41 protein-coding genes (1 of these 41 cut by a window edge) are annotated in these 45,891 nt (G+C 30.6%); 34 read left to right on the plus strand and 7 right to left on the minus strand.

Going from position 1 to position 45,891, the window contains the following annotated elements:
- The 7 genes from L1S49_RS12700 to L1S49_RS12730 all read left to right on the plus strand — a co-directional run.
- Positions 1 to 616, plus strand: the 3' portion of a protein-coding gene (locus L1S49_RS12700) for a MurR/RpiR family transcriptional regulator (protein ID WP_238905039.1). 236 nt of this gene lie to the left of the window's left edge; the window shows 616 of its 852 coding nt (coding positions 237–852); its start codon lies off the left edge, out of view; the stop codon is at positions 614 to 616.
- 115 nt (positions 617 to 731) lie between these two features.
- Positions 732 to 2,417 (plus strand): sensor histidine kinase, encoded by a 1,686-nt coding sequence (locus L1S49_RS12705; RefSeq protein ID WP_238905041.1) that lies wholly within the window; start codon positions 732 to 734, stop codon positions 2,415 to 2,417.
- Positions 2,392 to 3,114: a LytTR family DNA-binding domain-containing protein gene (locus tag L1S49_RS12710; RefSeq protein WP_238905043.1), complete on the plus strand. Its 723-nt coding sequence runs from the start codon at positions 2,392 to 2,394 to the stop codon at positions 3,112 to 3,114. The genes L1S49_RS12705 and L1S49_RS12710 overlap by 26 nt, the downstream gene beginning before the upstream one ends.
- Before the next feature lie 381 nt (positions 3,115 to 3,495).
- Positions 3,496 to 4,704 (plus strand): OFA family MFS transporter, encoded by a 1,209-nt coding sequence (locus L1S49_RS12715; RefSeq protein WP_238905044.1) that lies wholly within the window; start codon positions 3,496 to 3,498, stop codon positions 4,702 to 4,704.
- 145 nt (positions 4,705 to 4,849) lie between these two features.
- A complete protein-coding gene (locus L1S49_RS12720) occupies positions 4,850 to 5,728 on the plus strand; it encodes a polysaccharide deacetylase family protein (protein WP_238905045.1) in 879 nt (292 codons plus the stop codon).
- A gap of 171 nt (positions 5,729 to 5,899) precedes the next feature.
- Complete coding sequence (locus L1S49_RS12725) at positions 5,900 to 6,421, plus strand: sigma-70 family RNA polymerase sigma factor (protein WP_238905046.1); 522 nt, start codon at positions 5,900 to 5,902, stop codon at positions 6,419 to 6,421.
- Position 6,422: 1 nt separating this feature from the next.
- Positions 6,423 to 7,892: a DUF4179 domain-containing protein gene (locus L1S49_RS12730; protein ID WP_238905047.1), complete on the plus strand. Its 1,470-nt coding sequence runs from the start codon at positions 6,423 to 6,425 to the stop codon at positions 7,890 to 7,892.
- A gap of 41 nt (positions 7,893 to 7,933) precedes the next feature.
- Here the strand turns inward: L1S49_RS12730 and zupT are convergent, their stop codons facing one another.
- Complete coding sequence (gene zupT / locus L1S49_RS12735; protein ID WP_021802700.1) at positions 7,934 to 8,731, minus strand: zinc transporter ZupT; 798 nt, start codon at positions 8,729 to 8,731, stop codon at positions 7,934 to 7,936.
- Between the two features lie 260 nt (positions 8,732 to 8,991).
- Here zupT and L1S49_RS12740 point away from each other — a divergent pair, with 260 nt between their 5' ends.
- The gene (locus L1S49_RS12740) at positions 8,992 to 10,080 is read left to right on the plus strand and encodes a radical SAM protein (RefSeq protein ID WP_238905049.1); all 1,089 of its coding nucleotides are present in this window, start codon (positions 8,992 to 8,994) and stop codon (positions 10,078 to 10,080) included.
- A gap of 155 nt (positions 10,081 to 10,235) precedes the next feature.
- On the opposite strand, the gene L1S49_RS12745 is transcribed toward L1S49_RS12740, so the two are convergent.
- Complete coding sequence (locus L1S49_RS12745) at positions 10,236 to 11,060, minus strand: ABC transporter permease (RefSeq protein ID WP_238905051.1); 825 nt, start codon at positions 11,058 to 11,060, stop codon at positions 10,236 to 10,238.
- Positions 11,060 to 11,974 carry an ATP-binding cassette domain-containing protein gene (locus tag L1S49_RS12750; protein WP_238905054.1) on the minus strand — a complete coding sequence of 305 codons (915 nt, stop codon included), beginning with the start codon at positions 11,972 to 11,974 and terminating at the stop codon, positions 11,060 to 11,062. The genes L1S49_RS12745 and L1S49_RS12750 overlap by 1 nt, the downstream gene beginning before the upstream one ends.
- A 209-nt stretch (positions 11,975 to 12,183) precedes the next feature.
- Here L1S49_RS12750 and L1S49_RS12755 point away from each other — a divergent pair, with 209 nt between their 5' ends.
- The 9 genes from L1S49_RS12755 (at position 12,184) to gabT (ending at position 22,393) form a co-directional block, all read left to right on the plus strand.
- The gene (locus tag L1S49_RS12755) at positions 12,184 to 13,512 is read left to right on the plus strand and encodes a HAMP domain-containing sensor histidine kinase (RefSeq protein ID WP_238905056.1); all 1,329 of its coding nucleotides are present in this window, start codon (positions 12,184 to 12,186) and stop codon (positions 13,510 to 13,512) included.
- Positions 13,513 to 13,515: 3 nt separating this feature from the next.
- Positions 13,516 to 14,205: a response regulator transcription factor gene (locus L1S49_RS12760; protein WP_238905058.1), complete on the plus strand. Its 690-nt coding sequence runs from the start codon at positions 13,516 to 13,518 to the stop codon at positions 14,203 to 14,205.
- A 154-nt stretch (positions 14,206 to 14,359) separates the two neighbouring features.
- A complete protein-coding gene (locus L1S49_RS12765; RefSeq protein WP_238905061.1) occupies positions 14,360 to 15,565 on the plus strand; it encodes an MFS transporter in 1,206 nt (401 codons plus the stop codon).
- Positions 15,566 to 15,710: 145 nt separating this feature from the next.
- Positions 15,711 to 16,841 (plus strand): iron-containing alcohol dehydrogenase, encoded by a 1,131-nt coding sequence (locus tag L1S49_RS12770; RefSeq protein WP_238905063.1) that lies wholly within the window; start codon positions 15,711 to 15,713, stop codon positions 16,839 to 16,841.
- A 206-nt stretch (positions 16,842 to 17,047) separates the two neighbouring features.
- Positions 17,048 to 17,791, plus strand: coding sequence for an amino acid ABC transporter ATP-binding protein (locus tag L1S49_RS12775; protein ID WP_238905065.1), 744 nt, complete (start codon positions 17,048 to 17,050; stop codon positions 17,789 to 17,791).
- A gap of 33 nt (positions 17,792 to 17,824) precedes the next feature.
- Entirely contained in the window at positions 17,825 to 18,682 is an 858-nt protein-coding gene (locus L1S49_RS12780; protein ID WP_238905067.1) for an ABC transporter substrate-binding protein, read from the plus strand.
- 48 nt (positions 18,683 to 18,730) lie between these two features.
- Positions 18,731 to 19,438 carry an amino acid ABC transporter permease gene (locus L1S49_RS12785; protein WP_238905069.1) on the plus strand — a complete coding sequence of 236 codons (708 nt, stop codon included), beginning with the start codon at positions 18,731 to 18,733 and terminating at the stop codon, positions 19,436 to 19,438.
- 110 nt (positions 19,439 to 19,548) lie between these two features.
- A complete protein-coding gene (locus tag L1S49_RS12790; protein WP_238905070.1) occupies positions 19,549 to 20,763 on the plus strand; it encodes a PucR family transcriptional regulator in 1,215 nt (404 codons plus the stop codon).
- A 289-nt stretch (positions 20,764 to 21,052) separates the two neighbouring features.
- Complete coding sequence (gene gabT / locus L1S49_RS12795; RefSeq protein ID WP_238905071.1) at positions 21,053 to 22,393, plus strand: 4-aminobutyrate--2-oxoglutarate transaminase; 1,341 nt, start codon at positions 21,053 to 21,055, stop codon at positions 22,391 to 22,393.
- A gap of 136 nt (positions 22,394 to 22,529) precedes the next feature.
- On the opposite strand, the gene L1S49_RS12800 is transcribed toward gabT, so the two are convergent.
- Entirely contained in the window at positions 22,530 to 23,708 is a 1,179-nt protein-coding gene (locus tag L1S49_RS12800; protein ID WP_238905072.1) for an iron-containing alcohol dehydrogenase, read from the minus strand.
- A gap of 245 nt (positions 23,709 to 23,953) precedes the next feature.
- On the opposite strand from L1S49_RS12800, the gene L1S49_RS12805 reads away from it, so the two are divergent.
- Positions 23,954 to 25,948, plus strand: coding sequence for a fructose-1,6-bisphosphatase (locus L1S49_RS12805; RefSeq protein ID WP_238905074.1), 1,995 nt, complete (start codon positions 23,954 to 23,956; stop codon positions 25,946 to 25,948).
- Positions 25,949 to 26,024: 76 nt separating this feature from the next.
- Here the strand turns inward: L1S49_RS12805 and L1S49_RS12810 are convergent, their stop codons facing one another.
- Positions 26,025 to 26,954 (minus strand): Gfo/Idh/MocA family oxidoreductase, encoded by a 930-nt coding sequence (locus tag L1S49_RS12810; RefSeq protein WP_238905076.1) that lies wholly within the window; start codon positions 26,952 to 26,954, stop codon positions 26,025 to 26,027.
- 105 nt (positions 26,955 to 27,059) lie between these two features.
- Between L1S49_RS12810 and L1S49_RS12815 the strand changes: the two genes are divergently transcribed.
- The 3 genes from L1S49_RS12815 (at position 27,060) to L1S49_RS12825 (ending at position 29,779) form a co-directional block, all read left to right on the plus strand.
- Positions 27,060 to 28,016 carry a YafY family protein gene (locus L1S49_RS12815; RefSeq protein ID WP_238905078.1) on the plus strand — a complete coding sequence of 319 codons (957 nt, stop codon included), beginning with the start codon at positions 27,060 to 27,062 and terminating at the stop codon, positions 28,014 to 28,016.
- Between the two features lie 237 nt (positions 28,017 to 28,253).
- Positions 28,254 to 29,039, plus strand: coding sequence for a flagellar motor stator protein MotA (gene motA / locus L1S49_RS12820; RefSeq protein ID WP_238905080.1), 786 nt, complete (start codon positions 28,254 to 28,256; stop codon positions 29,037 to 29,039).
- A 2-nt stretch (positions 29,040 to 29,041) separates the two neighbouring features.
- On the plus strand, positions 29,042 to 29,779 hold the full coding sequence (locus L1S49_RS12825; protein WP_238905082.1) for a flagellar motor protein MotB: 738 nt from the start codon (positions 29,042 to 29,044) through the stop codon (positions 29,777 to 29,779).
- Positions 29,780 to 29,828: 49 nt separating this feature from the next.
- Here the strand turns inward: L1S49_RS12825 and L1S49_RS12830 are convergent, their stop codons facing one another.
- Entirely contained in the window at positions 29,829 to 30,356 is a 528-nt protein-coding gene (locus L1S49_RS12830) for a nitroreductase family protein (RefSeq protein ID WP_238905085.1), read from the minus strand.
- Between the two features lie 314 nt (positions 30,357 to 30,670).
- Between L1S49_RS12830 and L1S49_RS12835 the strand changes: the two genes are divergently transcribed.
- From L1S49_RS12835 to L1S49_RS12895, 13 genes are all read left to right on the plus strand, one after another.
- Positions 30,671 to 31,780 carry an MFS transporter gene (locus L1S49_RS12835; protein WP_238905088.1) on the plus strand — a complete coding sequence of 370 codons (1,110 nt, stop codon included), beginning with the start codon at positions 30,671 to 30,673 and terminating at the stop codon, positions 31,778 to 31,780.
- A gap of 192 nt (positions 31,781 to 31,972) precedes the next feature.
- Complete coding sequence (locus L1S49_RS12840; RefSeq protein ID WP_238905090.1) at positions 31,973 to 32,791, plus strand: Cof-type HAD-IIB family hydrolase; 819 nt, start codon at positions 31,973 to 31,975, stop codon at positions 32,789 to 32,791.
- A 17-nt stretch (positions 32,792 to 32,808) separates the two neighbouring features.
- On the plus strand, positions 32,809 to 33,744 hold the full coding sequence (locus L1S49_RS12845) for a hypothetical protein (protein ID WP_238905092.1): 936 nt from the start codon (positions 32,809 to 32,811) through the stop codon (positions 33,742 to 33,744).
- Positions 33,745 to 33,774: 30 nt separating this feature from the next.
- Positions 33,775 to 34,116: a hypothetical protein gene (locus L1S49_RS12850; protein ID WP_238905094.1), complete on the plus strand. Its 342-nt coding sequence runs from the start codon at positions 33,775 to 33,777 to the stop codon at positions 34,114 to 34,116.
- 147 nt (positions 34,117 to 34,263) lie between these two features.
- Positions 34,264 to 35,562 (plus strand): helix-turn-helix domain-containing protein, encoded by a 1,299-nt coding sequence (locus tag L1S49_RS12855; RefSeq protein ID WP_238905096.1) that lies wholly within the window; start codon positions 34,264 to 34,266, stop codon positions 35,560 to 35,562.
- A 150-nt stretch (positions 35,563 to 35,712) separates the two neighbouring features.
- Positions 35,713 to 37,704 (plus strand): transketolase, encoded by a 1,992-nt coding sequence (gene tkt, locus L1S49_RS12860; protein WP_238905098.1) that lies wholly within the window; start codon positions 35,713 to 35,715, stop codon positions 37,702 to 37,704.
- 117 nt (positions 37,705 to 37,821) lie between these two features.
- Positions 37,822 to 38,613 (plus strand): MerR family transcriptional regulator, encoded by a 792-nt coding sequence (locus tag L1S49_RS12865; RefSeq protein WP_238905099.1) that lies wholly within the window; start codon positions 37,822 to 37,824, stop codon positions 38,611 to 38,613.
- Position 38,614: 1 nt separating this feature from the next.
- Positions 38,615 to 39,526: an ABC transporter ATP-binding protein gene (locus L1S49_RS12870; protein ID WP_238905100.1), complete on the plus strand. Its 912-nt coding sequence runs from the start codon at positions 38,615 to 38,617 to the stop codon at positions 39,524 to 39,526.
- 1 nt (position 39,527) lies between these two features.
- Positions 39,528 to 40,247, plus strand: coding sequence for an ABC transporter permease (locus L1S49_RS12875; protein ID WP_238905102.1), 720 nt, complete (start codon positions 39,528 to 39,530; stop codon positions 40,245 to 40,247).
- Between the two features lie 301 nt (positions 40,248 to 40,548).
- On the plus strand, positions 40,549 to 41,622 hold the full coding sequence (locus tag L1S49_RS12880) for an IS1 family transposase (RefSeq protein ID WP_238905104.1): 1,074 nt from the start codon (positions 40,549 to 40,551) through the stop codon (positions 41,620 to 41,622).
- Positions 41,623 to 41,947: 325 nt separating this feature from the next.
- On the plus strand, positions 41,948 to 42,448 hold the full coding sequence (locus L1S49_RS12885) for a DUF6323 family protein (RefSeq protein ID WP_238905108.1): 501 nt from the start codon (positions 41,948 to 41,950) through the stop codon (positions 42,446 to 42,448).
- A complete protein-coding gene (locus L1S49_RS12890; protein ID WP_238905110.1) occupies positions 42,429 to 43,778 on the plus strand; it encodes a DUF6179 domain-containing protein in 1,350 nt (449 codons plus the stop codon). The genes L1S49_RS12885 and L1S49_RS12890 overlap by 20 nt, the downstream gene beginning before the upstream one ends.
- Before the next feature lie 68 nt (positions 43,779 to 43,846).
- Positions 43,847 to 45,283: an ATP-binding protein gene (locus L1S49_RS12895; RefSeq protein ID WP_238905112.1), complete on the plus strand. Its 1,437-nt coding sequence runs from the start codon at positions 43,847 to 43,849 to the stop codon at positions 45,281 to 45,283.
- Positions 45,284 to 45,362: 79 nt separating this feature from the next.
- On the opposite strand, the gene L1S49_RS12900 is transcribed toward L1S49_RS12895, so the two are convergent.
- A complete protein-coding gene (locus L1S49_RS12900) occupies positions 45,363 to 45,734 on the minus strand; it encodes a nucleotidyltransferase substrate binding protein (RefSeq protein WP_238905114.1) in 372 nt (123 codons plus the stop codon).
- Positions 45,735 to 45,891 lie beyond the last annotated feature (157 nt).

The following is a 45,891-nucleotide window of genomic DNA, read 5'->3' on the forward strand; positions in this document are numbered from 1 at the left end:
GGTAAGTTTAGAGGAAACTAATATATCTAATGACTTAGATACAAATAATATAGAGCAATCCCTTCAAAATATATTAGCAAATAAAATTGAAGAATTGAAACAGACCATATCAATGATGGATGGAGATATAATAAAAGAGATTTTAGAAATAATTAAAAATGCTAGAATAGTTCAATTTACTGCTGTAGGAAATACCATACCTGTAGCTATGGATGGAGCCTATAAATTTAATCAATTAGGAATATCTTCAGTTGTAAATACCATATGGGAAACTCAACTTGCCTACACCTACACATTAACAGAAAACGATGTAGTAATTGCAATATCAAATTCTGGATCATCAAAAAAACTTGTAACTTTATTGGATATTGCAAATGAAAAGGGAGCTACAACAATCAGTATAACTAATCACGAAAAATCTCCGCTAGCTAATAAAAGTACATATCATATAAACACGGCCACAAGAGAAAAATTGTTTTTAGACGAATTCAGCTTTTCTAGAGTATCAGCTATGGTTGTTATAGAAGCTTTATATCTACTACTGACCGCAGGAAAGAGAGATGCTTATGAATGGATTAGTAAGCATGAAGATTCAATTGCAGAGGATAAGATATAGTATCATTTTAAAAGTCTTAGGAAACTAAGGCTTTTTATTTTGAAAATTCAGCATATTGAAATGTCTACTCTAACTTGTAGTATAATGTAAGATAATTAATAGGAGATGAGTGGATATGTATTATATATATGACTTAATAATTCAATTTGTAGATAGAGCAGCACTTTTACTTGTGTGCATATTTGCAGTAACTAGACTGCAAAGTTTTAGAGAGATTTTCTTGAAAGAAAGTTATGAGAAAAAAGACTACATTATTATAGGTACGCTTTTTAGCTTATTTGCTGTTTTAGCAAATTATACAGGTCTAAATGTTGAGGGTTCCTTGGTAAATGTAAGAACTATAACCATAGTTTCAGGAGGAATAATTTTTGGTCCAGTTATAGGAATAGTAACAGGGGTAGTGTCTGGAGTTCATAGGTTCTTAATAGATATACATGGAATAACTTCACTTCCATGTCTTATAAGCAGTATAGTTGCGGGTATAGTTTCTGGCTATATAAATAAAAAGATTAAAAGAAATTACAGGTGGATGTTTGGTATAGGAGCAGGAATGTTAAGTGAAACAATAACCATGCTTCTGATACTTGTATTTAGCAAACCATTTTCCTTAGGGCTTGATATAGTATCAAAAATTGCAATCCCTATGATTTTTGGGCAGATAAGTGTGGGATTTATAGTGCTCATGGTACAAAGCGTAGAGGATGACAAAGAGAAAATAGCAGCAAAACAAGCTAAACTTGCTTTGGAGATTGCTAACAAAACCTTACCTTACTTTAGAAATATAAACAGCGAGTCCTTGAGTAAAATATGCACAATAATAAAAGAGGATATACATGCAGATGCTGTAGGGATAACTGACAAAAATAATATTTTAGCTTATGTTGGTGTTGGAGAAGAGTTCTATAATATAGGGCATGAGATAATTACAGATACAACTAGAGAAGCTATAAAAAGCGGAAAGATAATAATAAAAAACAGCGATTTTCAAGATAAAAGCGGAATATTAAAGTCTGCAATTGTAATTCCACTAGAAGAAAAAAATGAAGTTATAGGAACTTTAAAAATATATTATACAAAGAATCATAAAATAACTTATACGCTTCAAACTCTTGCAATAGGACTTTCGCAGATAATATCTACATTAATGGAAGTTTCTAAAATAGAACAGGTTAAGGAAATGGCTAATAAGGCAGAAATAAAGGCACTTCAAACTCAGATAAATCCTCACTTTTTATTTAACGCCTTAAATGCTGTAGCTTCATCTATTAGGATAAATCCAGATAAAGCTAGAGAACTTATAATAAATCTATCGAACTATCTAAGATTTAACCTAGAACTTAAAGATGAGTTTATAGATATAAATAAAGAGTTAAGCCAAGTTAAAGACTATATTGAAATAGAAAAAGCTAGGTTTGGAGATAAATTAAACATTGTCTATGATATTGATGATGTTAATATAAAAATCCCAAGTCTATCAATACAACCATTAGTAGAGAATGCTATAGTTCATGGTATTTTAAAAAATAGAGGAAAGGGTACAGTTATAATTAGTGTAAAAAACTATAAAGATAACAAGGTGAAAATATCTATTGAGGACAGTGGATTAGGGATAGAGGAGGATATAATAGATAAAGTTTATAATGATAATGTTCCAGAAAATAAGATAGGATTATATAATGTTCATTTAAGACTTAAACTTATTTATGGAGAAGGACTTATCATAAATAGATTAGAAAAAGGTACAAAAATAGAGTTTTACATCAAGGGGGAAGGCTATGAGAGCTATAATAGTAGAGGATGAGTTTTTGGCAAGAGAGGAGCTTAAATACTTTATCAAAAATTACAGTAATATAGAAGTGGTAGATGAGCTTGAAGATGGAATAGAGGTACTTAAATTCATTCAGCAAAATGAAGTAGATGTAATATTTTTAGACATAAACATACCTTCTTTAGATGGAGTATTACTTGCACAAAATATGAGTAAATTCTCGAAAAAGCCTGCGATAGTATTTATAACAGCATATAAGGAACATGCAGTAGAAGCTTTTGAAGTTGAGGCCTTTGACTATATATTAAAGCCTTATTCAGAAAGTAGAATAATATCTATGCTAAGAAAATTAGAAGAAGGTTATAGTGTACCTAAAGAGAGCAACAAAACAACCAGTATAATAGATAAAATAAACTTATGGAAAAATGAAAAGATAATAGTGGTCGATTTAGATGATATATATTACTGTGTTGCAAAAGAAAGAGTGACCTTTGTATATACAAAAAAAGAAGAGTACTCAGTTAATACTAGTATATCTGAATTCTACAATGGTTTACCCAAAAATAAGTTTTTTAAATGCCATAGATCATATATAGTAAACTTAAATAAGATAAAAGAAATAATACCTTGGTTTAATAATACCTATAACTTAAAATTAAAAGATATAGAAGAAGAAATACCTGTAAGTAGAAGTCATATAAAAGAATTTAAAGAGATAATGGGGATATAAATTGTAACAAAATTCGATTTAATTGTATATATTAATATAAGAAGTGGCTAGCAATTCTATATATCATATAGAATCTAGAAAGAAGTAATAGTGATTTGGCTGCCTGTATTGCGCGTAGTTCATCATGATCTAAAGAAATATGACAGTAACTCAAGACAATACAGAAATGCTTATTTTAAGGAAAGTTCGAAAGGACTTTCCTTTTTGGGTTATATAGCGAAGTGGTGATAGCCACTTTTTTGTTATGCACAAAATTAAGGTATAAGTGCACTTAATGTAGTTTTTGATGCATCTCATTCCGTTTTTGTAAGATTAGAAAATAATTCAACTATAATTTGAAGTGAAAAGAGATATAAAAATGAATTAAGGGGATGCTTAAAAATGAGGAAGGAAAAATCTTGGCTAATAATATTAGGAACTGTAATTGCCCAGTTGGGATTAGGAACAATATACACTTGGAGCCTATTTAATCAGCCTCTTGTTAATATGTTTGGATGGGAACTAAGTAAGGTGTCTATGACATTTTCAATTACAAGTTTCTCATTAGCTTTTGCAACATTATTTGCAGGTAAACTTCAAGAGAAATTAGGAATAAAAAAATTAGTAACTATATGTGGAATACTATTAGGAACAGGACTTATTTTAACATCTAGAATAAACTCTATTTCAATGCTATATATTACAGCAGGAATTATAGTGGGATTTGCCGATGGAGCTGCTTACATAACTACACTATCTAACTGTATAAAGTGGTTTCCAAATAAAAAAGGACTTATATCTGGCTTTTCTGTTGGAGCCTATGGAACAGGAAGTTTAGTATTTAAATATATAAATGGAAGCATCATAAACTCAAAGGGAGCTCTTAGCACTTTCCTAATTTGGGGGATAATTGCTATGGTATTAATAGTTACGGGGGCACAATTATTAAAAGATGCTCCAGCTAAAATAACTACTGGTGATAACTTAGCTGAAAGAAATTTTTCAGTTAAAGAAATGCTTAGAACTAAAGAAGCTTATTTATTATTTATAATGTTTTTTACAGCTTGTATGAGTGGGCTATATCTAATAGGAATTGCAAAAGATATAGGAGTTGACATGGTAGGACTATCAGCATCTACAGCAGCAAATGCAGTAGCAATGGTTGCAATATTTAATACGGCTGGAAGAATAATATTAGGAACATTATCAGATAAAATTGGGGGCTTAAAGGTAATATTCTTCACTTTTACAGTAACAGCAATTTCGGTATTAGTTTTAAGTTTAGTGCCATTAAACTTTGGAATATTCTTTGCTTGTGTTGCAGGAATTGCTTTCTGTTTTGGTGGAAATATAACAGTGTTCCCGCCAATAGTAGGAGAATTCTTTGGCCTTGATAATCAAACTAAGAACTATGGAATAATATATCAAGGTTTTGGAATAGGAGCAATATCAGGATCGGTTATAGCCTCAGCATTGGGAGGATTTAAAGCAACATTCATAGTTGTAGGTATTATGTGTATAGTATCAATAGTTATAATTGCTTTAATAAAAACACCACAAAAGGGTAGAAAAAATATTGAGAAACTTAAGGCAGTTAGACAAGCTTCTTAATTTAATAATATCGAAAAAGACAATCATTTTAAAAAGTGATTGTCTTTTTTCTGTAAAATTGAGGGAATATAAATAAACCTAAATAATGATAGGTTTTTAAAGCATAATAAATAATGAAAAGAAAATAAAAGACAAGGAGGGGGAAATGGAAAATATATTTAGACAAAAGAAAAAGAATAGAATTGTAGTTAAGGGATTGATTTATGGAATAATTATTTTAGCTGTAGCATTTTTTATTTATAATTATACTAACCTTAAAGAAAAGATCATAACTAATTTTTCTAAAGAATTGTACACCGATGGTATTAGTGAAAGTATAGAATCGGCATATCAAGATATGGGTATATTATCAGATAGCATGGCTGTAATGAACATGCTAAAGTCTGGAAACTTTAAAAGTTTGGAAAAAAAGGTTGCATATCTTACCTTTGATGATGGCCCATCAGTAACTGTAACTCCTAAAATTTTAGACATACTTCAGGAAAATAAAGTTAATGGTACTTTTTTTATAGTTGGAAATGAGTTAAATAAATCAGATAAGTCAAAAGACATATTAAAAAGGATAGTAATAGAAGGGAATGCAATAGGTGCTCATACATATTCTCATAACTATAAAAAACTATATCCTGGTGGTAAAATTGATATCAATACATTTATAGATGAAATAGAAAAAACTAATAATCTAATTGCAGGGGAATTAGGAGAAAAATATAGAACGAGAGTAATTCGTTTTCCAGGAGGAAGCTACTCATGGAAGGGGCTATCTGAGATGGAAAAAATTCTAGCTCAAAAAGGTTATTCCTACATTGATTGGAATTGTATAGTGGGAGATGCAGAAGGAAAACCGAAAAGTAAAGACGGACTCATAGATGTTTTTAATGAAACAAAAACAAAGGTTGCTAGAAATGGTAATCTAGTTGTTTTAATGCACGATACATATGGAAAAGAAGCTACAGCAGAGGCACTACCAGAAATCATAAATAAGTTAAAAAGAGAAGGATATGAATTTCATACATTAATTTGAAAGTATATAAGAAGGCAGTAAAATCTAGAGTGATTTTGCTGCTTTTTTTATAATGGAGATTAAAATGGAAATTTGATTAAAATAAATAAAACCTTTTTGAAAAATTACTTGTCTAATAGTTGTAGCTACGATATAAAGGTAGAAGGAGTTTTGAGTTTAAGGAGCATAATAATGAATTTAGATGATAGAGTTAAACGAGCAATTAAGGGAGATGAAGAATCCTTTGAGTATTTAATAAATACTTTTAAAGAGAATCTTTATAGGACGGCCTATAGTTACGTGAAAAATGAAGAGGATGCATTAGATGTTCTTCAAGAAACTATTTATAAAGCGTATATATCTATAGAAAAATTGAAGGAGCCCAAGTATTTTAAAACTTGGATAACAAGAATTTTGATAAACAATGCTTTAGATGTAATAAAAAAAGAGAAAAGAATTATTGAAATAGAAAAGGTAGTAAAAAAGGATGCAAATTATCATGAAAATCAAAAATTAGAAGAGCGATTAGACATTATAAACTATGTAGACAAGCTTGAAGATAAATATAAGAATGTAATAATACTAAAGTATTTTCAGGATTTAACTATAGTAGAAATATCAGAAGTCCTTGAATATCCAGTAGGAACTGTAAAGACACATCTTAATGCCGCACTTAAGAAATTAAGAGTGTTTATGAGTAAGGAGGGTGCTTAAAATGGATGATTTAAATAATATAAAAGAAATGATTAAGATACCAGAAGGAATAGATTTAGCAGTAAAAAAAGGATTTGAAAGAGGAAAAAAAGAGAAAAAAAGAAGAAAACATAAGAAGATATATAAGAGGATAGGAGCAATAGCTGCAACTTTAGCATTAGTAGTTATAGTAGGAATTAATAACCCTGAGATTGTTCAAGCTATACCAGGGGTAGGGTCAATATTTAAACTTATAGATTATGATAGAATGGGAAGAAATCTATCGGCATATGAAAAATTTGCAACATCAATTAATAAGTCCGTTGAAAATAATGGAATTAAGGTTACAATAGATGAGATAGCCATTGATGATAATAGCTTGGTTATAACATCAACAATTGAAGGAGACGGACTTCAAGAAGAGCGAGGATATATGACTCCTGACATAGTGCTTAATGGAAAGCAAGTAGGAAATTTTAGAAATAGTGATAAAAAAGTCTCTGATAAAAAGCTTGTGAGCGTAATAACAGCCAATGTATCAGATCTCACTTTAGATAATAATATTAATGTTTATTTAAATATGCATTCAATTGGCAATACAGTTGGTCTTTGGGAATTTAAATTTAATGTGGCTAAAATGAATAATGTTTCTAATTCTAAAGTTATAAACCTAGATAAAAACATAAAAATACCAAATAGTACATTAACTCTTGATAAAATGACCATAAGTCCATTAGGAAACACCATAAATTATTCTGGAAAATATGATAGTAAAAATGCTAGTCAGAGAAATGGAATTTATAACTTTATTGTTATGGATGAAAATAAGAAAATAATTGCTATTAGTAATGGAGGAACATGGTCTAGCACTGAGAGATATGAAGGGAAGATAGAGATATTCGATGATCTGTCAGATGTTAATTCTTTAACTGTAGTTCCAATATTTAAGGTATGGGGTACTAAACCACAAGAGATTAATGATTCTTCATATACAATATTACAAACCACAAATAATAAAAGTGAGGATCATCAGGAAATTATAAGTAAAAGTAGACCTGTAACAAAAGATGAGAAGAGAAAAGGATATTCACTAGATGAGGTAATTAGTGTATACAATATTGATAAAAATAGAGAGTTTGTACCTATAGGAAGTCTCGTAAATCAAACTATAAAGGTTAGTGATAATAATTCAGTTAAAATAAAGAATATTGAAGTTACAGATGAGTATACAAAACTAACTTTTAAGTTAGAAGGAAATGGGGCTTATAATTATAGAAATATCAATGAATCAATAATTCTAGATGAAGATTATAAAGATACTAGAAGAGCAGAGGATGGGGATATAGCTGTTATGGAGAATCAAGCAGAAAAAATTGTTTCAATAAAGCTTCCAGCTGTTGATAAAAATAAAAAATATAAGATTGCAATACCTATGATTACAGAACCTGAAATTGATGATAGATATAAAATAGAGATTGATCTAAGTAAATAAAAAGAAAGAACGTGTACTCAAACCTGGACACGTTCTTTTTCTTATATAAATAGTAATAAACTTACTGCCATAACTACCATACCAGCTACTAAGCCGTATATGGATAGATGATGTTCACCATACTTTTGTGCTGAAGGAAGTAGTTCATCTAAAGATATAAATACCATTATTCCAGCAACTCCTGCAAAAATTATTCCAAATACAAAGTCATTTATAAATGGCATTAATACTAAATATCCAATCAATGCGCCTATAGGTTCAGAAAGTCCAGATAGGAATGAATAGAAGAAAGCTTTTTTTCTGTCCCCTGTTGCATAATATACTGGAACAGATACAGCTATTCCTTCTGGAATATTATGAATTGCTATGGCTACAGCTATTGGTATAGCTATAGATGGCTGTTGAAGAGCTGATATAAAGGTTGCAAGCCCTTCTGGAAAGTTATGAATACCAACAGCTAGAGCTGTGAATATTCCCATTCTTAATAATTTGGGGTCTGAGGTTTTGTCGTTTATATCCTCAACTGAATGAACTTCATGAGGGTTCTCTCCACTTGGGATAAGCTTGTCAATAAGTGCTATTATAAACATTCCCCCGAAAAATGCACCAACAGTAGCCCAAGAACCAGACTTTAATCCTAGTTCAGCTACAAGAGCATCTTTGGCCTTAAAAAATATTTCAATCATAGAAACATAAATCATAACTCCAGCTGAAAAACCAAGACTTATAGATAAAAATTTTGTATTTGTCTTTTTAGTAAAGAAAGCTAAGGCGCTTCCTATACCGGTACATAAACCAGCAAAAAGTGTTAGTCCAAAAGCAAATAAAACGTTATTCATGTATCGTCCTCCTTTAAAGTGATAATATATATAATCTCAAATTACAATCTTACATAATGAAAATGAATATCAATTGATATGATATTTATATTTATAGTATATTATAAATTTTATAAAAGGTAAATCATTATAGTTAAAATTATATGTTAAAATAGCTTTAAAATGAAAAGATTTAGAAAAACTTAAGAAGCTAGGTCATATTTAAGTCGTATAATTAATTTATAATAACTTAAATAAGGTTATATAAGGGGAGAATAAAAATGAGTAGTGAATTTAGTTTATCTGATTATGTTAGTAATGGTATAGAGAACATAGTTAAGGGGATAATTAAAGCCTCTCTTAAAAATCCAAAGGAAACTGCTTTTGTGCTTAAATATGCATTAGCAAGTAAAGAGGCTAAAAAGAGAAGAGAAGCTTTTATAGAAAAAGGAGAAAATGTACCAGCTTTCTTAATTTCAAGTATATCAAGTAACTGTAATTTATTTTGTAAGGGTTGTTATGCGAGAAAAAATAAATCTTGTGGTGAAGGCTTAGAAAATAAACAAATGAGTACAGAAAGATGGGCAGAATTATTTAAAGAAGCAAAAGAAATGGGAGTTTCATTTATATTACTTGCTGGTGGGGAGCCTTTAATGAGAAGAGATGTTATAGAAAAGGCAGCTGAGATTAAGGAAATAATTTTCCCTGTGTTTACAAATGGAACTTTGTTTAGAGAAGATAATTTAAAGTTGTTTGATAAAAATAGAAATCTTGTACCTATCATAAGTATTGAAGGGGATAGGGAGCAGACAGATAATAGAAGAGGGTTTGGAACTTACAATACTATAATGAAAGCAATGGATACCTTAAAGGATGCTGGGCTTCTGTACGGAGCCTCTGTTACTGTAACTACAGAGAATGTAAATACAGTAACTAGTAAGAAATTTTTTCAAAAATTATATGACAAAGGCTGTAGAGCTGTAGTTTTTGTTGAGTATGTTCCTGTAATAGAGGAAACCAAGTATCTTGCTCCAACTGATTTAGAACGTAAAACATTAGAAATTAAACAGCAGGAACTAAGAGAAAGTTATGAGGATACAGTATTTATATCCTTCCCAGGAGATGAGAAATATTCAGGTGGATGTTTAGCTGCTGGAAGAGGTTTCTTTCATATAAATGTTAATGGCTCAGCAGAACCATGCCCATTTTCACCTTATTCAGATATAAACCTTAAGGATCATTCATTGAGAGCAGCATTAAAATCACCTTTATTTAAAAAGCTTAATGAAACAGGAATGCTTATGGGAGAACATGATGGAGGATGTCTATTATTTCAGAAAGAAAGTGAAGTTAAAGAGATGCTTGGTTAATGTATTTATTTTTTAAGAGGAAACATTAAATGTTTCATATACTGGTGGTTTAAGATAGTGAGAATATAAGAAAATATAAAAGGCCCATGAAGAGGCCCATCATAAAAACATAGGCCCAAGTTCCATGAACTTGGGTCTTTGATATTTATATATGACTATCTTTCAGGGTTAAACACCTTAACATCTGAAAAGTCTGCTTTATTGAATTTATATACGCATAGTGAGAAGAAGATAAGGCCCATGATGATTATGATTAATATTCCTGTGAAGGGCCCAACTATGAAACCATGAATATCAAAAGAAACTCCTTCTTTTACAAGTTCAGCTGTTGATAGATCATTCATTTTTAAAGCTATATATCTGAATATAGATGTTGTGTAGGTTAATGGATTTATGTATACAAAAGGTCTAAGGATTTTTGGCATAATGGTTGTTGGTATATAGGCACCTGATAAAAAGGTTAATGGTAAAGTAAATGCAGTAATCATAACTTGGAAAGTAGTTGATTTCTTAGCAATGGTAGCTAAGAATAAGCCCATGGAACTGAAGGTTATCCCTACTAGGGTCATCACAGCTATCATTTGAATGAATTGAGGTGCATCAAGTGTGAGGCCCATGAATAATGCAATTATGATAATCAAAAGACCTTGAATAACAGCTATGATAGTTGATGATAGTACTTGTCCAATAGAGATTTTCCATCTTTCTATAGGTGAGACTATGATTTCCTTCATGAACCCCATTGATATATCTTCTAATATATTAGTAGAGTTACTTAAAGAAGATTGAAAAACTGACATTATTATTATGCCTGATATCAAATAGTTGATAGGCTGACTGATATCAGCTGTTGTTGGTTTCATAACAAATGAGAAAACAAAAAGCATAAATAAAGGCATAACTATTGAGAATATAAGTTGAGTTTTGTTCCTTGTAAAGTTTATTAGATTTCTTTTTAAAATAGCAGTCATTCCACGCATTATGCTCTTATCTCCTTTCCTGTTATAGCTAAAAATACATCGTTAAGTGTACCTTTAGTAGTTTCCAAATCTGTGATTATATCTTTAAAGTTAGATGTTAGTTCTAATATTTTCCTTAAGTTATTTGAGTATAGGGTAAACATGGTTTCTTCCTGTTTATACTTTATATGGTTCATTTTTAGATACTCAACAAAATCATATACCTTTGATACACCTATTTTAGTTACAAGTCCTGTGTGTTCTTTTTTAAGATTATTAGGTGTATCAAAAGCAACTATTTTACCATGATCCATGATAGCCACCTTGTCACATATTTCAGCTTCATCCATGTAGTGAGTTGTTAGGAAGATAGTGATGTTTTTTTGTTTTTGAAGCTTGTATATGTATTCCCAGATGTTTGCTCTTGTTTGAGGGTCAAGACCTGTAGTAGGTTCATCTAGAAATAAAACTTTAGGGTAATGAACGAGGCCTCTTGCTATTTCTACCCTTCTTTTCATACCTCCAGAAAGGCTATTTATAGGAGCTTTTCTCCAAGCTTCAAGGTCTACTAAGTTTAATACAAAGCTTATTCTGTTTTGAATGTCGTCCTTTGGTACATTGTAAAATTCACAATGAAACTTTAAATTCTCTTCTACAGTTAGTTTATTATCTAAAGTTGAATCTTGAAATACTATTCCAATATCACGTCTAACCTTTCCTTTTTCCTTAGATACCTCATTTCCATTTATGGTTAATGTACCATCAGTTTTATCTATTATGGTACAAAGTGTGTTGATAGTTGTACTTTTTCCAGCACCGTTTGGTCCTAAGAATGCAAATATACTTCCTTCTTCAACCTCAAAAGATATATTGTCTACAGCTTTAAATTCTCCAAATTGTTTTGTGAAATTTTTTACTTCAATAATATTTGCCATTAGATTTTTCCTCCTAGAATTTTTCTTACAGGTTTATATTAATGGACATGTTTAAACTTCAATTAAAAGAGCTATAAAAAATTTATAAACAAATATAAATAATTTTTAAATAGAAATTCACTTTATACTTTCTTTATAAATACGTTAAAATATGTTTAAGAGTTAGATGTAAAATAAGGCTAATACTATTAAATCTAGGAGCATATATAATGAAGAAAAAATTGAAAAACTTGAAAAAATCTCTTGAGATAAAGGTCAATAGGCATATACAGTATCATGCTGAAGAGGATATTAGACAAGTAAAAACTAATTTAGACTCTTTTGAGTTGTTTAGAGAATATCAAAAAGATGTTGAGGAACTTACGAAAAAAGATTATCTAACTAAAAGGGAACGGCATGAGGAGAAGCATAGACTAGAGAAGAATTTTAAGAAGAGGCTTGAAAGGATACATAGAAACAATAGGGGATTTCAGTGGTATTATTCTAAAGTTAAGTACACCAGATTTTTATTTTTAATAATTAACTTAGTTATATGTTATGTGTTATTCAGATATATAGGATTTAATGCTATAGGAGTTATCTATATGTCATTAATTTTACTAGGAGGAATTGGTCAGATATTATTTTTAGCTAGTGTAGAGAAAAGAATTTTAATTCCTCTTCAACAGTTAAATGAGGGGGTTGTGGAGATAGCTAAAGGAAATTATGGAGTTAATGTTGCTTGTGAGGAAAATAGTGAAGTTGATATGGTTATAAAGTCCTTTAATGAAATGGCTAAGAGGCTTAAAGAAGGTGAAGAATTAAAAAAAGAGTATGAGGAAAATAGGAAACTTCTTATAGCCAATATTTCACATGATTTAAAAACACCTATAACATCTATTCAAGGATATATTGAAACTATGGCCTATACCGAAGATTTACCTAAAGAAACCATAAATAAATATAATCAGATAATATATAATAATGCCGGTTATATGAATAAGCTTATAGATGACTTATTTTTGTTTTCAAAGCTTGATATGCAGAAGTTAGAGTTTAACTTTGAATTAATAAATATAGTAAACTTTATGGGGGATTTAATGGAGGAATTTCAGTTTGAACTGGAAGACAAAAATATACACTTTAATTATGAAAGTAAAATAACAGAAGAGCTAATAGTTAAAATAGACAGAAAGAGGATACATCAGGTTTTTAGAAATATTATTGGAAATGCAGTGAAGTACGCTCCTACAGATGGAGTTAACTATAATTCGAATAAAGAAACTAAGATAGATGTTGATCTATATGTTAATGATGGTTTTATAAATATTGATATAAAGGATAATGGAGAGGGAATTCTAGAAGAAAAACTTCCATATATATTTGATAGATTTTATAGAATAGATTATGCTAGAACTAAAGACTTAATGAGCACTGGTTTAGGCTTAGCTATATCTAAGGAATTAGTTGATGCTCATGGAGGAAGTATAAAGGCTGAAAGTAAAATAAATGAAGGAACTTGTTTTACGATAACACTTCCCATAGAAGAAGGAGAGTAAGAGATGAGAGAAATTTTAATTATTGAAGATGATATAAATATAGCTGAGATGGAAAGAGATTATCTTCAGCTTAATGGATATAAATCAGAAATTATTACAGATGGAGCAAGGGGACTTAAACTAGCTTTAGAAGGTAGATATGACTTAATAATAGTAGATTTAATGCTTCCAAATGTAGATGGTTATGAAATAATAAAAGAAGTTAGAAAAAAGTATGAGATTCCTATAATAGTTGTATCTGCAAAAAGTGAGGATATAGATAAAATAAGAGGGCTTGACTTTGGGGCAGATGATTATTTAACAAAACCTTTTAGCCCAGCTGAACTTACAGCTAGAGTGAAATCTCACATAAATAGATATGAAAGACTTAAGGGAAATGACAAAAACTCTTCTGAAATAATAAGTCATGGAGGACTAGAGATAAATACTTCATCTCACAGAGTTTTGGTTTATGGAAAAGAAATTCAGATGACTTCAAAGGAATATTCAGTTTTATTACTTTTAGCTTCAAATCCTAATGTGGTGTTTACCAAGGAGCATATCTTTGATAAAATCTGGGGAGATGAGTTTTATGGTGATACTGCAACTATACCAGTACATATTCAAAGAATAAGAAAAAAGATTGAAAAAGACCCTTCTAATCCAGAATTTATTGAGACGTTATGGGGAACAGGATATAGATTTAAGTTATAGAAAAAAAGAATGTTGTGAATACTCGCAGCATTCTTTTTATTTGAAATTTGTGCATAAAAAGTTAAAAAATATTTGATAAAGTAACCATCCTTATATATAATATAAGAACAACAGTTCACTTCTAAATTTTAAATGATTGGAGCGAATAATTAATATGAATAGAAACTGGAAAAAAGACATAGTACTTTTTTTATCTAGCCAAACAATATCGCTTTTTGGTTCATCATTAGTTCAATATGCTATCATGTGGTATGTTACTATGAATACTCAATCTGGAGTAATGATGACTGTATACATTATATGTGGATTTTTGCCTACATTTTTTCTATCTCCTTTTGCAGGAGTATGGGCAGATAGATATGATCGTAAAAAACTAATTATACTAGCAGATTCCGCAATTGCATTATCTACACTTATTTTAGCTATAGTATTTATTTCAGGATATAGAGAGATGTGGATTCTTTTCGTTGTAGCGTCTATTAGAGCATTAGGTGCTGGGGTTCAAACACCTGCGGTTGGTTCATTTCTTCCTCAAATAGTGCCAGAAGATAAATTAACAAAAGCAAACGCAGCAAATGGAAGTATACAATCAATAATTATGCTTGTATCCCCAATGATTAGTGGAGCACTTTTAACTAAAGCTTCAATAGTGACTATTTTCTTTATTGATATAGTTACAGCCTTTATAGGTATTTCTATTTTAGTGATATTCTTAAGAGTTGAGGCTCATAAAAAAGCATTAGAGAATTCTAATTTAAGCTATTTTGAAGACATGCGCAAAGGTCTTGCATATATAAAGGGGCATCATTATGTAAGAAATTTCTTTATATTTTGTGCAGTTTTTTTCTTTCTTTTTACTCCGGCAGCTTTTTTAACTCCACTTCAAGTTACTAGGAGTTTTGGAAATGATGTATGGAGATTAACAGCTATAGAAATAACTTTTTCAATAGGTATGATTTTAGGTGGAATCATTATGGCTTCATGGGGAGGCTTCAAAAATAGAGTATACTCTATGGCTTTTTCAAGTTTTGTTTCGGCAGGATGCACCATAGCCCTTGGAATAGTTCCAAGCTTTTATATATACTTAATGTTTATGGGGATCTTCGGAATAGTGATGCCAATGTTTAATACACCTTCTACAGTTTTACTACAAGAGAAAGTGGAACCAGATTATTTAGGAAGAGTTTTTGGAGTATTTGGAATGATATCTAGTTCTATGATGCCTTTAGGAATGCTAGTCTTTGGCCCTATAGCAGATATGATTAGGATAGAATATTTACTTATAGGAACAGGTTCCTTGTTATTTGTATTAAGCTTTTTCCTTATAAGAAATAAGTCTTTAGTTAACAATGGGGTTTAATTTGTTCAAACTGCACTAAAATCTTGTTTAGAGGATTTATAGAATAACTTAGAGTGATATGCTATTATTGTGTAAACAAAGGTGTCTTTATTTTATTAATAAAGGCACTTTTTTATATTATGGATGAAGTTTGGGAGGTCTTATGATGAATTTTAATTATAATTTACCTGTAAATTTACTGTTTGGAAGAGGAAGAAGTTCAGAGATTGGAATAGAGGTAGCTAAGTACGGTAAGAAAGCACTTATCGTAACAGGGAGAAACAGTACTAAAAAAAGTGGTTTACTTGATAAAGCTATATCTTTATTAGAGAAAGAAAAAGTTGAATATGAGATTTTTGATAAGGTAGAACAAAATCCATTAACTACTACTGTATATGAAGGAGTAGATATAATAAAGGAAACAGGTTGTGATGTTATTTTAGCTCTTGGTGGGGGAAGTATTATGGATGCAGCTAAAAGCATAGCTTTCTCAGCGAAAAATCCTGGGGATATATCTGAATATATTTTTGGAATAAAACAAGGAACAGAAGCTTTACCTACAGTTTTAGTGCCAACTACATGTGGTACAGGCAGTGAAGGAAATAGTTTTTCAGTACTTACAAATCCAGAAACCAAGGATAAAAAGTCACTTAGAACTAATGTTATTATTGCAAAAGCTTCAATTATAGATCCAGAGCTTATGATGACTATGCCTAAAGCAATACTTGCATCAGTTGGGTTTGATGCTCTTTGCCATAACATGGAGGCTTATGTTTCTAAGATTGGTCAACCTTTAGCAAGTATACAGGCTTTTTATGGAATGAAGCTACTTTCTGAAAATTTAGTGAAGGCTTATAATGATCCTAGTGATTTAGATGCATTAGAAAAGGTTACTTTGGCAAGTACTTTAGGAGGAATGGTAATTGGCATAGCAGGAGTTGTAGCTCCTCATGGACTTGAACATCCAGTAAGTGGGCTTTATGATGTTGTCCATGGAAAGGGACTCGCGGCTTTAACACCTGTTATAGCTCAAAAGTCATGGGAAAGTGATGAGGAGAAGTATGGTGATATAGCAAAGTTATTAGGGGGAAGTCATGCTAGTGAATGTTCTAAGCTTATAAATAAGCTTTTAGAAGATCTTAATCTTAAGGTTACTTTAGGTGAGCTTGGAGTTAAAAAGGAAGACGTTACATGGATGGCAGATAATTGCATGAAGGTTTCAAAACCAAGTATACTAAATCATCCTAAAGAATTTACTTTAGAAGAAATTAAAGAAGTTTATTATAGTGCACTTTAAACAAATTTTAAAAATATATTGTTCATACTGCACTAAAATATTGTCAGTAAAGTAAATAGACTTAGAGATTGTAAATGTGATAATATACTTCTATTGAAAGAGAAGAGGATTAGTTAAAGAGATATAAGTAAATTTTAAATGCAAAGGTGCACTGAAATTAATAGGTCAGTGTGCCTTTTTTATTTTATTTGGAAGGAGAGATAAGTATGTATAAAATTTTAGGACTATCTAAAAGATTTGGTGAGTTAGAAGTTTTAAAAGATATAAGCTTGGACATACAAGAAGGTGAAGTTGTGTGCATAATAGGACCATCTGGATCAGGGAAAAGCACACTTTTAAGATGTCTTAATCTGCTTGAAATACCTACTAGCGGAAAGTTATATTATGATGGAAATAATGTGCTTGATAGTGGCATAGACAGCAGAGATCTTAGAGAAGAGGTTGGGATGGTGTTTCAGAGATTTAATCTATTTCCTTTATACACAGTTTTAGAAAATGTTATGCTTGCACCAGTTCTCACAAAAAGAAAAAGTAAGAAAGAAGCAAGAGAGTATGCCCTTGAACTTTTAGAGAGAGTAGGGTTAAAGGATAAAGCAGAAGCATATCCTAAAACTTTATCAGGGGGGCAACAGCAGAGGGTTGCAATAGCTAGAGCACTTGCAATGGAGCCTAAGATGCTTTTATTTGATGAACCAACTTCTGCTTTAGATCCAGAACTTGTTGGAGATGTATTGGATGTTATGAAAAGATTAGCTAAAGATGGAATGACAATGGTGGTTGTGACTCACGAAATGGGTTTTGCAAGAGATGTATCAGATAGGGTTATTTTCATGGAAAAAGGATATATAGTTGAGGAAGGAAAACCAAAAGATATGTTCACAGAACCAAAACACAAAAGAACCAAAGAGTTTTTATCAAGAGTATTAAGTGATTTTGCTTTAGAAGCTTAGGCTTTAAAAATAAATATAAAAAGGGGAATGTATATGAAAAGGGGATATAAAAAATTATTAGTTATTCTTGCGTTAATAAGTTCAGTTTCAGTAATGACAGGATGTGGTGGAAAGTCCACGGAAGCAAGTGGTGGGAAAAAGGATACCCTAGCTACAATAAAAGAAAAAGGGGTTCTTACAGTAGCATCTTCAAATGATGCACCATTTGCTTTTATTGATGCAAAGACAAATGAGTTTAGTGGTATTGATGCTGAAATAATTAAAGAAATTGCAAAAAGACTTGGAATTAATAAAGTAGAAATGAAACAGATACCTTTTGAAAATCTTTTAGTTGAGTTAAATAATAACTCTGTTGATATGGTAACAGACGGAATGTATGTTAAGGAAGAACGTAAGAAATTAGCCTTGTTTACGAACATATGGTACAAAGAAGGGGAGGCTATAGTTATTCCTAAGGATTCTAAAATAACTAGTAAAGATGATTTGAAAAACTTAGTTTTAGGTGGACAAAAGGGAACGGCTTTCTTAGAAACAGCTCAAAAATGGCAACAAGCAGGTCAAGTAAAAGAAGTCAAGGTGTTTGGTAGTCAATCTGAGCTTATGTTAGCAGTTAACACTGGAAAAATAGATGCATGTATAACAGATGGTATGGTTGCGGGGTACACACTATCACAAGACAGCAGTCTTAGTTTGAAAATCTTATCCCCATATGAAGCAGAAGCTTCAGGAATGGTAGCAGCTGCTGTTAGAAAAGCTGATACAAGTTTAGCGGATGCAGTTAATGAAAAGCTTGATGAGATGAAGAAAGATGGAACAGTACTTAAACTACTTGAGAAGTATGGAATGAATAAAGATTATTTTGTTTCAGTAGAAGATGGTCAGAGTAAATAGTAAAAAGAATCCTTTTGGATTCTTTTTTAGAAAGAGGAGGTAACTTATATGGATATTTTAGCTAACTTAGATTTTTATACTGCATTTAAGTATTTAGTGCCTTCATTAATTGATGGTTTATGGATTGTGTTGCAGGCGACTATATTTGGTTTTTTACTGGCAATGATATTAGGATTATTTATAGCAATTGGGCGTATAAGTAAGTTTAAGATATTAAGAGGAATTTTAACTGTGGTTTTGGAGTTTATAAGAGGAACACCGCTTTTAGTACAACTAGTATATATGTATTATGTTGTACCTTTATTGATATCAATGATTGTACAGTTTTGGAATCCTGGATATCAGTTTAGAATAAGCTCATTAACTGCAGGAATTTTAGGGCTTGGAATAAACTATGGATGTTATATATCAGAAGTAATAAGATCTTCAATTCTTGCAATAGAGATTGGACAAACTGAGGCAGCTTTAGCACTTGGGCTTACTAACACACAGTTATTAGTAAGAATAATAATTCCTCAAGCACTTAGAAATGTGGTTCCTGTATTCGGTAATTATTTGGTTATGATGTTAAAGGATACATCACTTTTAGCTTATGTTGCAGTTAGTGAACTACTTCTACGAACTCAAAGTTATGCATCACAATCCTTCTTAACTATCGAGTCCTATACACTTTTAGCAATAGCATACCTTATATTAAGTTTACCTCTTTCTCAATTAGTTAAATTATTAGAAAAAAAGATGCAAAAATTCAACTAAATTTATTAAAGAAATTACCTAAAAGGGTATTTTTATATAAAGATATGTGATAAAAATAGTATAAGTAAATGGTGATTTCTTAAAATAAATTATGAAATAGGGTGGATGTTGTGTCAATTTCTGTGAGAGATATACTTAAATTAGATTCATTAAAAACTCTTCAAATTGTTGGAGGGGAAACTGGACTTGAGAAGTGTGTAGAATGGATATATGTAGCGGAATGTTTTGAAAACCCATTAGAAGGAATTAAGTGGCTTCAAGGGGGAGAAATTATCTTTATAACTGGGGTTGGTATTAAGGATAATACTGAGATGTTATTAGAATTTATAAAAGGTATTGATGAAAGAAATGGAGCAGGACTTGTAGTAAATGTTGGACCTTATATAAAAACTGTGCCAAGTGAAGCTATTGAACTTGCAAATAAACTAGGAATGCCTTTGTTTGAACTTCCTTGGGAGGTAAAGCTAGTTGAGGTTTCAAGAGAAATAAGTAACGCAATTGTTCTGTCTCGTATAGAAGAAAATTCTCTTACTCACTTTTTAAGCAATATACTTTTTGGAGATGGAGAATTAGAAGGAGATGCTATACAAAAGGCGGCCTATTTTGGGTACAATTTATCTGGGGAATGTTGTATATGTGTCATAGATATAGATGGATTTGAAAAGTATTTGAAGTTAAAAGATTTAGATGATGAAGTTAGTATATCTAAACTTAAAGTAACTTTCAGAAAATTAGTACAAGATGTATTAGAAAAACACGCATTAAAGGTTCCAATAATAGATAAGGATGATTCTGTTATCTTTTTTGCAAAGTCAGAAGAAAACTTTATGAAAAGAGTTGAGAAAGCTTTAATAGAAATTCAGCAGTTAATTCACAAACGTATTGATGGAATTACTGTAAGTGTAGGTATTGGGAATCAATATAAGGATTTAAAAATGATGAAGCAGTCATTAAATGAAGCTGAGATAGCTATTGATAGTTTAAAATGTGAAGGACTTAATAATACTATAATAAAATATAAAGATGCGGGAGTTTATTCTCTTTTATTTAATATTAAAAACAAACATGTTTTAGAAAATTACTTTAGAGATACCCTGGGAGCAATCAGCAGTAAAGATAACAAAGATAAAGATTTAATTGAGATATTAGATACTTATTTAAATGAAAATTGTAATATAACAGTTACTGCAGAGAAGTTATTTCTGCATAGAAATACTCTTAAGTATAAGATTAAAAAAATAGAAGAATTATTAAATTGTGATTTGCACAACTTTAATGATTGTATGAAAGTGAGAATAGCATTAAATATAGGCAAGATGTTTTAGTCAATATAGACAAAAAGCTTATGGGACTTGGACATAGAAATATGAAAGTGAAAGTATTAGAATATAAGTGAAACTTAGCTTCAGAGGGAGTTTTAATCTCCCACTGAAGGTTAGTTGAACTTATCTAGGGTCGTGCCCCTGTTATCTCCCATTTTAATAGGGGAGAGTTACAGTGGCTAGACATCAGATAAATATAAGTTAAATTGAACCATTAGGGACAAGGGAGTCTTCATGTTAGCTAACATGGGCTCCTAATTTTTTTGATTATCATTGTTAGGAGGACTTATTTATGATAGAGGAATTAAACGTAAAATTAGTAACCGAAATACCAGGACCTAAATCAAAGGAGATCTTGGAGGAGAGAAAAAAGTATGTAGCAGATGGGGTATCTGTATCCACGGATATAGCTATTGAAGAAGCAAAAGGAGCCTTAATTAAAGATGTTGATGGAAATGTATTTTTAGATTTTGCAGCTGCTATTGGGGTTCAAAATGTTGGACATTGTGATGAAGAAGTAGTTGATGCTTTAAAAGAGCAAATAGAGAAATATATACACCCAGGCTACAATGTAGTAACTTATGAATCTTATGGAGCTTTGGCAAAGAAATTAACTGAAATAACAGTTGGTGATTATGAGAAGAAGGTAATGTTTGCAAATAGTGGCGCAGAGGCAGTAGAAAATGCAATAAAACTTGCTAGAACCTACACTAAGAAAACTGGAATATTATCAGCTACAGGTTCTTTCCATGGACGTACCAACATGACTATGTCTATAACAAGTAAATACAAGCCATATAAAAATGGATTTGGTCCATTTGCACCAGAAACTTATAAGTTTGAGTTTCCTTATGCTTATAGAGCACAATTTGGGGTTTCAGAAGAAGCTTATGTTGATGAATGTATAGATAGCTTAAAAAGTATGCTAAAAACAACACTTTCTCCGGATATGATAGCTTGCCTTATAGTTGAACCATTGCAAGGTGAAGGTGGTTTTGTAGTTCCACAAGCAAGATACATGAAGGAACTTCAAAAAATCTGTAATGAAAATAATATAGTATTTATAGTAGATGAAATTCAAGCTGGTTTTGGAAGAACAGGAAAAATGTTTGCCTATGAACATTATGGAATAGAACCAGATTTAATAACTTTATCTAAATCCATTGCAGCAGGAATTCCTTTAAGTGCAGTAGTGGGAAAGAAGGAGATAATGGATTCCGCTTGTGTTGGAGGCATAGGAGGAACTTATTCCGGAAGTCCTCTTGGGTGTATAGCTGCACTTAAGGTTATAGAAAAAATAGAAAAAGAAAACCTATGTGAAAAGTCACAAAAACTTGGAGAATATATGCACCAAAGGTTAAGTGCCATGAGAGAGAAATACGATGTAATTGGTGATGTTAGAGGACTTGGTTCCATGATGGCAATAGAACTTGTAAAAGATAAAGAAACAAAAGAACCAGCATCAGCTTTAGTAAAAGAAATAATCGGAAAGTGTTATAAAAAAGGAGTTATATTTTTAAATGCAGGAATTTTAGGAAATGTAATTCGATTTTTACCGCCATTAGTTATGACAGATGAACAGGTTAAATATGGGATGGATGTTTTAGAAGAATCAATTGGAGAGTGTATATAAGTTAATAATGAATAGTTAATAGTGAAGGAAACTTTTTTGCTTAAGCAAAAAAACTATAAATTAATTAGAAATTCCTCATAGGAATTTCAACAACCACTATTAACTATTCTCTCTTAACTATCAACTGTATTTTTAACTATCTAGCCATTTTATAGATTTCTATCATATCTTCAGTATTTAAGGCTTTTACACCGCCAACAGTTCTAGTGTTTTGGAAACTGCATTTATAAGCGAGCTCTTCCATTTCATCTTCACAGATTTCAACACCAAGTTCACTTATGGAAGTAGGCATATTTATGGAATGATAATAGGCTTCCATAGCTTCAATACCAGCTAAAGCTGTCTTTTCTTGGTTAGAGAAATCATTAGGAACCCCAAGAACATTTACAGCAAATTGAGCAAAACGAGCTACATTATATTTATAAACATATCTTGCCCAGCTTCCCCAAACAGCCGCTAGTCCGGCACCATGAGCTACGTCAAACATTCCCCCAAGTTCATGTTCTAATTGATGGCAAGCCCAATCACCTATAGATCCGCAGCCTGTTAACCCATTATGTGAAAGACTTCCAGCCCACATAACCTCTGCACGTGCTTCATAGTTAGTTGGATCTTTCATAAGGATTTTAGAATTATTAATTACCGTTCTCATAAGAGCTTCACTTATACCATCAGTAAGTTCCATAGTTCCACCTTGAGTAAAGTAACGTTCCATGGTATGCATAAGAATATCTGTAGCACCACTAGCTGTTTGATATGGTGGAAGAGTATATGTTAACTCAGGATTCATTATTGCAAATTTTGGGCGACAGTAGTCTGAGTTGCAGCCTCTCTTAAGCCATCCTTCTTCATTAGTTATTACAGAAGAATTACTCATTTCACTACCTGCAGCAGACAAAGTAAGTATAGTTCCTATAGGTAGGCAGCCTGTTGGAACAGCTTTTTTCATATAAAAATCCCACACGTCACAATCATTTGCCATACCATAACCAATTGCTTTAGCAGAGTCTATAACACTTCCTCCGCCAATAGCTAAAATAAAATCAACATTTTCTTTTCTGCAAAGTTCTATACCTTCATAAACCTTAGAAAGTCTAGGATTTGGAACTACTCCTCCAAGACTTACGTAATCGATTCCTGATTGGGTCAAAGAATCAAAAACTCTATCTAATAAACCAGATTTCTTGGCACTATTTCCTCCAAAGTGAACTAATACTTTTTTACAGTTTAGGGCGTTAATTAGTTCTCCTACTTTATCTTCGCCTTTTTTGCCAAAAACAACTTGGGTAGGTGTGTAAAAATTAAAATCTTGCATATAAAACAACTCCTTTTAATATCTAATAAGTATAATACCATTTTAACATATAAAGTAAAGTTTGATTAAGATGGTTCATGAAAATTGATAACTATCATGAAAATAAAGAGCAGGTAAATAAAAAGTTACAATTTCCAGTAAATGTTGTTTTCAAAGATTAAAAGTAGTAAGATATTGTTATTAAACTTTAATAATATAGCATAAATGTATATGTGATATACTAATTGTGAATTAGGAGTGATTTTGTGAATAAGGAATTGCAGATAAATAAAGAAGATGTAATAAAAAATATAAGATATCTGAACTTATTAGCAGAACAATACCCAACAATAAATGCAGCAAGCACCGAAATAATTAACTTAAAGGCTATTTTAAACCTACCTAAAGGAACAGAACATTTTATTACAGATGTTCATGGAGAAAATGAGGCTTTGAAGCATATATTAAAAAACGCTTCAGGGGTAATAAAGAGAAAGCTAGATGATATATTTGGAGAAACCTTAAGGGAAAGTGATAAAAGAAGCTTGGCAACTTTAATATACTATCCTGAGCAGAAACTAGATATTATATTAGAGCAAGAAGAAAATGTTGATGATTGGTACAGAATAACTCTATATAGATTAATTGAACTATGTAGAACAGTATCTTTAAAGTATACCCGTTCTAAAGTTAGAAAAGCACTTCCTAAAGAGTTTTCATATATAATAGAAGAGCTTTTACATGAACATCAAAATAAAGAAGATAAAGATGCTTATTATAAAGAAATCATAAAAACTATAATAGATATAGATAAGGCTAGGGATTTTATCATAGCACTTTCTAATCTAATACAAAGGCTTGTTATAGACAGGCTACATATAATAGGAGATATTTTTGATAGAGGACCAGGAGCTGATATCATATTAGATACCTTAGAGAAATATCATTCTGTTGATATTCAATGGGGAAACCATGATATTTTATGGATGGGGGCAGCTTCAGGCTCTAGGGCATGTGTTGCAAATGTACTTAGAGTATCAGCGAAATATGCGAATCTAGGTACTTTAGAAGATGGTTATGGAATTAACCTACTGCCACTTGCTACCTTTGCAATTGAATATTACAAAGATGATCCATGCGAAAGATTTATACCAACCTTTGAATGCAGCAGGGAATATAGCAATAAAGAAGCAGTACTTATCTCAAAGATGCATAAAGCTATAAGTGTAATCCAGTTTAAACTAGAAGGAGAAATAATAGAAAGAAGAAAAGAATTTAAGATGGAAGATAGGCTTATTCTTAATAATATTAATTTCTCTAATGGTAAACTTGAACTTGAGGGAGAGGAATATGAGCTTGTAGATGGCTTTTTTCCAACTATAGATAAGGACAACCCTTATAAACTTACTCTTGAGGAAGAGGAACTTATAAATAAACTTACACATTCTTTTATAAATAGTGAGAAACTAAATAGGCATATAAGATTTTTGTTTGCTAAAGGTAGTATGTATTTAAAATTCAACTGTAATCTGTTGTATCATGGATGTATACCTTTAGATGAAGAAGGAGATTTTAAGGCTGTTGAAATAGATGGTGGAGTATACAAGGGAAAAGATCTATTAGATAAGTTTGATACCCTAGCTAGAGAAGGATATTTTAATAAAGATGATAATGAAAGAAAATCCTATGGAATGGATATAATGTGGTACCTTTGGATAGGAGAAAATTCTCCTTTGTTTGGGAAAAATAAAATGGCTACCTTTGAGAGATATTTTCTTAAGGATAAGAAAACTCATAAAGAAGAGAAAAACTACTATTATAAATATAGAGATGAAGAATTTCTATGTGATAATATTGCAGCTGAGTTTGGGCTTAAAGGAGATAACTACCACATCATAAATGGACATGTACCAGTTGAAGGAATAAAAGGGGAAAGCCCTATTAAGGCAAATGGAAAACTTCTTGTTATTGATGGTGGTTTTTCTAAAAGCTATCAAGAAAAGACCGGAATAGCTGGTTACACTTTGATATATAACTCCTTTGGACTTTTATTAGTTTCTCATGAACCTTTTGAATCTACTGAAAAAGCTATCAAAGAAGAAACGGATATATTATCCTCTAGAGTTATTTTAGAAACTGCTAAACTAAGACAAAGAGTAAGAGATACAGATATAGGAGTGGAACTTAATGAACAGATAAGTGATTTAAACATGCTTTTATATGCCTATAAAAATGGACTTATAAAAGAGAAAAGTAAATAAGTAATTAGGCCCATCACAGAATTTATTAAATAAGTTAGTGTGATGGGCCTAATTCTTAAGTAAAGGCCTATCAGAATTATGATATGATTTCTTTAACTTTAAGTGCTGTTTCTAAAGAAATTATAGCCTCATCAATACTTAGCTTACTTGGTACATCTTTTTCTAAACATTCAAGGATATGTTTGATTGCACTTTCATAACAATCAACTTCAGAAAGTTCGATTTCTTGCTGACATTCATCAGTGAATAGCTTTAAAGACTTTTCTGTTCTATTATAATATCCGTTTTCTAAATATTCTAAGGTTCCATTTTCAAATACAGCTTCATAGGCAGTTGTAAAAGGATGATATTCTGGCATCATGGAAGAACATTGAATTTCAACAAAGGAGTTTTCATAGTTCATGATAGTTTCTACATGGGCCTTGTCTTTATCTTTTTGAGCTGCAGTTGATATGATATCATCTGATGGGCCTAATAACCAAGTAACAAAATCAAATTCATGTAACATCAATTTTGTTGTGATTTCATCTAAACCTAAAAAACCCCATAAAGGAGGAGTTTTTCTTTTTAAATGTAGAGCTTTTAATTCTCCATACTTTTTTTCTTTTACAAGCTTATAAAGAATATCATAAGGCCCATCAAACTTTATAAACATATCTACAAAGATTTTTTTGTTATACTTTTTAGAAGCTTGTTCCATCAAAATAGCATCTTCAAGAGTTAATGCTACAGGTGTTTCACAAAATACATGTTTTCCATTTTTTAAAGCTTCTATAGTATAGTTTTTATGTAATGAACTTGGAATACATATATCTATTAATGAGATATCAGGGTCATCAAGAATATCATTGATGTTTGTTGTTGTCTTGATATTTATATCATTTTTTATATTTCTAAGTTTCACCTCATCTCTTCCCCATATTATAATTGAATCTATGTTTTTTAGTTTACTGTAAATTTGAGCATGATAAGCTCCAAAACCTGTTCCTAAAATACCTATTTTCATAAATAGTTCCCCTTTCAACTTCTGATATGATAAGTATAACAAGATATTGTTGACATCTTGTTGTCATGAATTTATAATTTACCTTAAAATATGAGGTGATGTACCATGAGATTACATAGACTGATTTCAATACTACTTTTAGTGGAAGCAAAGGGAAAAATAAAAGCTAAAGAACTTGCAGATAAGTTAGAAACATCAGTTAGAACCATATATAGAGATATTGATTCCCTATGTGAAGCTGGGATTCCATTAACAACGGATACTGGACCTAACGGAGGAATTCATTTTGTGGAAGGGTATACTGTTGGTATAAAGAATTTTGAGGCTTCTGAGCTTATAAACCTATATCTAAATGGTATGGGAATAAAACCAGATAAGCAAAGTGATATGGCAATGAAGGTTAATAATGCTCTTTTAAAAATAAAAAAAGTCCTAACACCTGAAATCAATAAAGATATAAACAATATTTCCAAAAGATTTTACGTTGATGATACTCCGTGGTGGGGAATTTTTAACAAGATAAACGTCCTTGATGTTCTCATGGAAGCTATATGGAAGCTTAAGAAAATTAACATTAGCTATGAAAACAAAAAAGGAGGTTCATCAAACAGAGATATAAGACCTTATGGAATAGTTGTAAAGCAGATGGACTGGTACATCATAGGTTATTGCGAAAAAAGTAATGAAATAAGAACTTTTAAATGTGATAGGATACTTGAATGTAGTCTTTTGGAAGAAGATTTTGTTTTACCAGGAAACTTTTCTTTAGAAGAGTATTGGAATAAAAGTAGTAAAGAGTTTGTAAAAAGCCGCTCTGAAGTTGAAAAATATCCAGTTGTTATTAAGATAAAAAAAATCAATGATGATGTTTTAAAGAACTTTGAAGTTTATAAAGTTGAAGAAGAGGGAGAGTATATAAAAGCTACCATAAATCTTTATAAATATGATTATGCCAAGGACTATATATTAGGACTTATAGGTTATGGAGAGGTGCTTTCACCTTTAGAACTAAGGGCTTATGCGAAAGAAGAATTAGAAAAACTTATCCAAAACTATAGATAGAGAAATTTTTGTCAACTGAAGTTAGGAATGGGATTAGTTTTATGTTGTATTTTTTAATTTGGTTATAACAATAGAACAAATAATGTACTATGGTTGAGCTATAAGGATATAATTAAGATTTTATAAGCATTTTTAGACAAAAATACATTAGATAAAGGATTTTTTGATTTAAAATAGGAATGTTATAATATAATTAGTTTAATTTTGTAAGTTATAATAGCAATTCAGGGGGATAATATGGATATATTTTTAATTATAGGTGTTATTACAGGACTTTTAGCAATAGTTGTAGGAATGATTGTAAAAGGAGCCGATGTTGCAGTATTATTAAATCCAGCGGCAGCAATAATAATTCTTGTTGGTACATTTGCAGCGGTAATGAACTCTTTTCCTAAAAAGGATTTTCTTAAAATACCTAAAATATTTGGAGCCTTATTTAGTGATAAACAAGGAGAAGATCCAATAGAAATAGTTAGTCAAATAGTTACCATGGCTCAGGCTACTAGAAAAAATGGATTATTATCCTTAGAACAAGAAATAGAAAAGATGGACAATAAGTTTTTGAAAAAAGGATTAGGAATGGTAGTTGATGGTATAGACCCTGACTACATAAAAGAAGTTTTGGAAATTGAAATTGATTCTTTAGAAGAAAGACATCGTGTAGGTGCTTCTGTTTTTACAACTGCGGGAGGTTCTGCACCAACACTTGGAGTTTTGGGAGCAGTTATTGGACTTATAGGTGCTCTTGCAAACTTAAATGATACAGAGAAGCTTGCCCATATGATTGCAGCAGCTTTCGTTGCAACACTTTATGGTATCTTCTTTGGATATGTTATTTTCCATCCATTTGCAACTAGACTTAAAAGAAAATCAGCTGATGAAGTTAAGAAAATGTACATAATACTTGAAGGAATTTTATCTATTCAATCAGGGGACAATCCTAAGAGCATTGAAACAAAGCTTTCTGGTATGCTTGAACCTAAGGATAGAGAGAGATACGAAAATCAAAATAAAGGAGAATAGGGATGGCTAAGAAAAAACATCATGAAGAAGACCACGTAGATGAAACATGGCTTATTCCTTATTCAGACATGCTAACACTTTTACTTGCTTTATTTATAGTTATGTTTGCTATGAGCAAGATAGATCAAGATAAATTAAAGAGTGTAAGCCAAGGGTTTAATTCAGTTCTTGGTGGTGGAAATGGAGTAATGGAAGGTAGCGGAGATAAGGTTTCTGTAGAAGAGGTGGTTACTAATGAAACCAAGGAAGAAAACCAAATGAATGATGTTAAGGCAATGATAGAAAAAGAAATATCCTCAAGTGGATATGGAGATAAGGTTAAGGTTGACCTCAATAGTGAAGGATTAAATATAATAATACAAGATGCTGTATTGTTTAATTCAGGAGATGCCTCTATACTTAAAGATGTGGAACCATTACTTAATCAAGTTGCAAAGTCTCTTAAGACACTTGATAATGAAATTGAGATTGTGGGTCATACTGATAATGTTCCTATAAAAAATAGTAAATATGATTCCAATTTAGACTTAAGCTCTTCACGTGCTATAAATGTACTTAATTATATGGTAGGTGTAGGTGGTTTAAACCCATCACATATGTCTACAAGAGCTTATGGAGAATATAAGCCTAAGTATGATAATTCAACTGAAGATGGAAGAACTAAAAATAGAAGAGTAGAGATTTTTGTAGTTCGTAATTATCCTGTAGATAATGATAAAAGTACAACTACTAAAAATTAATAAGAAATATTTAAATCCCTCAGAGAAAAAACTCAGAGGGATTTTTTTATTATTTGATTATATTAGTTTTTATATGATGTTTATTAGCTTTTTCTTCAAGAGGTTTAGTTGGATATCCTACTGCTAAAGCACAAACAGGAAGAAAACCTTCTGGTAAAGCTAGTTCTTTTAAAAGTTCTTCATTGGTGTTTACAGCCATTACAGCTCCCATTAAGTATACGCTTCCTAATCCTAAATCTGTACCAGCTAAACTCATATTTTCAACTATACATGATCCATTTGCAAGGCCAATACTTGGTGCTTTTTCATTAACTGTTGAGGATACAATAATTAATGTTGGAGCGCCATATAGTGGGTTAGCCTTTGGATTACCAAAAAGTGAAGCAGCAGCTTCAGTAACCTTAGCTAATAAATCTGGTTTTTGAACAACTGTTAAGTTAAGAGAGTCATAAGCCCCCATTCCAACTGGTGCAGCATATCCAGCAGTAAGTAGAGTTTGTAATTCATCTTCACTGATTTGTTCTGGTTTATAACTTCTAGTGGATTGACGAAGGGCAATTGCTTCAATAGTTTTCATAAATAAAATCTCCAATCAATATAATATATTTGCTCAAGTAAAAACTTGATATAGATTATTATAATCATGTGGATTTCTATAAACAAGTACTAGTATTTCTAATGGTAAGTATCCTAAAAGATACTATACAGATTTTAAGACTAATGTGATATTATAAATGTATAATAAAATGAAGAGGAGATAAGAGAATGTTTAGACCGATTTAATGTACCAAAGAATTACAATTGTTTTTTTAAGCCTTTTTATAAAAGGTCTTTTTGTCGTGTAATTTTGGAGGTGCGTTAAAATTGAATAAAAGGTTAAACATTTATCTTATGTACGGGATTATATTTTTGCAAGGGTTTGTTTTCTATGGACCTGTGGCTGTGCTTTACAGGGAAAATAGGAATTTGTCCTTGTCTAATATATTTTTAATAGAATCTATATCATGGATTTTAGTTATTATTTTTGAGATTCCTTGGGGCTGGTTTGCAGATAGGTTTGGTTACAAAAAGACCTTAATCATCTCAAATCTAGTCTATCTTTTAAGTAAAGTAGTTTTTTATAATGCCTATTCTTTTGAAATGTTTTTATTTGAAAGAGTACTTTTGGCTTTAGCCTTGTCTGGTGTTTCTGGATGTGATTCCGCACTTATTTATTCTTCCATAAAGGAAGAAGAGGGGGAAAAAGTATTTGGAAGATATAACGCTTCATCAACAGCAGGGTATTTAATTGCTTCACTTTTATCACCATTTCTTATAAGGAAATCTATTGATAGTACAGCTTTTTGGACCATGATACCTTATGGATTAGCATTTCTTTTAACTTTATTTATAAAAGATGTTGAAGTTAAACATGAAACTAAACCAAAGTTTAAAGAAAGTTTATCAAAAGCTTTAAAAAAGAAAAATATCATAATTTTAGTGGTTTCTGCCGCCTTAATAGGGGAAGTAGTTCAAGCGGTAAGTGTATTTTTAAATCAATCTCAGTACTTAAAAAGCGGAATTGATATTAAATACTTTGGGTTAATCGGAGTGATAGTTCAGCTTGTGAGATTGAGTTCTGCTAGAGGGTATAAGCTAAGCGAAAGACTCGGAAAAAATAAAAGCATTAAACTTTTATATATGCTTATAACAGCTGGTTGCGTGGTGCTTCTTTTTACATCTAACGGAATATTAACTGTTGGATCTATAATTTTAATATGCGGGAGTTATGCCATCCTATCACCACTAATATTGGATATTGAAAATAAAAATATAGATAATATTGATAGAGCCACCTTGTTATCCATATTTTCCATGTTTGGAGATTTAGTAGGAGCAGGTGGAAATGTATTTCTTGGAAAAGCAGCAGACATATCTATAGAAGCCGCCCTTGGGGTTTGTATTTTTATGTGTTTCTGTGGATATATATTGTTTATATTTAACCTTAAAAAATTGAATTAATACTTTTAAAATAAAGAAAGCTAATTTTTTAGCTTTCTTTATTTAATGTACATTAAATAGATGCAAATATACTTTGAATATACTAAAAATCTGTACAAGGATAGGGTATATTTCAAAAAAAGAAAAGAATTACTATGATTATGTGGTAAATTAGTAGTATAGAAGAAAGTAAAGTGTTTAAGGAGAATTTATATGTATAAAATGATAGTTAGTGATTTAGATGAAACTTTACTAAATGACAACCATGAAATTTGTGAAAGAAATAAGGAAGCTATAAAAAAGGCCACTGAAATGGGCGTAAAGTTTGTACCAGCTACAGGAAGAGGATATTGGGCTATCCAAAATGTATTAAGAGACTTAGATTTACTTCAAAAGAAAGATGAGTATGTTATTTCTTTTAATGGGTGTGCTTTAATTGAAAATTTTAGTAATGAAACTTTATTTTTTAATGGGCTTTCCTTTGAAAAGGCTGATGAATTATTTAAATATGGACTTGATAAAGATGTATGTATTCACATATATACCCCAGATACCGTTTATTTATATAACCTAAATGAAGATGAAAAAAATAGATTCATAAATCAAAATAACGAATTTGTTGAATTAAAGGAAGCCTCAATTGACTTCTTAAAGGATATTCCTATTGCTAAGATAATATATCAAAGTTTAGATATTCCATATCTTATGAGTATTGGTGAAGGGATGAAAGCTATAACAGATGGAGTTATAAGCGTAAGTTACTCTTCAAATAGATATTTAGAATTAAATAAGTATGGGGTTAATAAGGGGGATGCTCTTATTCATTTGGCAGAAATGGTAGGAGTCAAAATAGAAGAAACCATAGCTGTTGGAGATAATTACAATGACATGTCTATGCTTAAGGTTGCAGGGTTAAGTGTTGCTGCTGGAAATGCAGTAGATGGAGTGAAAGAAGCTTGTGATTATGTATGTAAAAATGACAATAACCAAGGGGTGTTAGCCGAGGTTATAGAGAAGTTTATACTTAAGTAAGTTAGGGAGGTATTTGAATGAATGAATTATTAGAATTAAAAAGAAAGATTTTACTTTTAGAAAGTAAAAAGGATAAATTAAAATATTATGAAGAAGATTATATAAAGCTTAAAGAAAAAGAGGGATTTCAAAAAGAGGCTTGGATTAAAGAACAAAGAGATGTTGAAAAATTGGAAAAAGGGTCTTCAGTTAGTTTTTTCTTAAAGCTATTTGGGAAGTTAGAAGATAAAATTGAAAAGGAAGAACTTGAAGCTTTGGATGCAAAACACAAATATGAGAGTACTCAATATGAGCTTAATAATGTAAAAGTGAGTATTTTAAATTTAAAAGATGAAATAAAAGATTATGATAAATTAGTAAAAGCATATGAAAATTTATGGGAGGAAAAAGAAAAGGAACTTTTAAATTCTTCTTCCTTGAAAAAGCAAGAATATCTAAATACTACAGAAAAGTTAGCTTCTCTTAAGGTGTTAGATAAAGAATTAAAGGAAGCTGTAAATGCAGGAGATTCTCTTATAGAAGTTCTTGAAGAAGCAAAAAAAGAATTTGAATCAGCTAAAGGCTGGGGAACTATGGATATGCTTGGGGGAGGATTTATGACCTCAATGATAAAACGTGGGCATATAGAAAACGCAAATAGAGTTTTAAATGAAGTGCAATATCTAGTAAAATCCTTCAAAAAGGAATTAAATGATGTAAATATATCCTTAGATATGAAATATGTATCTGGAGATTTTAGTGATATGACTGATATCTTTTTTGATAATTTCTTTTCAGATATCATGGTTCAAGATAAAATAAACACCGCTCTTAATAATGTTAATAGCACTTTAAGAGTGGTTGAAAGAAACACAAAAGAACTAAGAAAGTCTATTGAAGTAAATAATACAGAAATAGATTTATTAAATGATAGAATTAAAAGTATAGTTGAAGATTTTAAGGGTGATATTTAAACCGTACATTTAAGTTTGGGGTGTATAAAAGTGAAATATGTACATGTTATAAGAAGCATCATATATATTCTTTTGTTATTTGCTGTTGTCCAATTAGTTACAACTAAAAACTTTATGCCATGTAGTCTGACTAAAAATAATTCAATAAAAATAATCTTGGTTTTAGTTTCATTATTCTATTTACTTAGTGGACTTATTCTAATTAAAATAGATAGAAGCTATGAAAAAAAATTTGGATATATCTATGTTTTTTTATCTACCTGTATCATACTATCCATGTCTCTACTAAATGATGTTTCGGTAGTATTATTATTAGCAATTACATTAGTGGCATTAATAGAAGCTGTAATGAATAGAATCTACAAAGTTTAAAAGTAGGTTATCTCTAGATGATTTTTAAAATCATTTTATGAGATAGCCTACTTTTTTAGAAAAGCAGGAAATCAAATCAATAAAATATCTGTTATCATAATATTAGTAAATAAGCTTGCAAGTGACTTTTGCTTAAAGGAGGCCCATATGAACTATCTAGATATTCTTCAAGATAGTATTGATTATATTGAAGATAATTTGAAGTCTGAGATATCAGCAGAGGAATTATCTAAAAAAGCAGGATTTTCAATATTTCATTACTATCACTTATTTCAAAAGGGAATAGGTATACCTGTAAATCAGTATATCTTAAAAAGAAAACTTCATAGTGCAATATATGAAATAAGTTTGGGAGAGAAGAGTATAGATGTTGCATTAAGTTATGGATTTGATACTTATGCAGGATTTTTTAAAGCTTTTAAACGTGAGTATCGATGTTCTCCTAAGGAATATATGAAAAAATATAAGATTAACAAACCTTATAGAATCAATTTAAAGCAGGAGGAACATGTTATGATAACAGAAAAACAAATAAAAAAGATTTTATTAAATTGGGATTTAAGAGAAAATGCAGACATTAAAAATTTATATGGATTCAATGGAAGTAAACTTGAAAATGTTTGGGGTGTAGATGATAAGTTTATATTAAAAGCAAGCATAAATCTATCAGGATTAAAACAACATATCTTGATATTAAAGGACTTACATGAAGCTGGGTTTGATGGGCCTATACCAATAGAAACAACAAACAACAAGGAGTATGTGGAATACCAAAACATATATTTCATGTTATCAAGAAAAATTGAAGGAAGTTCTTTAACAAGCAAAGAAGTTTATGAGGATTTAAATAAAGCAAGATATCTAGGTGAAATAATAGGACAACTTCATTTTATATTAGAGAGGTATGACAAGGATTTAATATGTAATGAACCTGATATCAAAAATGTAACATCAGGGGCCCATGAAGATATCAAAAATCTCATGAACCTACCTATAGATTTCTATAAGAAATATGATGAGGAGTTTGGAAAACTATACCCTTATTTAAATAAGCACATCATTCATAGAGATCCTAATCCAAGTAATATAATTATGAGAGATGATAAACTAGTAAGCTTCATAGACTTTGAATTATCAGAGAGAAACTTAAGAATTTTTGATCCATGTTATGCAGCAACCTCAATATTATCAGAAACTTTCTCCGAAAAAACATCTAAAGAATTAGAAGTTTGGTTTATCATATTCAAAGAAATAATAGAAGGATATGATAGTGTGTGTAACTTAACCAAGGAAGAAAAACAAGCAATTCCTTATGTTATTTACTCAATTCAAATTGTCTGCATAGCTTATTTTAGTAAATTCAATAAATATAAAAACTTGGCTGATATTAATATAAAGATGTTAAAATGGTTATATGAAAATGAAGAGAAACTAATTATTAATTAAGAAAAATATCCCAAAATATTTATTTTCCATTACTTAGAGTATATAATTAAGTTAAGTACAGGAATACTAATGTTGAATAGTGAGACGTTTATGGATTCCTAGCTTAAAAATAAACAAAGGAATTTCAGAATGAAGAAGGAGGAATTGAAAATGTTCGATAATGTAGATCAATTAGCAGTAAATACGATACGTACTTTAAGTATGGATGCTATTCAAAAAGCAAATTCAGGTCATCCAGGATTACCAATGGGAGCAGCTCCTATGGCATATGCTCTTTGGAGCAAACATCTAAAGGTGAGTCCAAAATCTTCAAAGTGGGTAGATAGAGATCGCTTTATTTTATCAGCAGGACATGGATCAGCTATGCTTTATAGCTTGTTACATTTAGCTGGATTTGATGTAACTATAGAGGACTTAAAAGAATTTAGACAATGGGGAAGTAAAACGCCAGGACATCCAGAGGTGCATCATACTCATGGAGTTGAAGCTACTACAGGACCGCTTGGTCAAGGAATAGCTATGGCTGTAGGTTTTGCTATGGCAGAAGCTCATTTATCAGCAGTTTATAATAAACCTGAATATGAGGTAATAAATCATTACACATATGCTATTTGTGGTGATGGAGATTTGATGGAAGGTGTATCACAAGAAGCAACTAGTATGGCTGGACATATGAAGCTTGGAAAACTTATTTTGCTTTATGATTCAAATGATATATCTCTTGATGGGCCTACATCAAAGGCCTTTACAGAAAATGTTGGAAAACGCTTTGAAGCTCAAGGCTGGCAATATATACTTGTTAAAGATGGAAATGATTTAGCTGAAATATCTAAAGCTATAGAAGAAGCTAAGTTAGAAAAAGATAAACCTACTATAATAGAAGTGAAAACTGTAATAGGTTTTGGCGCACCTAATCAAGGTACATCAAAAGTTCATGGTGCACCACTTGGAGCAGAAGGGGTACTTCATGCTAAGAAGAGCTATGAATGGGCCCATCAAGATTTTGAGGTTCCAGAGGAAGTAGCTAAGAGATTTAAAGAAACTATTGTGGCTTCAGGAGAAAATGAAGTAGAGAAGTGGAAAAATCTATTTGATGGATATAAAAAAGCTTATCCAGAACTTGCAGCTCAGTTTGAAGAGGCATTTTCAGAAGAACTTCCTAAAGGATGGGATAAAGATTTACCAGTATTCGAAGAAGGTTCAAGTGCAGCTTCTCGTGTAACTAGTAATCAAACTATTCAAGCACTCGCAAAGAATATTTCTAACTTCTGGGGTGGTTCAGCAGATTTATCATCTTCTAATAATACTATGATAGCTGGACAAAAAGATTTTGAACCAGGTCAATATGAGGGCCGTAATATATGGTTTGGAGTTAGAGAATTTGCCATGGCAGCAGTTATGAATGGGATTGCGTTACATGGTGGAACAAGAGTTTATGGAGGTACATTCTTTGTATTTGTAGATTATATAAAGGCAGCTATTAGACTAGCAGCGCTACAAAATCTTCCTGTAACTTATGTGTTAACTCATGACTCAATTGCAGTTGGAGAAGATGGACCTACTCATGAACCTATAGAACAATTATCAAGTTTACGTGGATTACCAAACCTAAATATAATTCGTCCAGCAGATGGTAATGAAGTAGTTGAGGCTTGGAAACTTGCAATAACATCAAAAGATCATCCAACATTATTGGTACTTACTCGTCAAAACTTACCAGTAATTCATGGAACAAAGGAATTAGCTCCTGAAAACCTTAAAAAGGGTGCATATGTACTATCACCTCAAAAAGGAGCAAAACCTGAAGGGATATTAATAGCAACTGGATCAGAAGTTAACCTAGCAATAAATGCTCAAAAAGCTTTATTAGAACAAGGTAAAGATGTTTCTGTAGTATCTATGCCTAGTATGGATTTATTTGAAAAGCAAGATAAAGACTATAAAGAATCTGTACTGCCTAATGATGTTCGCAAACGTCTAGCTATAGAGATGGGAGCAAGCTTTGGTTGGGAAAGATATGTAGGACTTGATGGAGCAACACTTGCTATTGACCATTTTGGAGCAAGTGCACCAGGTCCAAAGGTAATAGAAGAGTTTGGTTACACTGTAGAAAATGTAGTTAAAAAGTATTTAGAATTATAATTTTTAGAAGGATGTTGTGTAAAGCAACATCCTTTTATTTTTTGCCTAAATTATGAAAAAAACTCTTGCTCATGACGTAACGTCGTATATTATAATTAATTTAAGGGGTGGTAGAAAATGGAGAATATCAAAATGATGACTGTTGGAGAACTTGCAAAGGAAGCTAATGTTTCTGTGAGAACTCTTCAGTATTACGATAAAATAGATATTTTAAAGCCTTCAAGCTTTAGTGAAGGGGGGAGAAGGTTATACAACAGTAAGGATATGGCTGTACTTCATCAGATAATTACCTTAAAATCTTTAGGATTTTCCTTAAATTATATAAAGGACAGAATAATGCCTGTTAATAAGCCAAGTGATGCTACTAAAATACTAAATACTCAAGCAGAAATAATTAGGGAAAAGATAGCTAAGCTTCAGAAATTAGAAGAGTCTATAAACATGTTAAGTGATGAAATAAAAGAAACCAATAATATTGATTGGTCTAAATATGCTAAGATGATGAATCTAGTAAATGAAAATAATGAGTTTTATTGGGTGGTTAAACATTTAGATGAAAATACGCTAAATACTTTGGCTGAGGGTTATGAAAATAATAAAGCTGATACTTCTATAGATTGGTGGAGATCAGGTTGTGAAAAGGCTATTGAACTTGAAAGTAAAGGGATGTCTCCAGAAAGTTTTGAAGGACAGGAATTTGCAAAGGAGTGGTGGGGAAACATAATTAAGTTTACCAGTGGTGATAGTCAGGTGTTTGGAAAGCTCATGGATTTTAGAGAAGATGTAGATAACTGGCCAGAAGATTTTAAGTTGCTTTATAAAAAAGCAGATAATTATATTAATAAAGCCTTAGGAACTTATATTATAAAAAACAATGTAAAAATTCCAAAAGGAATAGGAGGGGAGTAAGATGTGTGTAGCCTTAAAGGTTAACAATTTAAAGAAAAGCTATGGAAATTTTGAAGTTTTGAAGGGGATTGATTTTGAAGTAAATAAGGGGGAGATATTTGGTATACTTGGACCTAATGGAGCAGGAAAAACAACAACATTAGAGTGCATTGAGGGAATAAAGTCTTTTGATAGTGGGGTTATTGAGGTTTTTGGGAAGGACATAAGGAAAGATAGTTCTGGTGAGAATCTAATAGGAGTTCAACTACAATCCACTTCACTACAAGAAGATATAACCGTACTAGAAGCTATGAAGTTTTTTTGTAAGTGGAGGAAGTTAGAAACTAGAGTTGATCTTTTAGATAAGTTCGGGCTTAAAGAACAGTATAAAAAACGTTATAGAAACCTATCTACTGGTCAAAAAAGAAGACTTCATTTGGCTTTGGCGATAGCTAATAATCCAAAACTTTTAATATTAGATGAACCTACAGCAGGACTAGATGTTGAAGGAAGAGTAGCTCTTCATGAAGAGATAAGAAAGCTTAAGGATGAAGGCGTAACTATAATATTAGCAAGTCATGATATGGCTGAGGTTGAAGCCTTATGTGATAGGCTTGTGATAATAGTTAAAGGTGAAGTTAGAGCCTTGGGCAATTCTAGAGATATAGTAACAGAAGGAAAAAAAGAAAAGAAGATTGCAGTTAGCACCATAAATAATTCACTTCTAAAGTATACCAGATTAAAAAATTCTAGCATTGTAGATAAAACAAAAGATAGCGTAACTTTATTATCAGAAAATTTAACTGAAGCAATTTCGGAAGTTGTAGATATTGTTAAAGAAGAAAAAGATTTTCTAGTAGATTTAAAGGTTGAAAGTTTATCTTTAGAAGAACGGTTTATAGAACTCATAAATACAAAGAAAGAGGTGGTTTAATATGAGTGAGATATTATATAGTGTTTGGCTACAGTGTAAGTTAGATATTAGAAATAAAAATGTTCTGATTGTATATTATATTTTGCCCCTAATATTCTTTTTAGTTATGGGTTCAGTGTTTACTACAATAGATCCAAATGCTAAAAGTAGAATAATACAATCGATGAGTATAGTAGCAATTTCGATGGCGGCTTATCTTGGGACACCAGTACCAATAGTAGAAATATTCTCATCAGATATCAAGAAAACTTATAAGGTAGGAAACATTCCTTTATGGGTAATATTATTAACATCCTTTCTATCCGCATTAGTTCATATACTAATAGTTTCAGCAATAATCTTTATAATTTCCCCTATAATTTTTAAAGCTGATATACCAAGTAATATATTAATGTATTTTTTGTTTTTGATCTTAGTTATCTCAGTTAGTTCTATAATAGGAATTTTAATAGGGCTAATATCAAAAAGTAATACTGTTATGACCATGTTTTCGCAATTTATATTTCTTCCATCAATGATTTTAAGTGGAACTATGTTTCCAAGAGAAATGCTTCCAAGTGTTATAGGAAAGGTTTCAAATATACTTCCTGCAACTCATGGAATGAATATTTTAACTTCGCTAGGTGATGTGAATCTTAAATTAATATCCCCACTATTTTTAATAGGAATAATAGCATTAGGAGCTTTAGCTATTGTTTATAGGAAAATACAGATAGATTAAGCCTTTAGAAATAATGCCGTCATGTCGATTTTTGACTGAGACCTTTTGGAGAACTATCCAAACCCCATACAACATTGTTGGAATAAAAAGTTGCTCTGCTATTCTGTAGTACACTACGAAGTGGATACATTAAGATCCTTTTCTCTGCTATTCTGTAGTATATAACTAAGTGGTTGCAACAAAGTCTCCAGCTAGATTAAAATGTTTTAAAAGATAATTATAAGAAAAAAGAAAATTAATGATTTAAAATAAACTTAAAAGGTAATAATTCAAAGGATTAATTTTTTAGGAGATGAATCCTTTGAACTATGATAACATTGCAAATTTAATTATAGAAAATAAACCTAAGGAAATAGATGAAAAAGATTTATTTTTAAAAGAGTATGTTAAGAGTGTAGGAGAACTGTTTAAACCCAATAATCATAATTCGTGTCCTATATGTAAAAGTGCAGATAATGTGATTAAATATGGTAAAAGCAATAGAGGAATACAAAGATATAGATGCAAAAAGTGTAGAAAAGTTTTTTCTGACATAACAGGATCACCTTTAAGTTACAGCAAAAAACCTATTGATTTATGGATTAAATATATGTTTTTTATAGAGGAAAGGGCAACTCTTAGACAGATAGCTAAATCTTTAAAAATAGATTTAAAAACAGCTTTTCATTGGAGGCATAAAATATTAAGCGCTGCAGGAACTAAGATAATGAATAAAAAACTCCTTAATATAGAAGTGGATGAGGTTAAAATCAAGGAAAGTTTTAAGGGAAATCATACTTTTAATAAGAACTTTCTATTTAGAAGGATAGATAAAGAAGAATATATGCTAAAAGGACAAAGGCTTAAAAGAAAAAATATTATAATCTTAAATTGTAAAGATAAATATGATAATAAATTCATAAAGCCATCTAGCAAATCAACTATTAATAGAGAGATATTAAATAAAATTTTAAAACCAATAATTAATGAGACAAGCGATTATATATCATCTCCAAGGAATTGGGCCTATTTTTATTTTGCAAAAGACAATAATATTAAAGCTAAAATAGATGGATCAATGGGTTTTAATTTAAAATATTTTAAAAAGATTGTTATTTTAAATAAAGATGGTAAGCATAATTTGAAAATTAGGAAAAGAGGGAGAGAGTTCAAACAGTTTCTGAAGGACTTTCATAACGTAGCGAGCAAATATTTAAGTTTTTATATAAATTGGTTTGTTCTAGTTTTAGAGGAATCTAATAAGTGTTTTGTATTATTCAAAAATTTTATCACAGGTAAGAAGCAAATGAAGGTATCGGATTTTGGCAATGTAAATTATAAGGGTGAAATTTTAAGGAATGAAAATATCCATAAAGAGAGTGCTTGTGGGATTTAATAGGAGTCCTAATACTGCCAACTTTTATTTCCAACAATGTTGTAAGAAGTTTAGGTAAGTGTATAAGATAAAGCAGACATAAAGCGACAAATTTAGAAAGAGAAGCAATGGTTATAGAAACTTTATTTCTAATTAGAAAAGACTGCGCAATAAGATTTTTAATCTTTATTGAAGCAGTCTTTTTGAACGAAAAAAACCATTGACTATAGATATAGCCAGTGGTAAAATTATTACTTGAAACAATGAAATGTATATGTAGTTTAATAATAACATATTTAAAACAAAAAGTCAATAGTAAAATATAAGATTTTAGGAGAGGATTTTTATGGAAGAAAATAAACTTATGAAAATTTCTGATTCTGTAATAACTAAACAGACTTTTATGGAGATTAAAGCCTTTAATGAAGAAACCCTAGAATACGGATTAAAACTTTCTGATGAGGACATAAAAACAATATTAAGAACAAGAAGTGAGTCTTTAAGGAATAATGGTAGAGTTGAGTTTGGTGGAGCAATAATTAAAAATATCATAGAAGTATTTTGTAATTCACCATACATTTCTCAATATAACTATTTAGAGACGTTAGATGAACTTATAGAAATTTTTTATTATTACAAAAACGAAACTTTAGATTTTGTAGGTGATGATGAATTAATAGAAATCATGAAAAGTTATTTTGACAATGAGTGTCAAGGTTCGCTAGAACAGCTAAGAGATAAGTATTTAGATTCCATAGCCCACAATATTAAATATGGAGTAAAAGATTACTTGAAGATTGATGATAAAGAGGAGGACCAAGAGGAAGATGAACAACAAGATTATTAATAAAGAAGATCTACTTGAAAATCAATTAAATGATGAGCATTATCTTCAATCTCTGCTACAAGTTTTGCACTTAAACAGATTTTTAAACATAGAAGAGGTAGAGAATATCCAACTCCAGATTTTAAATATTTTAACTGAAACCCTAGGTTATTACACTAGAAATGAAAGTTCATCAGTAAGAGTTGAGGTTGCAGATAAAATCATGTTATCTATTTATTACACAATAGGCCTATCACTAAAAAAAGAGGCCCATGTTAATGCTAAGCTAAGAGCCATGAAACAAGTTGAAATCAAGAAACTATTTAAAGATGGAGAAGAGATAATCAAAGAAAAAGTAAAAGAATGTGAAAATCTATTAAAACAGGTACATGAAACAAGGCTTGAAACTATAAATTATGCCTATGTAGATACTTTGGAGTATGGAATTCCGTTGTTTTTTAAGGAGTATGATGTTAGGTTTGGGGCCCATGAAACTCAAGGATCGATAGATTACCCTCTTGGATATGATGAAATGAAACTTGTTGGAGTTGAGTATATAGAAGATTACTTAAAGAAAATTGATATGGAAAATAAGTTTTGTTCTTATTTTAAACAAGAAGATATAGAAGCTTTACTAAAAGGGTTTAATGTTCAATCACATCATCTGCTTATCAATATCTTCACCCTTGTACTCACGAATTCACTCGGGTGTTCATTAGCTGGAAAAGAAATAACAAAATTAGATATCAGCGAAGGTGATAGAGCATATCTAAAGGATAAATTAGAAACATCTGATGATTTTAATAAAAGTATTTATGATGGAACAGAAAAGATAATCAAGAGTTTATCCATTAAAAATCAAAACATGATTGAATATATAAAAATAGTTGTAGAAAAACTCATACCATATATAAAAATCAGTCTAGAGAATGATAGGTTAGAAATGATATTTCTTAGTTTAGATAAATCATCTGAAGACATCATTGAATATGAAGATGGGGAAAGCCTAGATAACAGTATATTCAAAGAAATAACAGAAGAAATCAGAGATTGTGAAGATGTGAAAGAAAAAATAGAGATAATCAGAGAAGAATTTCATAGCCTAAAGGATTTGGTTGATGTATTAGGTGCTGATTGTATTTTTGAAGACGAGTTTATAGAATTATTCAAGGTATTAGATGATTTTGAAATAGCTTTACTTTTAAAAGAAATATCTAATGAGTATGATGAATATGATTATGGTACAGAAAGTGAAAAAGAGTGGCATGAAAAGCTACATCAATATCTGGATATTATTGATCCAAAAAGAAAAGAAGAAATAATGAAGTTATCTAAAGGGGTTAATGTCTAATAAGGTGGATTCATTTCTAGAGTTTTTTCATATAATACATGGAACTTTTAAATAGGGAGCTGATATGTATGAAGAAATATGAAAGCCTTGAGGCTGCAGTTAAGGCTAGTGAAAATGATGAATTAGAAGATACATTTTTAGTTGATGTCAATCTCAGTGAAGAAACAACAAACACAATATTAGAAATAATAAAGGTTCATAAAGAGCCTGATATTGGTATGAGCAGTGTATTAAATGATGCTATATGTAGCTACTATGATAATGAAATCAATAAGAAGAAAACTAATAAAAATAAAAAAGATAAGCAAGCTAAGAAAGTCAAAAAAATAGATCCTATAAATATTGATACTGATGAGGAAGAAGAGTATGAAGTGGGTGGAACTTGGCTTGATGGTGAGGTTGAATCTGGTGGAAGACTTGTAAGAGAGTATTTCTTTGATGGGTTAACAGAAAGTAATGTAGAAAAGAAAAAAGATAGTATAGAAGCTTCAAAGGAGAATAAAGATAATCCCTTTGATGATGAAGTAAACTTAAATGCAAAATTTGAAGATATGAGACTGTCTTTAATTAAGGAATATCTTTATGATACAGGAAATGAACTATATGATGAGACATCAAAACTTTCAAAAAAAGAGTTATTAAAAAAGCTTGATATGATTGATGATGAACTAAGACCTAAGAACATAGGCCTTTTGATGTTTTCTGATAGTCCAGAAAAATTCATTCCAGGTTGTCAACTTGAATTAGTTCATTTTCTTGGAACAACTTGTGATGACTTCATAGAAAAGACTTTTCATGGGACTATTCATGAGCAAATAAAAGCAGTTTTGATCTATATAGAGAACACCATTATTAAATCAAAAAATATAGATGGTGAGATGTTTTTTAACTATCCATTAAAGGCTATAAAAGAAGCTATAATAAATGCTTTTTACCATAGAGATTACTCACAAAATACCCCCATAGAAGTGAGAATAGATAAGGAAAAGATTGTAGTTGTAAGTTATCCTGGTCCAGATAAGTTTATAGCAAAGGAAGATATAGATAAAGGTGAAGTTACAGCTAGAATTTATAGAAATAGAAGAATAGGTGAATATTTAGAAAGTTTGGGACTTGCAAATGGAAATGCTGTTGGATTAGCCAGAATAATAAAAGCCATGAAAGATAACAATTCACCAGAGCCTGTATTTGAAACTGATGATAGTAGAGCTTATTTTACAGTTAAGTTATATGAAAATACTTGTTACTTTGATGATGAATATCAAGACTTATACGTTGATGAAAAAGAACAAAAAGATATTTCTATAAGTGCAATTGAAGACCAGATATTAGAACTTTTATCTGATGGGCCTTTATCAAAAAAAGAAATATCAGAATATCTAGGATATGAAAATGTACCAGGAAATATAAAAAGATCACTATGTAAGTTGTTAGAAAAGAAGCTTATAACTTATACGATACCAGAGAATATAAGAAGTAAGGGGCAGAAGTATAGGATTTTATAGCTGGATATTAATAATTAATTATTGAAAGTTAAAAGTGAAGGTTAAACTCAATAAATCTGAGCTGCCTTCACTTTAAGTACTATAATAAATTTCCTAAGTTTTCTACCAATTCTTCAATAGCGGATACATATTTAGTAACTATTCTATCTGCGATTTCATCAGCCATGTTTTCGTTATAAATATGAGAAGTTAAATTCCTATCTTCCAATAAGTTAATCCAAACTTTATCATCAGAAATCAAGTTGTTTACGAAAGCCTTTTTAAATATAGTACGAGGAAATGAGTTTTCTAACGTTACACCTAAGTATTTCATGAATTCTTTTAGGGTTTTATGAGTAAGTTCATAGGTGAATTCAAATCTTTGTATTAAACTATCTCTTATAATATCATTTTTCCCATCATAGATATCACTTACTTCTTTTAACCTAGAATAGGCCTTTTTTAAATTCATAAATTTAAAATCAACACTTCTCATATATAATAATCCCTTCTTTGTTAACTTGCTCAATAAAAAAATTATCCTTTACTGTACGCACAATGTCGTCAACTTAAGGAAATATGAAAAATTAATAAAAAAACACTTGACAATAGGTAAGAAAAATGAAGCC

It is taken from the genome of Clostridium sp. YIM B02506 (assembly GCF_022324845.1).
Taxonomy (GTDB): Bacteria; Bacillota; Clostridia; order Clostridiales; family Clostridiaceae; genus Clostridium_T; species Clostridium_T intestinale.

Excerpts from the sequence above, each read along its gene's own strand:
- L1S49_RS12895 (WP_238905112.1), top strand. The coding sequence starts at position 43,847 with ATGAAGAAATATGAAAGCCTTGAGGCTGCAGTTAAGGCTAGTGAAAAT.
- L1S49_RS12715 (WP_238905044.1), top strand. The coding sequence starts at position 3,496 with ATGAGGAAGGAAAAATCTTGGCTAATAATATTAGGAACTGTAATTGCC.
- L1S49_RS12845 (WP_238905092.1), top strand. The coding sequence starts at position 32,809 with ATGAATGAATTATTAGAATTAAAAAGAAAGATTTTACTTTTAGAAAGT.
- L1S49_RS12760 (WP_238905058.1), top strand. The coding sequence starts at position 13,516 with ATGAGAGAAATTTTAATTATTGAAGATGATATAAATATAGCTGAGATG.
- L1S49_RS12875 (WP_238905102.1), top strand. The coding sequence starts at position 39,528 with ATGAGTGAGATATTATATAGTGTTTGGCTACAGTGTAAGTTAGATATT.
- L1S49_RS12835 (WP_238905088.1), top strand. The coding sequence starts at position 30,671 with ATGTACGGGATTATATTTTTGCAAGGGTTTGTTTTCTATGGACCTGTG.
- L1S49_RS12810 (WP_238905076.1), bottom strand. The coding sequence starts at position 26,954 with ATGAAAATAGGTATTTTAGGAACAGGTTTTGGAGCTTATCATGCTCAA.
- L1S49_RS12825 (WP_238905082.1), top strand. The coding sequence starts at position 29,042 with ATGGCTAAGAAAAAACATCATGAAGAAGACCACGTAGATGAAACATGG.
- L1S49_RS12725 (WP_238905046.1), top strand. The coding sequence starts at position 5,900 with ATGAATTTAGATGATAGAGTTAAACGAGCAATTAAGGGAGATGAAGAA.
- L1S49_RS12765 (WP_238905061.1), top strand. The coding sequence starts at position 14,360 with ATGAATAGAAACTGGAAAAAAGACATAGTACTTTTTTTATCTAGCCAA.
- L1S49_RS12745 (WP_238905051.1), bottom strand. The coding sequence starts at position 11,060 with ATGCGTGGAATGACTGCTATTTTAAAAAGAAATCTAATAAACTTTACA.
- L1S49_RS12740 (WP_238905049.1), top strand. The coding sequence starts at position 8,992 with ATGAGTAGTGAATTTAGTTTATCTGATTATGTTAGTAATGGTATAGAG.
- L1S49_RS12750 (WP_238905054.1), bottom strand. The coding sequence starts at position 11,974 with ATGGCAAATATTATTGAAGTAAAAAATTTCACAAAACAATTTGGAGAA.
- gabT (WP_238905071.1), top strand. The coding sequence starts at position 21,053 with ATGATAGAGGAATTAAACGTAAAATTAGTAACCGAAATACCAGGACCT.
- L1S49_RS12830 (WP_238905085.1), bottom strand. The coding sequence starts at position 30,356 with ATGAAAACTATTGAAGCAATTGCCCTTCGTCAATCCACTAGAAGTTAT.
- L1S49_RS12710 (WP_238905043.1), top strand. The coding sequence starts at position 2,392 with ATGAGAGCTATAATAGTAGAGGATGAGTTTTTGGCAAGAGAGGAGCTT.
- L1S49_RS12720 (WP_238905045.1), top strand. The coding sequence starts at position 4,850 with ATGGAAAATATATTTAGACAAAAGAAAAAGAATAGAATTGTAGTTAAG.
- L1S49_RS12900 (WP_238905114.1), bottom strand. The coding sequence starts at position 45,734 with ATGAATTTAAAAAAGGCCTATTCTAGGTTAAAAGAAGTAAGTGATATC.
- L1S49_RS12755 (WP_238905056.1), top strand. The coding sequence starts at position 12,184 with ATGAAGAAAAAATTGAAAAACTTGAAAAAATCTCTTGAGATAAAGGTC.
- L1S49_RS12840 (WP_238905090.1), top strand. The coding sequence starts at position 31,973 with ATGTATAAAATGATAGTTAGTGATTTAGATGAAACTTTACTAAATGAC.
- L1S49_RS12770 (WP_238905063.1), top strand. The coding sequence starts at position 15,711 with ATGAATTTTAATTATAATTTACCTGTAAATTTACTGTTTGGAAGAGGA.
- L1S49_RS12870 (WP_238905100.1), top strand. The coding sequence starts at position 38,615 with ATGTGTGTAGCCTTAAAGGTTAACAATTTAAAGAAAAGCTATGGAAAT.
- tkt (WP_238905098.1), top strand. The coding sequence starts at position 35,713 with ATGTTCGATAATGTAGATCAATTAGCAGTAAATACGATACGTACTTTA.
- L1S49_RS12775 (WP_238905065.1), top strand. The coding sequence starts at position 17,048 with ATGTATAAAATTTTAGGACTATCTAAAAGATTTGGTGAGTTAGAAGTT.
- L1S49_RS12890 (WP_238905110.1), top strand. The coding sequence starts at position 42,429 with ATGAACAACAAGATTATTAATAAAGAAGATCTACTTGAAAATCAATTA.
- zupT (WP_021802700.1), bottom strand. The coding sequence starts at position 8,731 with ATGAATAACGTTTTATTTGCTTTTGGACTAACACTTTTTGCTGGTTTA.
- motA (WP_238905080.1), top strand. The coding sequence starts at position 28,254 with ATGGATATATTTTTAATTATAGGTGTTATTACAGGACTTTTAGCAATA.
- L1S49_RS12785 (WP_238905069.1), top strand. The coding sequence starts at position 18,731 with ATGGATATTTTAGCTAACTTAGATTTTTATACTGCATTTAAGTATTTA.
- L1S49_RS12885 (WP_238905108.1), top strand. The coding sequence starts at position 41,948 with ATGGAAGAAAATAAACTTATGAAAATTTCTGATTCTGTAATAACTAAA.
- L1S49_RS12730 (WP_238905047.1), top strand. The coding sequence starts at position 6,423 with ATGGATGATTTAAATAATATAAAAGAAATGATTAAGATACCAGAAGGA.
- L1S49_RS12865 (WP_238905099.1), top strand. The coding sequence starts at position 37,822 with ATGGAGAATATCAAAATGATGACTGTTGGAGAACTTGCAAAGGAAGCT.
- L1S49_RS12800 (WP_238905072.1), bottom strand. The coding sequence starts at position 23,708 with ATGCAAGATTTTAATTTTTACACACCTACCCAAGTTGTTTTTGGCAAA.
- L1S49_RS12780 (WP_238905067.1), top strand. The coding sequence starts at position 17,825 with ATGAAAAGGGGATATAAAAAATTATTAGTTATTCTTGCGTTAATAAGT.
- L1S49_RS12705 (WP_238905041.1), top strand. The coding sequence starts at position 732 with ATGTATTATATATATGACTTAATAATTCAATTTGTAGATAGAGCAGCA.
- L1S49_RS12855 (WP_238905096.1), top strand. The coding sequence starts at position 34,264 with ATGAACTATCTAGATATTCTTCAAGATAGTATTGATTATATTGAAGAT.
- L1S49_RS12815 (WP_238905078.1), top strand. The coding sequence starts at position 27,060 with ATGAGATTACATAGACTGATTTCAATACTACTTTTAGTGGAAGCAAAG.